Genomic DNA, 57,671 nt, shown 5'->3' with positions numbered 1-57,671 from the left:
CAGTAGAATATGGGTGTTGAGGAGCGCATTGTACTGAGAGAGCGCATGGACGAAAAATATAAACGACGCCTATGGATAGGTGACCTGGAGGGTAACACTTTGGGTGATTTTGTCCCCGAGGTTTTTCAAGCCAATAATATAGGTGTTCGTGAGGGGGAATTGTTTGCCGTTGGAGCGGAAAATCCAGATATAGAGGAAGATATACTCCGTATATACCGGCTGGATATTGCAGAATCAACATTTCGGGATTTTGAATAGTAAGCTTCGGGTCCTAGAGCAGCATGATATCATCCCTCCTGAATTTTTGAATATTGGGTTGCTTTTCCTAGTTTCGGATCAAACTCACAGCTATTTATAACAACTTGCCCATGCCAACCAATATTCGTCTGATGACTGCCGAAGACCTAGATGCCGCCATGGAACTCAAAGATGCAGAGGGCTGGAACCAAACCAGGGATGATTGGGATCTATTTCTACGTATGGCTCCAGCGAGTTGTTTGGTAGCCGTGGAGGATGACAAGGTGGTCGGAACAGTCGCGGGCATCAACTATACAAATCGGGTTGCATGGATAGGTATGATGCTGGTGAACCGCTCCTACAGAGGTCAGGGTATCAGTAAAATGCTGATGAAAGCAGTGATCCAATCGCTTAACAGGGTAGCCTCTGTTAAGTTGGATGCCACACCGGCGGGGTTTCCTGTATACCGACAGCTTGGATTTGAAGAGGAATATACGCTACTGAGGATGGTGGCCACTTCGCCTGAAGTGCCAGACGATTGGAAGACGGGAGTCAGTAAGGAACGCGTGAAGAAGCTGGATGTGTCGCACATGAGCGACATTCACGACTTAGACAAGGAGGTTTTTGGCGCAGACCGCACCGACGTATTGTTGCACAACCTCCGTAGCCTGCCACCATTGGCCCTCGGAATTGTGGACGCCACCGGTAGAATCAGCGGCTACCAAATGGCCAGAAAAGGGACCCGCTATGTGCATCTGGGGCCTTTGGTTGCCAATGACGATGCCACTGCCAAGTTACTGCTCGCGCATTCCATGGAGAAATGCAGCGACGTATCCTGGGTGATCGACGTTCCCAAGAAGAAACAAGGCTGGGTCTCTTGGCTCGAATCTTGTGGGTTCCATGTGCAGCGGGAACTGTTTCGTATGTACCTAAAAGGGAACGGTCATCCGGGAGATACATCCCGTTTATATGCCATCTGTGGCCCTGAATTGGGGTGAGATTATCCATTTTAAAATTTAAAAAATTTGGTTTGATCAGATTGTACAAATTATTCTATTTTAGTGATTGCAATGGCCGTGGGGGAGACAGCCTATGGTCAGATTTTGAACATTGAGCGTCTGCGCATGGAGAAGGATACGGCCAGGCATTTTCAGTTTAAAACAACCTTTGGTCTCAATGTCTATAACCGCAGTGCGGGCGTGGATGACCCGGTCAATCTCTTCGGGTATAACCTCGATGTAAATGCGATTTATTATCCCAACGAACATGCGTACGTGTTTGTGTCAAACTTTGGTTACCTCAAGATCAACGATGAGGACTTTTTGAATTTCGGATTCGTTCATAGCCGGGTAAACTTCCTGCGCGACAGAAAAGGTCAATTATGAGGTATATGGACAGTATTCATTCGATAATTTCCGTGGCCTTGATCCCCGGTTGTTAATGGGAGGGTCGGTTCGATTGAATGCAGTCAAGACCGAACGGCTTACTTTCATTGTGGGGGTCGGTGGCCTACAAGAATGGGAGACCTGGCAGCATCCCTATTTGGATGAGATCAGGCAGGTAAGTTTGCTCAAAAGTTCGAATTATTTTTCGTTACGTGCGACGGTCAACGAGTTTGTCGATGTGAATTTGGTGAACTATTACCAAATAGGTTACGATCGTTCCATCTCGGATTTTCGGCAGCGAATAAATAGCTCCACGATTATCAACACCAAGATCACCGACCGGTTTTCGATCACCAATTCTTTTGACATCAGCTACGAAAACCGTCCCATTGTGCCGGTCACGAATGTTATTTTCGCCTTCAAAACCGGCTTGTCGCTGGATTTTTAACCCTCAAATAATCAAATGGCTACGCCTTTTGTTGGTTAAATTCCAAATCGCTAAGCGCTTCATTTCGATTAATTTTATAACTTGCGGTGATGGAAAATTTTGTAGTCTCTGCCAGGAAATACAGGCCCTCCGATTTTAAGAGTGTCGTGGGGCAGCAGCATATTACCACTACGCTTAAGAATGCCATTAAAAACGACCATTTGGCCCAGGCATTCCTGTTTTGTGGGCCAAGGGGTGTCGGAAAGACCACCTGCGCGCGTATCCTTGCCAAGACCATAAATTGCGAGAACCGTACCTCGGATTTTGAAGCCTGCGATCAATGTGACTCCTGCCTCTCGTTCAAAGCAAATGGCTCATTCAATGTACACGAGCTGGACGCTGCTTCAAACAACTCGGTGGAGGATATCAGGAACCTTGTGGAGCAGGTTCGGTATGCACCTCAAAAGGGCCGCTTCAAAGTGTATATTATTGATGAGGTGCACATGCTTTCCAATCAGGCCTTCAATGCCTTTTTGAAGACCTTGGAGGAGCCCCCAAAGTATGCGATTTTCATACTGGCTACGACCGAGAAACACAAGATCATTCCCACCATCCTTTCCCGCTGTCAGATTTTTGACTTCAATAGGATTCAGATAAGTGATATTGCGGACCACCTCAAATACATCGCGGAGAAAGAGGGGATCGAACACGAAGAGGAGGCACTGAGGCTCATAGCCACCAAAGCAGATGGTGCGCTCCGCGATGCACTTTCCATCTTTGATTTGATCGTAACCTTCTCGGACGGCAAAAAGCTTACCTACCAGGAGACCATCAACAACCTGCACATCCTTGATTACGATTATTACTTTAAAGTCACCGATGCATTGTTGGACGAAAGTATTTCCTCAGCCCTGTTGATTTTTGATGAAATCCTTAAAAAGGGGTTTGACGGGCATAACTTTTTGGTGGGATTAGCCGAGCATTTTCGTGAACTGATGGTCTGCAAGGACCCTTCTACCCTACATTTGCTGCAGGTATCAGAAGGTGCCAAGCAGCGGTATAAAGAGCAAGCAGAAAAAACCTCGCTTTCTTTTTTGCTCACTGCGCTGAATATGTCAAACCAAGCCGACTATTCTTATAAAGGCAGCAAGAATCAACGGTTGCATGTCGAGTTATTGCTGATGAAATTGGCGCATCTGCCCAGCACCATTTCACTTGCGGCGCTTGCAAAGGAGGAGTCAAAAAAAAAAGCTTAGCGCCTAGTCCACAACAGTCCTCCGCCGTCGCGTATCCGGCAGTAGACACAGTCTCTTCTCCTGTAGTAAAGAAGACTCCGGCAATTCCTTCAAGTCTTCGGCAGGTAACGAATCAAGTCAAGGAAAGACCGATTCCGACCCTTGTAGCGCCTAAGGAAGTGGAGAAAACAATAGCGGAAGAGGTAAGTCAGCACCTAGGGCATCTCGAACAGGCGTCAGTGCAAGCGGTCTTGGAGGAAATTATCACGGATTACAAGGAGGCCCATAAAAACATGGAAGTGGCCGTGATGCGTCAGCCTTTTGAGATTCGGGAAGAAGCCATTCACTTTTTGCTCTCGGGAGAGCTCCAAAAGGATATCTTTTTGAAATGTAAGCCGGAGTTAACCGGGTTATTTAGAAAGAAGCTGTCTCATGCTCGCGTGGAAGTGACCTACGAAGTAAAGGAAGAGGCGCAGGACCAATCCAGAAATCTATACACGTCGACTGATAAGTTTAGGTATTTGCTGGAAAAATCTCCGATGCTCAAAGCATTGAAATCCCGGTTTGATTTGGAAACCGATTTTTGACTTTATTGGCTGGTGGGCACTAAAAATCAATCCCTACACCAAAATTAATAAGGTTTTGTAGCTGTATTGCCCGCCTTGCCGTCCCGTCCTCTTGTTGGATAAACACCCGTTCGTCGTATATCAATACGGTTTCGATTCGGGTGGTGATGAAACGATTTACTTTCATGGAGATAATGGAATTGAAGTTGACTACCATGTTTCCCAAGCGATCGTAATTGGAGAAGAGGTTGAGGTCTGCCTTCCACCGGATATTTTCCATTAGCTGTGTGTCTATCGAAGAAGCGAGGGAGATCCCTGCTTCTGCGCGTACGTTCTCGCCCGGTATGACTCCAAAGGCACCCGCCCTGCTTAGTGAGTCATCCATCACGACTGTAAATCGACCCGTAAAAGGGGAGATAATGGCAGAAAACTTGTTGTTTTTCTTATATTCTTTTTGGTAGTTAAGGCCTGTTGAGGATTGGATATATCCCGGGCTGAGCAGGTCCGAAATCCGTGTACGGCTATCTTGTTCAGCCCCAGCCGGCCTGAAATACCGAAAGCCACGTAGCAATTGCGTCCGTGCGTCAATCTGGGTGGACAAGTACATGCTTTTGGAAATTTCCCGTCCGTATTTGCTTATGAAGATAAAGTTGTCATTGGTTTTTCTGGTAGGATAAGCCCTTCCTGTTTGCCGGTTCAGTCCGTAGTTCACCGTCAATCTCGTGTCCCAGATTTTGTCATCTTTCTTATAGTTAGCAAAGAGCAACAGGCCGGTGTTCAATGCAGAGGAACTCGCACCCCCCGCAGACCAATTGCTCAGAGCGACTTGTTGGATGCTAAGGTTAAAGTTGCCACCTTTTTTCCAATAGATTTCTTTCACGATAGGGGCAAAGATCAGGGAGTCTCCACGCATGATAAGCGTGTCTCCACTAATGATCACCGTGTCGGCCCTGCTTAGGTTCCCCGTGTCTTGTGCATGAAGTTTCCCACTAATGCATCCAAATACTACAAAAAGTGCGGTTATTCGAAAAAAATATTTCATCTGTCTATAATTGATTTTTCAAAGGTCACATGGAATCTCGCATGTTTGCCCCGATAGCTATCGGGGCATCCCAGTGTGTGTCGCTTGCGTCATGCTCGATTCATCTGTTTATAATTTGCTCTTTGGCGGGAGTATTCAATCTTAAAGATAGTATAATTGCCATGCAGTGAACAGCTAGCCGTTATTATGCATTGTATTTCAAGACTTCCTTTCTAAAGATGGTTGGGTTAAATGATGTACTTTCACTATGCCGTTATTTTCGGATAACTATCTTTTGCCCCACTTTCAGGAGATTGTCCTCGCCGATCAAATTCCAATCCCGGAGTTGGGAAACGCTCACCTGGTGTTTGCGGGCTATCGCATACAATGTGTCCCCCGGTTCTACCACATGTTCGAATACCCTCGGCGGGGCAGTTGGAGTGGAGGCTGTGACCGATTTATCAGGTAGTCTGACGGTGTTCTGCGAAGGATTATTGGATGTTGCTGTGTCATCGTTACGTTCGGGATCAGCCTTTCGTACGTTAGCTTGAACCGGAGAGGCTGTCCGTATGGAAGGTGATACCAGCTGTATTTTTTCACCACGCTTTCGATAATCTCGGAGTTTGAGTATCATGCCGGGCTGTAGGTCACTATCCTTATAAATCCGGTTTTTTGCCTTAAGGGAATGCATCCTAATACCGTGTATTTGAGAGATCTTCCAAAGCGTCTCACCCGGCTGCACTACGTGCTCGGCAGCTTCGGCCTTGCCTTTTTTTCGTTTGGTGTAGTAGTATTGGCCTTCCTGGATTGGATCAGACTTCCCCAAGTCATTGAGCTTACGAAGCTTTCGCTCCTTCATATCCACCTGTTGTGCTAGCTTTTCTATGGACCCACTGTTTACGGCCAAAACGGCTTGGATGCCGTTTACACTGACTTGTCCGCGCTGCGTAGCGTTTGAGGTGTTGCCCGTGATCTTTGGGTAGGCAGAATAGGAGCTGACCTGGACCAGCTCCTGACCTGCTCCCACGGGAGGGAGGTCCGTCTGAATAGCAGGTCTCGCCGGTACGATTCCTTTTTGGATGTAAGTGACCACATAGGTTTTGTCGCCGGGAATGTGCCCAGTTGGTGCCCACTTATTGTATTCCTTCAAGTGGTTTTCGCTAACACCGAGTTGTTTCGCCACCTGGGCGAGTGTGGTGGGGCCTTTGACCGCATACTCGTGCAGGAAATCACCATTGCTAACTAGTCTGCCTGTTTGTCCTTCGAAGGCAATCTTGTGGGCCAGATATTTCTTTAGGTACCAATAGGAGTTTCGATCAATATCCATCGTGCGTTTGCCCTTGTACTGCTCTCCAAAATAGGCCCTTGCACCTCCCAGTCCCATTTGATAGGAAACCAGGGCGGTAGCCCAGTTATTCAGGTGATTTTGGTGCTTTTTAAGGTATAATGCGGCACCTCTAGTCGAGGACACGATGTTTTTGCGCTCATCTACCTCATGGTCTACCCGCATGAACACTTCCTCAGCGGTCCCTTTTTTGAATTGCCAGAACCCGACGGCATTGGAAGTGGATACGGCGTCCGAAATAAGACTGCTTTCCTGAATCACCAAGTACTTCATGTCATCGGGGACTCCTTGTTCTTTCAGCACACGCTCCACAATTGGCAGATAGAGATTTACTCGGTCCAGTTTGACCTGAAAGTAATTAGGGTTTCGGTATAGGGCATTCACGTCTGCCTGAATCTCTCGCTTTGCCTGTTCGTTGAGGCGTAGGGTCATGTCCGCAAAGTAGATCACAGAAGGAACCTCGGGTGCTTGAGCCCAAACAAGACTAGGGCTAAAAAATATTAGCAGGATATATAGGATGTTCAATTTTCTCATGCCCATTCAATTATCTTTTTCTAGCCATCATTATGCCATCCCGAATCGGTAAAATGACGTTTTCAACCCGGGGATCGTCTTGCACTTTTTGGTTAAATTCCAAAATTGCAGCGGTGTCTTTGTCCAACTTTTTGCGGTTGGATTCCAAGACCTTGCCCGACCATAAAATATTGTCTGCGAAGATAACTCCGCCTGGATTTAGCCTATCAATTACCAGATCGTAATACCGGCTATAATTTATTTTGTCGGCATCAATAAACACCATGTCAAAGTTACCGCAAATTTCTGGAATTAATTCAAGGGCATTCCCGATGCGGTAATCGATTTTATCGTTTAAACCGGATTGACGGAAGAATCCCCGCACCATGTCTTCCAGTTCTGCATTGATGTCTAAAGTAATCAGGTTCGCACCGTTTTCCAGTCCCCTGGCCATGCAGATGGCTGCGTATCCGGTAAAAGTGCCTATTTCCAGCACATGCTTTGGCTTTAGCATTTTTACCTGCAGCTCTAAAAATTTGCCCTGAACCGGACCGGAAAGCATACGGGGCTTTAAAACTTTCAGGTTGGTTTGTCTGGTGATGTGAGTCAATACCGCATCTTCATTTTCGGTATGGGCTAAACAGTACTGAAACAGTGCGTCCTCTATCATAGCAAATCAGCTTTGGGCAGGTAGGTAAGGAAGCTAAATTGATCCTCGTCGTATACTTCCTTTGCCAGATCCTGCAGTTCCTCCGAAGTGGCGGATTTGATCACCGAAAAGATGTTTTCCAATGGCTCGATGTAGCCTTTGTCCAAAAGCGTCTTGCCATACACCAACATCAGGCCGGGATAGTTTTCTTCTGCCATGGCCATTTGTCCGATAGTCTGTTCTTTGGCCATGTGAAGTTGCAAGGTGCCAAGTTTTCTATCTCGGATACGTTTTAGCTCGCGCATGACAATTTTACGGGCCTTGGCGGCTGCCGGTTCTTCAGTGCCGTAAAAAATCCCAATAAACCCGGCGTCGGTATACGCCTGGTAGACAGACTCGATGCTGTAAGCCAATCCGTGTTTTTCCCTCAACGCCATGTTTAGCCTGGAGTTCATACTTGGTCCGCCCAGAATGTTATTAAGCAGAAATAACTTGTACCTATTCGGGTCATTTATTCCGCTGGTAGGTTTTCCCAAGGCGCAGTGGGCCTGAGTGATTTCTTTGTAAGTGGTTGTTATCTTCGGGGTGTATCCGTTTACCGGTTTCCGTTGGTATGAGATGTGCTTAGCTGGAATGCTGGCAAGAAAGGGAATTAGGGTTGCGAGCACCTTTTTGAAGCTGATGTTGCCTACCACCGAAAAGATGATTTTCGAGGTGTCCATCCGGTTTTGGATGAAATTTACGAAATGTTGTTGGGTGAACTGTTTTACTGACTCTTCTGTCCCAAGGATGTTGTTGCCTAGGCTATGCCCGGGAAAGAGGATTTCGTCAAAGTCGTCTTGAATAGCGTCGTCCGGCGAGTCCCGGTACATCGACATTTCTTCTAAAATGACCTGCCGTTCTTTTTCAATTTGCTTCGGGGGGAAGATGCTATTGAAGGTGATGTCACAGAGCAATTCGCCCGCCTTGCCGAAATGCTCTTTCAGCACGCTCGCGTAAAAGCAGAGTTTTTCTTTGGTTGTATAGGCATTGAGTTCTCCGCCCAAGGAATCGAGGCGGTTAATGATGTGAAACGCCTTTCGTTTATGGGTGCCTTTGAAAGCCATATGCTCCCAAAAATGCGCCAATCCTATTTGATCTTCCTCCTCGTCTCTGCTTCCAATGTCTAGAATAAATCCGCAATGCACCATCCTGGTATGGGTAACCTCTTGGTGAACAATCCGGATTCCGTTTACTAATTCCCTGATTTGATATGACATTCCAATCTGATTCACTTCCAAAGAACAAAAATAGCAGCATTATTCGGGAATGCATGAGGGGATTTTTAGGAATGTGATAAATTCGTTTTTGCGGGTAAGACATGGGTACTTTGGGATGAATCCAATCCGGTGCTTACTTTGCAAACCGCCGCTCCTATTGGGAAAAATTGCCTAATTTTGACCTTTGCTAAACCACACAAATAAGTACAAAGAGATTCTTTTGATTGTTATGCGATACCAAACACTACCAAAAAGCCTGTACATCCGAAACCGGGAGAAGTTGATCAAAAAGCTTCCCAAGCATGCTCTTGCCATCTTCCATGCCAATGATATACTCCCTACCAATGCAGACGGAACCATGCGATTCCGTCAGAACAACGACCTCTTTTACCTTACAGGAATAGATCAGGAGGAGACGATTTTGGTATTGTGTCCTGATTTTCCAAAAAGGGAATATCGGGAGGTATTGTTTGTCCGGAAGACGGACGAGCATATTGCAGTCTGGGAAGGCCATAAACTTACCAAGGAGGAGGCGATCGAATGCTCCGGCGTAGGAAGGGTGGAATGGACTGACAGGTTTGATAATATATTGCCCATGCTGATGGCGTTGAGTGAAGAAGTGTTTCTGAATACGAACGAACACCTTAGGGCCAGTGTACAAGTAGAAACGAGGGATGCCCGTTTTATCAACTACTGCCGGGATCGATATCCGTTGCATACCTACCGACGTGTAGCTCCGCTGATGCATCAGCTGAGGGCGGTCAAAGAGCCTGAGGAACTTGCTCAATTGCAGCTTGCATGCGATATCACCGAGGCAGGATTTCGGCGCATACTTCAATTTGTCAAGCCGGGAGTGAAAGAGTTTGAGTTGGAGGCAGAGTTTTTACACGAGTTTGTGAGAAGGGGTAGCAAGGGGTTTGCCTATGAACCGATTATCGCATCAGGATCCAACGCCTGCGTGCTTCATTACATTGACAACGATCAGGTGTGTAGGGATGGTGACCTGATTTTGTTTGATGTTGGAGCAGAATATGGAAACTATAATGCCGATATGACGCGTACTATCCCGGTGAATGGTAAATTCACCAAGCGCCAAAGGGAAGTATATGATGCGGTGTTACGGGTACAGCGTACTGCTTTTGACATGTTACGTCCGGGAGTGATCATTCAGGACTATCATCAGGAGATGGGATTGGTCATGCAGGCGGAATTGAAAAGTTTGGGATTGATTTCAACGCAGGATATCGAATCTCAAGACCCCCAATGGCCCGCGTATAAAAAGTACTTTATGCACGGAACCTCCCACCATCTAGGGTTGGATGTTCACGATGTAGGCACGATCTATGACCCCATACAGGAAGGCATGGTTTTTACGGTTGAACCAGGGATTTATATTCCGGAGGAGGGTTTTGGTATTCGTCTGGAAAATAATATTGTCATTCAACGGGACGGTTATTTGGATCTAATGAAGCATATACCCATTGAGGCAGAAGAAATCGAAGCGTTGATGCAGGCAGGCAACTGATTCTCGAGTGCAAATCCGAATTAAACCGCTTAAGGAAGATAGGTAATCTGCAAATCGATTAGTTCCTCTGCACTTAACCAAGTACCCATTTCTTGCAAATAGCTACTTGCATAGGCATCTTGGCCAATTCTTCGGCTAAATTTGACAAGCTCTAGCCATAGCAATGGATCTCGGTTAAACCTTGTTGCATCGTGCAGAAGATTGTAGGCGTCAATCGGATTTTCGGTATTCCTCGCTTCGGCCATCACAAGTGGCGTGCAGTAGGCATTTGCATGCCCATTTTCCATTTTCTGGGGAAAAAGAGGGTTTAGGGTTCCGTCTGATAGCGGAATGCCCGCTTGAAACCGGGAAACAAGCGACTGGACGTGGGCACTTTGTTCCTCATCATAGTAGGATGCTAAGATTTGTTGTATTTCTTCAAACTCCTCATTTACAAACCAATGGGATTTGCGAACCAATAGTTCGGTTGCGTAAAGTGCATGAAGTCGTTTGTCCTTTATTGCTTGCAGCGGCTTCCATGCGGCTTCTTTTGTTGTTGCAAGCAGGTTTGATAATCCCTTTACGAAGGTTACTGTATCGTTTTCCACTAGTTGGCCGTCGTCGTTCCATCGCATCCACTTTGGGAATGGGAGTGCATATTTTTGGGCAAGACGGGCAGCTTCATCCTGTAATCCACCAAAATACAATACGGGCAACATGTCTGTTTCGATTTTTGAGAAGCCACTGCTTTCCGCCTGGACCATTGACTTGGCGGCATTGATGAAATCGGTCTGTCCGGCATATATTTTTGCCTGCATCGAAAGATAAAAGCCGGCACTTCCTGCATAGTTTCCAGAAAGGCTTCCTAGTGTGTTCAGAACATCGTTTGTTTTTCCTGCCCGGTAATTCCGGATTACTTGCGTTTCCAATAGTTCAGCAGCAACAGTCGGGGTAAGTTCCTGGTTTAGCAAGGCGTTTAAGATTCCAAGGTCTCTAGGAAGGCTGTCTTTCACTTCATTACACCATTGGTTTCTTAGTACCGCCCGGTTGATCAGTGACGATACGCGCAAGGTGTCTGTAGGAAGATCAAATGGAGCGGAAGCACCGGAGAGGTTGTAATTCGCTAGGCGGTTAATCATTCCGGGTAAGTTGTCTTTCAGGTCTTGATCTTCCCAATTTAAGCCATGCATCGCAACTAGCGCCTGCAGATTTGCGTCGCGCGTCTGGGTTTTTTCATCCATGCGTTTCAAGAGCTCCAACGCATCAAGTGGTTGTCGGAGATCACTTTTTAGCACAGCGAGGTTGTTTAAGAGATAAGGGTTCTCTGGGAAGTATGTTAGGCCTTCTTGCAGGTAGAAGATGGCTTCTGAGTTTTTGGACGATTGATAAAGACGTGAGGAAAGTAATACAATGTTATGCACCGTGGGCCGCTCGTCAAAGCTTCGCATGAGTACCTGTGTGGCTGGAGTTGGTTGCCTTTCTTTGAAATAGTAATGGGCTACGGCATTAAGGGTTTTTGGGTTGTTGCGGTAGCGATCAAAGCTGTGCTCATATAGAATGGCCGCCTCCCGCTCTCTGCCGATGGCCTGATAATAGTCAGCTGATAGGTTGGTGGAGGCAGCAGTTATTTGAGCAAGTACGATACCATCCGAGTAGATGGCCAGTACCACCACACTTAGTAATGCCCCTAGCCTCATGTGGTAGTAAGGAAAGAAGGGCGGACGGTACATGATCTTGTGAATAGCGGTTCCTGAATTTATCACGCTGAGGAAGTTGGCGATTAGGTAAAGGAAGAAAAGTATTCCAAAGCCAAGCTGCGTGTACAGTAGGAGGTGTTTGAGCAAGTCCTCCATGGGTGTATTGGCGGTGAGGTCTGCTTTTAGCCACACCATAGAGCTGATTGCAAATCCAATCAGGTAAATTCCTTTGCCTATCAGGGGAAGGCCGTAGGGTTGGCTTAATTGCCGAATTTTTTGGTTAGTCTCCCAAAAACCCAAAATGCCGACAACAATAAAAAGTAAAAAAACCGGAGGGAGTGGAAAAGAAGTGCTAATCTCACCCCTCACCTGTAAAAATAACAAGGTTACAAGAGCAAGATAGGCGATGGACAAGGATAAAAAGTGCCAGAAGATTTTTATTCCTATTCCCTGATTGAGTTTGGCAAGAAGCACATAAACCGAACCGATAACGGAGTGACCGATATAAACCAAAAAAAGGGCTGAAATCCCCAAAGCAGTCAGGCTGCTAGTTTCCGCCAAAAGCAGGGTAGGAGCAGGTATTGGAGAGAGGTATATGAGTGTAAACCAAGTGATCAGGGAAAATAAAAGGATAATGGCAGTGCGATTCTCCAGTGTGGTATTTGGGAAAAACGTATGGATCAACACCGCGGGTAATAGCAGCCCACTTAATGCAATCAATAGGCCTGAATTTTGACCCAACATGGTAAGGTTTAGGTCATTGACTCCGGATATAAGCAGCAGGAAAATTGCGACAACCATCCCTCCAATAAAAGGGAATCGGTTAAATCCGCTTACCAGCACAATCCCCAAAGAAAACAAGACTGAAACCAAAAGCCAAATTATCTGGGTTTCTCTGGGGAAACTCAAGGGCTTGAGTGACTCGAAAACCTGAAAAAGGAGGTAGTTTTGGGTGTGCAGTGTAAATTCCCCAAATCCTAAGGAAATTGTCTCCAGGGGAATATCTACCATTTCACCGGTTATTCCCGGAACGAGAGGCAACGCACCAAAAGGGAACCACAGCTTTATCCCGATCAACCCAATGCATCCCAAACCTGCTATAATAGCAGGGACGTATACAAACAGTGTTGAAAAAATATGCTTCAATATCGAAGGCTTCATTATTCCAATACCTTGGGAACCCTGAAGTAATCGGAGTCCCGCTGCGGAGCGTTTTTCAGGCCTTTTTCATGGTCTAGGTGAATTCCCACAGTATCTTCTCGCAAAACGTTTTCCTCGGATGACATCGTGGTGATAGGATCTATGTTACGGGTGTCTACCTCGTTCAGTTTTTCTACCCAATCCAGAATTTGTGTCATATCAGCCGTCATTTTTTCTGCACTTGCTTCATCAAATTCAAGTCTAGCAAGGTGGGCTATTTTTCGCAAGGTATCAATGTCTATCTTCATTTCTATGTAATTGTTTTTTAATGTTCAGAACCTCTCACGTACCGACCTGTCTAGATACCTGCCTTACGGCTTGGTTTATATAGTGTTGCGTGGGTCGTGCGCGGTTTCATGGATACTTTGTATATAGCAAGCTATTTTGGGGTAATCTACCAGAAAATGATCCCGCTTTAGCCTGTTGTATCAATCTGTATCTCTTTTAGACCAGGTTTTCGGGAAACTACCGGTTTGCTTGATTAACCATTTTCAAGCCCAAGAGGAGATAATTCACCCATTTCAGTATTGTCTTTCAATAGTTGATTCTGAATGGTTTGGTAACATCGTTCTTTAAGCAAATTCACCGTTTTTGAGTCGGCATCCTGTACGATTACCGGTGGATGTATCACCACTTTGGCTGTTTTGTGGCGGAGTAAAAACCTGCCGTCATCGGGCAAAATTAAGTGATTATAGGATAAGGTGATAGGAATTAGGGGAATTTGTTTATCTACGGCAATTTTAAATGCGCCATCTTTAAACCGGGCCAATAGGGGCGGTTGAGGGCTATTGATGCCTCCTTCTGGAAAAATAACCACACTGGCCCCGTCATCGATGACTTCTTTGGCTTTGGCAATGGAAGCACCTCTACTTTTAAGGCTATTCCGATCCACGGCAATATGTAGATTTTTAAACATGTAGCCAAATAGAGGGACCTTTCCAAGTGAGGCTTTTCCCACAAAGACCAAATCGAAGGGTATCAGTCCCAATACCGGGATATCGAGGTAGGAGAAGTGATTGGATACAATCACATATTGTTGGTTTGGGTCTAGGTGTTTCAAGTTTTCAAACTTGACCCGTATGAGTAGGCAACCAAAAAACACTTTGGACCAAAGGCGGTTTAGCTTTCTACCGTATTTTCTCAGCCGGGGGACTTCGATCGTAAGCACGAATATCGGTAGCAAGATCAAAAAGGTGCCAAAAAAAACACATGTTCCATATATTGAATATATCCGCTGAAATACTGGCATGGACAAGCAGAAGTTTACTGAATTTACCTGGTTTTTTTGTTAATCTACGAACCTTACCAGGTAGGGTTGGAACTACTACGTTTCTGGGTTGATTTTTTTTACCCTAAGGGAAGTGCCTTCGGCGCTGATAATTTTTATCCTGTCGCCTTTTTCTATGAATTCTCCTCTTGAATACGCATCGTATATTTCATCGTCAATCCGTACTTTTCCACTGGGCATTAGCCGTGTGTGGGCCAATCCTTCCTTTCCGACTAATTCGTCGGAATAGGTCGTAGCGGTATATCCCTCCGCACGCTGTTGCGTACTTGCCAGGGACAGGGTGGTAAAGGCCTTCCATTCATTTACCTTGGGCATAAGTGTGAATAGCAGGATAGTGGCAATGATCGCGGCCAATAGGACTGTCAGCAAAGAGGCGAATAGCTTTCCGGAAGCAACGAAGGTAAAGTCAAATAGATCGTTAGGAATCATCCCGAGTGTAAGACCGGTTAGAATTCCCAGAATCCCCAGGACTCCAAAAATGCCAAAACCCGGAACCACAAATATTTCGATCAGCAAGAACACCACTCCTACGATAAAGACGGCGATTTCCCAGTTAGCGGCAAGCCCAGTGAGGTAGTAGGGGATGAAGTATAGGATAATTGCAATTACGCTGGCAAGCAGTGGAAAGCCAATGCCTGGAGTTTGTAGCTCGAAATAAATTCCAGCAAATATTACCAAAATCAAAAAGCCACTTACCACTGGGTTTAAAAAGAGGGAAATCACATCTTCCACCGAAGAGGGTTCGTAATAAATGAGTTCGTGGTTTTCCCATCCGATATGTTCTAGCAAATCAGGGATAGAAGCTACCTGTGCTTCGCAAAAATTATTTGTGATGGCTTCGGATACGGTGAATGTGATAACTTCCCCGGCTTTGGAGATTCCTTCGATTTCCAGTTTTTCATCCACCATACCTTCGGCAATACGTGGATCCCTGCCCCTGGCTTCGGCGGTACTCCGCATCATAGAGCGCATGTACGATTGGTATTTGTCCGGTGCGGCTTCGCCCGAACCACCCATGACCACGGTGGCGGCACCAATACTTGCTCCAGGAGCCATGTAAATGCTATCGCAGGCGATGGAAATCAGTGCGCCGGCAGAAGCGGCGTCTTTATCTATAAATGAATAAACGGGTATAGTAGATTCTAAGATTCGTGTACGGATATCATCTGCATCTGTTACCGCCCCACCGTAAGTATCCAAGTGAATAATGATTAGGTCTGCCTTCTGATTTTTGGCCTCTTCCATCGCCAACCGTACTTTTCGGTTGGTTCTAGGGTCTATGTCGCTCTTTAGTTCAAAAACAAAAACCTTTTTTGTATTTCTTTCATCTTCGTTGGCGTAGGTTAGGCTTGTTGCTAGGAGACTAAAAATAAACGCCGTGAGTAAGGAAAGATGTATTTTCATGGGTATCGTAATTTGAAGGTCAATATACAGATAAAATCCCTTACCTGCCTAATTGGGGGCCTGTCCAGTTGCAAATGAAAAAATAAAGTTGAAATTTGCACACGTATTATAGGAAGCATGAGAAAAACGAGCGTTTTGACATGAGAAGGTATTTGTTATTCACCGTATTTTGGATTTTGTCGGTTTCGTCTTGGGCGGGGGAACCTTTCTTGCTGGACTCCGTCGGAGTTGAAAAGATAGGAGAGAAGACCTTCATCGTGCATCAAGTAGCGCCGCAGGAGACAATTTTTGGTATCTCACGTCGCTACAATACACCCGTGAGCGAAATCGTGCAAAGCAACGATTCATTGAAGGACGGGCTCAAAATAGGTCAGCGGATTCTAGTGCCTTATATCCAAAAGGAAGCAATACCGGAAGGAGCGATCCTTTACAATGTGCAGCCAGGGGAGACCCTTTTTTCCATTGCCAAAAAGCATGAGGTTAGTGTCCGGGAGCTTCAGGAATGGAATAAGATGCAGGGAAGTGATTTAAGTGTTGGTCAATCACTCATCATCAGGAACGTGGCACCGCCGCAATCAAAACCTGTGCAAGTGATTGAGGAAGCCGTTGCAATAGTAGATCAAAAGGTAGCGGTGACAGAACCTGCAGCCTCACCGAGGGATAGACAGTCGGCCAAGTCAAAGCCGAAGGCCGTCGACAGGGTAACGTCCAATGATGAAAATACCTCTGTTATACCTGAGAGGGCTGCGGCATCATCCAAAGTTACTCCTGCTGCCGCTGAGACGACCTCTTCTATAGGGGGGTGGAAATCCCATACAGTCGCCCAAGGAGAAACGCTCTTCTCAATCGCCCAGGCTTATCAGGCCAAAGTTGAGGATCTGATTACTTGGAACGCGCTTTCATCCAATAACCTATCTATTGGTCAGACGCTAAAGGTGGGTAGAGAGACAGGGGCAAGTATCCCGGTGACACGGTATCCAATACCAGAAGATGGCGGATCGACTGCTAACGTTTCGGAACCTACACCCCCAACGGCAAGTGTCGAGACCTCTACTGCGTATAAGAATGTAAAGGAAACCGGTCAGGCGGAAGTTATCGAAGGTACCAGTAACCATAAAAAATACCTCGTTCTCCACCGAAATGCTCCCGTGGGAACGATCATGAGAATCCGAAACGAGGAAAATGATATCACTATTTTTGCTAGGGTGGTGGGGACACTGCCCAACACCGGAGATAATTCCAGATTAATTGTAAAGGTCTCTAAAGCCGCTTTTGATCAGCTTCGGGCGGTAAATCCGCGTTTTCCGGTAGAAATTTCTTATTGAGGCAGGGAAGAAATTAGTGGATCCTGATAGCGGCTGAGGGGAAAAGTTAGGGCCTCTTGGTTATTTGCTGATTATCAGTTATTTTTGATCTGTTGAATAATTGCAAATGAATAAATTACAGTTACTGTTCCATAATATCTTTAAGTTTATCTGGAACGCTATCTTTATCATCTCTTACCCTGTTCTAGCTACCTTTGGTGTTTTATTTATCACTGTTACTATGATTTTTTCCTGGATCTCCAGGCAGTTAAGTAAGTTGAGTAAATCCCAGGTAAAGGAGGTGACAAGCAGCGAATGGGAGCAAGTTTCCGATGATTCGGATCTTCTGGAAGGAAGACTTCATAAGCAGATTATTTTCGGTCCCAATTGTTACCATTTCCGCCGTAGAGATGGGATCCCATCGGTTATCGAGGATTTTATTTTTGGGAAAAAGGTCAAGGTTTTAGAGGAGGGATTGATTGTAGAGAAATGGAATACCACCGACATCAAACAAATCCCTGATTTTGACATATGCCTTTATAAGCCCGATGACGATAAACTGACAAAACTCACAAATGTCAAGTGTTTTGATTGGCACCTTTCTTCGAAGCAGGATGATTTTTTATATTTCAAGTGGTTTGACGGAATTCAGGGAGGTGAGGTTAAAGTTTCCATCACCGGATGATTGGAGAGCAGTTACGCGACTTCTTGGATGCTAAAGAGCGGGAGTTTAACCAGTCTGATTTTATTCCGTTAGATCCTATTTCCGTACCACACCGCTATAGTAAGAAGCAGGATATCGAGATAGCTGGTTTCTTTGCGGCAACCCTTGCGTGGGGTCAGCGTAAAACCATCATCCAAAAAAGCTTAGAGCTCCTGGAGCGTATGGACCACAGTCCTCATGAGTTTATGCTGCATCATCAAGAACGTGATTTGCTGCCTTTTTTGAGCTTTAAACACCGAACATTCAACGATATTGACACCTTGTATTTTATCGCCTTTTTATCTCATCTCTACCGAAATCAGCAAAGCTTGGAAGATGCATTTACCATAGCTTGGTCTGAAGATGTAGACGTGATGGAGCGGCTTTTGACTAACTTCCATAATTATTTTTTTAGTCTGGATTCGGCTCCGAGCCGTACTAAAAAGCACGTGGCTACCCCTATACGTAAGTCGGCATGTAAGCGGATCAATATGTTTCTTCGGTGGATGGTCCGAGAGGATACCCGTGGGGTGGATTTTGGAATTTGGAAGAGAATTAGACCGTATCAGTTGGTCTGTCCCTGTGACCTGCATGTGGATAGGGTTGCTCGAAAATTAGGGTTGATCACTCGAAAACAAACGGATTGGCTGACAGCGAAGGAGCTGACAGCCAATTTGCGTCTATTGGATCCCAAAGACCCGGTTAGATATGATTTTGCGCTTTTTGGTCTGGGAATTATCGAGAAATTCTGACCGTGGTGTAGGTACGGTTACCGCATCCAGTTTCCAGGATCACGTCTCCACTGATGCAAGGTGGCGAGGTCCTTTTCCGATACATAGTTATCAAGGACAGCTTGCGGAAGCAAGTGTTCATAATCACTCAAGCAGATTAGTTTGACAGCTGCTTTTTCGAAGTTTTCCCTTGCTACCTCAAATCCGTAGGTAAAAATGCTGACCATGCCCAATACTTCAAATCCGGCCGATCGAAGATCTTCCACTGCTTTAAGCGAGCTACCTCCCGTTGATATCAGGTCTTCAATGACTACCACTTTTTGACCGGGAGTGATTTTTCCTTCTATCATATTCTCCATTCCGTGGCCTTTGGGCTTAGAACGGACGTAGAGGAACGGGAGGTTTAGCTGATCTGCGGCGAGTGCCCCCTGCGGGATGCCTGCGGTAGCTACACCTGCTATGGCTTCTGCCGATTCGAAGTGTTTCTGAATGGTTTCGGCGATCTCTTCTTTGATATAGGTACGTATGGCAGGGTAAGAAAGCGCCAGTCGGTTGTCACAGTAAATAGGTGATTTCCAACCCGATGCCCAGGTAAATGGGTCTTGTGGCTTTAGCCGAATGGCCTTTATTTTTAGCAAGTGCTGGGCAATTTTTGTGGCCGTATTTGCATTTTGAATTTCCATGGGATAAAATTATGGGATAAATTTTTATCCTAGGTTGTGGGGGGTGAAAAAAAAGTGCATTTTTGAAAAAACTTGCTCGGGCAATGAAAATTTTTATTAACGACAAGCCTTTGGAGCTTTGTTCTCCTTCTGAATTACCATCCAACCGTACCTTTGAAGTTGTTTTTGACAACCCGGAGGATTTGCCTCACTTTACGGAGTTGTATGACGATGTGTTGATTGTTAACCCTTCCCGAGAGATCATCGTGAAGCTCTTATACCTCCTTCGCACACGAAAGCTGAAAAAGCTGGATAGCATCACTATCGTTAGCGGGATTAAGGAAGAAATGCAGCGATTTATCAAGAGTCGATTTTTCATTATCAAAGCTGCTGGTGGAGTAGTGACCAAAGGGGATAAGGTGTTGTTCATTTATCGCTTGGGGAAATGGGATTTTCCGAAAGGTAAATTCGAAAAGAAGGAGACACCCGAAGAGTGTGCTGTGCGAGAGGTAGAAGAAGAATGTGGACTGAAGGTGAAACTAAAGGCACCTATCTGTAAGACCTGGCACACGTACACCCAAAATCGCAAAAACATTCTCAAAAAGACGTACTGGTACGAGATGGAATGTGTAAAGGATGCCAATATGCAGCCGCAGCTAGAGGAAGGGATAGAGGAACTGAGATGGATGAATCATCAGGAAGCGAAAATTGCGTTGGTTAATTCCTACCCATCGATGCGCTATTTGTACAAGCGTTTTTTAAAATCCTCCCCTCACGCACTTCAAATTTCGTAGGGAAGAAACTCCCTTACATTGCCGCCATACCGGTGCACTTCCCGGATGATAGTAGATGATATGGCGGCAAATTGAGGGGAGGTGATCAAGAATACGGTTTCCAAATTTTCATTTAGGTACCTATTCATTTGACTAATGGTATTTTCGTATTCGAAATCGGTCGTGTTGCGTAGTCCCCTAAGTAGATAGTTGGCCTGATGTTTCTTAGCCAACGAAGAGGTGAGTTCATTATACAAGACGACCTTCACCCTAGGGTTTGCCTGATATAATGTTTCAATCTTATCTACCATCAGCTCTATATCAAAGTAACGGTTCTTTTTAGTAGTATTATGTCCTATGGATATGATGACTTCATCGAAAAGGTTTAGTCCACGCAGGACAATATCGTGATGGCCTCTGGTAAAAGGGTCAAAGGAACCCGGAAATAGGGCGATTTTCTTCATCATCATAGAAGGTTAGAGCGTCCAATGGCCCTCGATTAGACCGGTGTTCCGAAATGTTTCCAAACCTGCTCGGAACGAAAGCTTGTCGTAAGGCGTAATGTGGTCGACGTGTTTGAAAAATGGAGTCAGCTGATCGATCGTACTAAAAATATGAATCAGGTCACCCACCACGCAAAGCCGTAGACTGTGCGGATCGAAGCTTAGTTGCTTGACCACAGCAAACAAGAATTTAAGGAGATCCTGTTCAGTATGTATGATAAAATAGTTAAATAACTGCAATTCACCATTTTCGAATGCACCCAAATAAAGCGCTCCAGGACCGGGAAGTAGAAATATCTGTTGATCGGAGGTGGGAGGAGCATTGTCCAACAGATAAGACAAGTAAAATGCTGCGCCCGAAGACACCTCTAAATCCGGTAAGCTTGCGTCCAATGCCGAAAGCAGGTCCTTTTCTGCACACCCGACTACCTGAACCGTATTGGAATGAACCCCTTCATAATAAATCTCTTTCTTGACGGGGGATGTTTCCGAGTGGAAGTTCAGGTATACCGCGCAGTGGGAGGGATCGAATAACTCTTGGGGAACCAGTACAAAGTGGGTATCGTGAATGAAAAGCTTTCCGGAGGTGTTGGCTGAATGGATTAGCGTATCCGTATTGAATATCAGCGGAATATCAGCGGAGTCTTGAAACGTGTATAGATTTGCCGCACAGACATCCTCCGAGTCATCCTTAGCTAGCACAATCAAAGCCCGGTTATACAAGAAAAGCGATAAACTGGAAACGTCATCCGTATCCAATTTATCGCCATGAAATTTGTTTAGAATATATGTTCCTGCGCTATCCAATTCTTATTCCCAGTTACCGGAGGTAGAAGCGTCTACTCTGGAACCAACCCGAAGCGCTTTTTCGTTGTTGTTTTTCCTTCTGTCAGGGTTGATTGGAGCAGGGTCACGGATTTCAAACACGGAAATCTCCCTGCCACTTCGCTCTATTTTGTCGGTAAAGAACTCAAATTGCTTGCCGCCTGAACCCGGAACCACGTTCATGGTTTCTAGGTTAAACTCTGGGTACTTTCGCTCGTTGAAGAGGGAGTCAATGACATTGACAGACCCTAGGGTGTCAAATTCCACCGTGGTTTCTTCTTTTCCATAATCCAACAGAACAGTAGTTTCTGTACGTTGCACGATGAAAATCTCGCCTTCGGTTATGAATTGGCGCAATGAATCCCAACTGCCCGCATATTCGCCTTTGCTGGCCCGGTATGCAATCTGGGCATCTCTTAGCATTTGAAGCTTTTCGATGATTCTGGCTTCGGTGCGTGCAAGTCTTTTTTCTTCTTCTACTACCTCGTCTACACCCAAGTACAATTTATAACCTAGGCCCAAGGCTCCTAGCAGAAAGACGACTGATAAAATTCTGGTCAGATTCATTTTTGGTTGATTTTAACGTCAGTTAATATGTTTTGAAGAATTGATGGTTTTTATGAGAATGCTAGTTTATGCATTTATTTCCAAAATTAAAATATCCTTTCCATTTTCTTACATCTTCGGTCGATTTTATTCCCCAAAATACCGCGTGTTTTTCTTCCTCACGGATTTTTTGGATTTCCTCTACGCTCATGAAACGTATATCGGTGATTAGTTGATTTGTGGTGTCCAGTTCAGGGTCTTTACCCATTTCCAAATTCCCTCCGATCCATTCTACAGAAAAGTAGAGTTCAATGGCGTGCAAGGGAGGGGAAAGGAATTCGTGGAGGAACAAATACTCGCTAACTTGGATGTGAAGGCCGGTTTCCTCCTTAAACTCCCTTATCAGGTTGTCGGGTGCACTACTGCCAAATTTCATTCCCCCTCCTGGAACATTCCAAAAAAAACGCCCACCCCCCATTCGGTGCTTGATCATCAATATTTTTCCCTCTTTTATTAGAATACCGTTTACCCTCGTGCGCAGGCGGTTGCCAAACTTATCTTCGATTTCTTTTTTTATGTTAGGCATATTCCCCTTAGATTCGTGTCTGTCCTGTAAAGATAATTGCCTTGATGAAGCCTTCGGCCCTTATTCGGAAATATTTTCCGCACCAGCCTACCAGTGGACAAACCCGTTTTTTTAGTATGATGGATGTCTTTTTGGCATCTGAAGTGCAGGCGATGTCTACTTTTATACTTAGAGGTTATGCAGGTACGGGTAAAACCTCCGTGGTTGCTGCATTGGTAAAGGCCTTGCCTTTGCTCAACTTGCGAGCCCTGATGCTCGCGCCAACCGGAAGAGCGGCAAAGGTAATGAGTGGGTATGCCGGCAAAACCGGATTTACTATTCACAAGATTATTTATCGGCCAAAGACGGGCGAAGGGGCGACAGGAATGGGGTATGATCTGCAGAAAAATTACTATCAGCATACGGTATTTATCGTGGACGAAGCGTCCATGCTTGCTGATGACAGTGGGGGTGCCAATAACCTACTCAGAGACTTGGTCCAATTTGTGTTTCAGCATAGCTCAAACCGGCTGCTGCTTATTGGAGATGGGGCGCAGTTGCCTCCGGTGGGCAGCGAAAGTAGCCCCGCCTTGGACAAGCATTATCTTAGCGGGCATTTTCGGCTGCCGGTTGAAGAAGTAGAGTTTACCGAGGTTACAAGACAACAACTCGACTCGGGAATCTTGTACAACGCCACCAAACTACGGAGCGAGTTAGGCAAGAAGGAACCTGTGATAGGATTTTACTCCAAATCGTTCAAGGACTTTTACCGCATGAATGGAGATCGCTTGGAGGAGGGACTCCGATACGCCTACGACCATTACGGAGTCGATAGCACAATCATCGTGACGCGATCTAACAAGGCGGCCGTCCAATACAATCAATACATTCGTCGGGTAATTCATTTTTATGAGGATGAAATTTGTGCCGGCGATCGGTTAATGATTGTTAAAAATAACTACACCTACATGGCTGATTCCGATAAGATCAGCTTTTTGGCAAATGGCGATTTTGCGGAAATTTTAAAAATTCGTTCCTTTGAAGAGTTGTATGGTCTGAGGTTTGCTACCGTGGAACTCAGACTAATTGACTATCCGGAGGAGCCGTATTTCGAAGCAAAGATCATCTTGGATACCTTATACAGTCCTTCCCCGGCGTTGGCGCAGGAAGATTATAATCGCCTATACCAAGAGGTGTTGGCAGACTATCAGGATGTGGAAGGAAAACAGGAATTGAGGGATTCTTTGAAAAAAGATCCTTACCTAAACGCACTTCAAGTGAAGTTTGCCTATGCGTTGACCTGTCATAAGTCCCAAGGGGGGCAGTGGGATGCGGTGTTCGTGGACCAAGGTTACCTTACAGATGAGCAGCTAGACCGTCAGTATATTCGGTGGCTCTACACGGCCATGACCAGGGCCAAAGAAGTGTTGTTTATGGTGAACTTTCACAGTAAATTTTACCTTAAAGAATTGAAAGAATAAAGGCGATACCCATTTGGGAGTCTAGTCGGGAAGTTTTGACCGGTAGCACTGATTTATGGTTTTGATCCTACACATTATTCAACGTTGAATCTAGAAACTGTTAAATAAAAAATAAACAAATGAAGAAGTTAGCGTATTTGTTGGTCTTTGGAATGTTGGCAACCTTTGCAGTACAAGCGCAGGAGCGGTCTGCTGCTGCTCCGGTGATTACCTTTGAAGAGTCCTCGATTGATTTCGGAAACATCACCCAAGGAGAAAAGGTGCAGCATATTTTCAAATTTGAGAACACGGGAAAATCTCCTTTGGTCATCTCGAATGTGGCTGCGACATGTGGCTGTACCGTTCCAGCGTGGCCAAAGGAACCCATCGCGCCAGGTCAAAGCGGCGAGATTAAGGTTTCATTCAACTCCGCTGGAAAAATGGGCAAGCAAAATTCGGTAGTAAGGATCTATTCCAATGCGTCAGAACCTATCGAGAAAGTATCATTGATATCGAATGTGCTCCCTAAAGGGACGAAGTAAACTTATTTAGGTAACCCCGCTACACTAATTGGGGTTACCTAAGATTTTTTTCCTGCATAATGATCTCGAGTAGCATCTCTGCCCACCTGTCGTAGACTTTTTCACTTGGGTGTAAGTCGTCTCCCGCCAGATATTGGTTCATATGACCCAATGCGCGGTATTCGGTGGTGATGTCCAGATACCTTACGCCATATTTTGTGGCGATGCCCCTCTTTCGTTCATTGAAAAGATCGATTTCTGAAGCGATCTTACTTTTATCACGAGCCAACGAGGAGGCATAGGGAGTAACTCCCCAGTCAGGTATGGAAATGACAACTATCCGCTCTTTTTCTTCACCGACATGTGACAATGACTTTTCCATCAGCTTCCTAAAGTCGGCTTCATATTCTTCAATCGATTGCCCTCTGTATTGATTGTTTACGCCAATCAATAGTGTAATCAAGTCAACTTGCTGATCACCCATCTCAGCATCTTCGATGCCCTTCAGAAGATCCTTCGTCGTCCAGCCGGTCATCGCAATAATCCGAGGAGGATCGATGCTGATTTCCCTTTCTCTTAATTTGGCGGCCAACAGATTGGGGAAGTTTTGGGATAGCTCTACTCCCTGGCCAATAGTATAGGAGTCGCCTAGCGCCAAGTAGGAGATCGGGCCTGTCCGAAAACGAGGATTCGCATTTTGAATACTATTTACAGGTTTTTCTTCCATTTGCGATAAGTCATTTTCCATACACGAAATGCATAATTGTAATACCATTGCCAACAGCAAAGCGGATTTTACGCGATAACGAAAATTATGATGACCGAGGAGAGGCATTGTCAAATAAACGAAAGTGCCCAGGAGGAAGTTTGTGGATGTATTACCATTGACCGACTTCAAGGTAGGTTTTTTTTAAGTATGCCTTTTCTTCGGTATAACCACTAGCCAAATATCATTTCTTTAAGTTTGAAACTTCCTTCATCCGCATCAAGGGTAATTTTTGCGCCCATGGGTAGGATAAATTGCTTGGGCACATGCCCTATCATGGCCCCCCGATATGCCGGAACGTTTAGTGGGAGTATGTAGTCCTCGAAGATCTGATCCAAATTGAGGTTACCATACCCGGTAGAAGGGTCACAGTCGGTACACTGTCCAAATATGAATCCCCGAATCTGATCCAACGCTCCCATCAGCTTAAGGGTACTCATCATACGATCGATGCGGTAAGGTTCTTCACCAATATCCTCAAGAAATAGAATTTTGTCTTTGAAATCAGCGAGATAGGGTGAGCCTGCCAAAGCAGTCAGCACTGTCAGGTTGCCACCGAAAAGAACCCCTTCAACCTTTCCGCTACGAATGGTTTGGATTCTGTTTTCCTTGATAACAAGGTCATCGCCTTTTACCAACTCATTTTCATAAGTAACCAATTCTTGTTCAAAGAAGACCTTCTCAAACTGCTTGACGTTGAAGCTATTCCAACTACCGGTTCCGTTTGGTCCATGAAAGGTTATCAGACCTGTTTTTGCGTATATGGCATGGTGCAGTGCGGTAATGTCGCTGTAGCCTAACAACGGTTTGGGGTTCTTCTTTATGATCTCGTAGTCAATAAGGGGAAGGATCCTAGCAGCACCGGAACCACCTCGGATGCAAATGACCGCTTTCACTTCCGGGTCAGCAAACATGGCGTTCAGATCTGAGGCTCTTTCAGCATCTGTTCCGGCTAAATGGCCTCTTCTGTTAAATAGATTTGGCCCCTCTTTTACGCTAAAGCCAAGACCTTCTAAGGCCTCCTTGGCAAAAGTGATCAATATTTTTTCGGAAGTAGCCGCAGAAGGGCTGATCAAGCCGACTAAATCTCCTTTTTTCAAAGGTTTCGGAAGTAATTTTGCGGGAGTATGTCGAGCATCATTCATCCCCATCAAGGGCAGCGCAGCTCCGGAAAGCAGAAGGCTTTTCAGGAAGTTTCTTTTGTTCATGGCGGTGGTCTTCAATGTTTGGATGAAGTTAAAAATTATCTCGGATATAGAGCAAGACTTTCTCGATTTCCCGCCTAACGACGGTTGCCTTATATGGATAATTGTTATTCATCAGTGCAAATGCATAGAACCTATTGCTCCGGGTCTTTACAAATCCTGCAAGGCTATGGTTATTACTGATCGTGCCTGTCTTGGCTATCACGTAGGGGGTAGGTGCATAGTAGTTGTTTTTCAGGGTACCCGTGCGCCCTCCGACAGGGAATAATTGGTAGATTTCTTCATCGGGAAGGATTCGGTATATTTTCTCTAACAGCGTAATCAATGACCTCGGTGTAATCAGGTTATGCCGGGACAACCCGGAACCATCCACCCACTGTGGCCTATCGGGTAGGTCAAACAGGTAGGTCTTCTGTAGGTATTCGATGGTTTTTTCGGTATTCAGTTCTTTGAATACTTCATCCGAAATTTGAAGTAGCAGTTGCTCTGCGATAAAATTGTCACTCTCCAGCATCATTTCCTTATATAGGGTGCGGGTAGGCACCCCTCTGAAAATGAAATGTTCCGCCGGTAAGGGCTCTTTGGAGGGATGCACTGTTTTGCGCCACTCAAGACTGGCGAGGGTCACAAAGGTTTTTTGTGATGTGATGAATGGCACCTGGGCGCGCATGCCGTTGTACGTTTTTGGATTGAAAAAAAAATCATTGGAGTGCAATTCCCGGGTTACGTTCCGCACATTTTTGTCATCTTGATAGATGGAGAATATCGACGGCCTTAACGAGGGGCGGTTGTTCACGTTGATGGAAGTCACTAAGTTGCCGAATAGAGGGAAAGGGGATTTTTCCGCTGAATAAGCGTAGTTGTAATCGTCCCATTGCCACCCGTAGCCCAGAGCCTCGTCTTTCCAATTGTGATCTGAAAAGTAGACTTCTCGGTAGTTGGACAGGAAGGAATCGATTTTGGGTTTGGGTATGCCGGCTGCTGGATAATACAAGGAGGGATCCCCTGATCCCCAAATAAGGACATCCTCGCCTTTAGGTACATAGCGAAGAAGTGTCGTGCTGTCTCCCAGCACCAACAGGGAGGAGAAAAGGGTCAGTAATTTGGTGGTGGAAGCAGGAATGAAATATAGGTGACTGTTCTTTTCAAACGCAACGATTTGGCTATCCAGATCGTAGAGCATGAATCCAGTCAGGTGATTATCGAAGAACGTATTTTTACCAACAAGCCCATCTAAACCGACATATCGTTCTAGCGGAGACTGTGCATTTACGGTACATGATATAAAAATGAGGCTAGCTAAAAAAGACGCTTTCGCTTTGATTCCCATACGAATGAAATTCTTTATAAATTAAGTTGGTTAAACGATTATCTTCGACGCTCCTCTGATCATCCATCCCCACCCAACGATGAAAGCTACGCCTCCCAATGGCGTGATAGCACCCACCCAGGTAACTCCTGTAAGGGATAACACATAAAGGGAGCCGGAAAAAATGAAGATTCCTATTATAAAGAGCAGCGCCGCTCGCTTCCAATCGTTTTGTGCAGGATATTGCCGGGCCAATAGCGCACAACCCAGCAACGCAAATGCATGGTAGAATTGGTATTTCACGGCTATCTCAAACGTATCCGTTCGGCCGGTGCTTTCCAAAAGATCAGCTAGTCCGTGTGCACCGAAGGCACCCAGGCCCACACCTAGGGCACTTAGACATGCCGCAAGCTGAATCATCGTTTTTATTTCCATATCTCAGTGATAATTTCGTTCTCCAAAGATTGCACTGCCGATACGAACCATGGTGCTGCCCTCTTGCTGTGCGATAAGGTAATCCCCGCTCATACCCATGCTTAATTCGTTAAGTGATACATTTTCCGGAAGGTCTTCATGGTTCAGCTCGTCCCTGAGTTTGCGCAGACCGGAAAACTCGGATCGGATGGTTTGCTCGTTAGCCGTCAAGGTAGCCATGCCCATTAGCCCCTCAATTTTTACGTTTTTCATCTGGGGTAGTTCGGGACTTAGTAGAATTTCCCGAAGTTCCTTGTCGTCCAGGCCAAACTTGGTCTCTTCCCTAGCGATATGTACCTGAAGCAGGCAGGAAATGACTCTATTCGTTTTTTGACCTTCCTTATTTATTTGTATTAGCAATTTCATGGAATCAACTCCATGGATCAGGTGAACAAAAGGAGCAATGTATTTCACTTTGTTTCGCTGTAGGTGTCCGATCATGTGCCAACGGATATCCTTGGGTAATTGGAGGGCTTTTTCGGCCAGTTCCTGAACTTTGTTTTCTCCAAAATCTCTTACTCCGGATTCGTAGGCTTCCAGTATAGCGGGTATAGGCTTGGTTTTGCTGACGGCTATCAGGAGGCATTCGTCTGCCGTGAATGATTTCTTCAGTTGACTTAAATTTTCCCGTATACTCATGGATAGTCGGTTGTTTCGTTTGTGCAGGCAAGGGTAATAATCAGCTTGGCACAAAGATAATGGTATATCTAGATAGTATGGCAAGCCTGGGTGCATTCCTTACCCTTTTAGAAGGTACTCGGTAGAGCAGTGTCGTGCAATTTCGAAAAGTTCAAGCGGATGTATAGGGTGTAATTTTATAATATCTGTTTAGCGTATTTTGATGGGTGGTTTCCGTTCATCATATAAAAAGATAATGAAGTGATTAAAAAAAAGTGGTTTTCCCCTTTTATTTTTATTTCAATAATTTTAACTTTCGGGAATTTGGTAGTATCGAATATATACCATTATTTGATATACGGAATAAAATTTCGCACAGAAACTTTAAGGCGTTTCGTGATGGTTTTAATCTAGTAGGAGGGATGATATGGTTTTGATTTAAATTTATCCGTTTGTGTAAAAATGGCCTATTGTTCCGCAGCCGCGGATTTCCATAGGATGTGAATTCCAATTTAATCCAAAATGATTCATTATGAAAAAACGCTTACTCTTGATTTGCTTGAGTTTGCTGACCTCGATAGGGGCTGCCATTCAAGCGCAAACGGTGACCGGTAGGGTTACAGATCAGGCCGATAACAGCCCCCTGCCCGGGGTTTCGGTGTTAATTAAGGGGACTTCTACGGGTACTGCCACTGATGTGGATGGTAGGTACAGTTTGAATGTTTCGGGTGGAGAGACCGTGTTGGTGTTCTCTTATTTGGGTTTTCAAACCGTCGAGCAGACTGTTGGAAACCGTACTTCAATTGATCTTGTGATGCAAGAAGATGCCTCTGAGCTCTCTGAAGTGGTGGTGACCGCGTTGGGTATCGAGCGAAATGTGAAGGCCCTTCAATATTCGATAACCCAGGTGGGAGGCGAGGAGTTTACCCAAGCTCGGGAAAACAACTTGGCTAATCAATTGGCTGGCCGGGTAGCCGGTGTGAACGTCACCAATGTGGCCTCCGGTCCAGCAGGTTCTTCCAGGGTAATCATACGGGGAAACACTTCCTTGCAGGGTAACAATCAACCATTGTATGTGATAGATGGTGTGCCCATGGATAACACCAACTTCGGCCAAGCAGGGGTTTGGGGAGGCAGCGACGGAGGTGATGGTATGACCAGTGTGAATCCGGATGACATCGAGTCTATGTCTGTACTAAAGGGAGCGAGTGCAGCAGCCCTGTATGGATCCCGTGCGGCGAATGGGGTAATTTTGATTACAACGAAGCGGGGCACTTCTAGAAAAGGCATCGGCATCGAGTTTAATTCAAATGCCGTTTTTGAACGAATCAACAATCAGACGGACCTTCAGACTACTTTTGGTTCCGGCCGCTTCCAGGGAGATCAGCAGACAGGTGCTTTCGTCCGTCCTACCACGGTTCGGCAAGCCTATGATTGGGGTACCCAAGCGTGGGGCGAACGATTGGGTTCAGGAAATGCCATGTACTTTGATGGGATAGAGCGCCCTTATGTAGATGCCGGTGATAACTGGAACAGATTTTATGAAACAGGGCAGGCATTTACCAACAGCCTGTCGCTTGCAGGAGGAAGTGAAACCCAGACATTCCGGTTCAATGTAACTGACCTGCGTAGTACATCCGTGGTTCCAAATGCAGGGTTTGATAGGATCAATATGTCGCTAACTACAAATGGTAAGTTTGGTAATAGACTGACATTTGACGCCAAGGTGATGTATTCCAATGAAAACACCAAGAACAGACCTCGCCTTTCAGACTCTCCCGGTAATGCCTTTCAGTCTATTTTTGCACTTCCGCCTAACGTCAATGTAGAGTGGGGTAGGGGAAACCCAAATCGTTTGGGGACAATAGCTCCTGGTACGGATCCAGCATTGCTGAACGTCTGGGGATTTGCCGAGAATGAGGAGTACTTGATGACAAACAACCCATGGGGACAAAACCCCTATTTTGCCACGCACCAATTATCCGTGAACGACATTAGGGATAGGATCATTACCTCCGGGTCAATGAGGTATAATATCACCGATCACCTGTATATTTCCGGCAGAGCAGGCATGGACTGGTTTGTTCGTAGGTTTTCCAGTCTGACACCTCAGGGTACAGGATACGACCGAGGAGGAAATATTTCGGAAGGTAATAGAACGGTCAGCGAGATCAACCTTGAATCCATGTTGGGGTACAACCAGGAATTTGGTAAGTTTGGGGTTAATGCTTTTGTGGGGTCCAACTGGATGCGCCGGAAAGATGAGACCATTTCTGCTAACGGTCAGCGTTTCAACGTACCATTCTTCCATGCCATCAACAATGCAGTCGTGCGGAATTACGGCTATGGATTTTCTGAATGGGGAATCAATTCAGTCTTCGGATCCGCCGAGTTTAGCTACAATAACTTCTTATTTGTAACTGCCACTGCCCGGCAGGACTGGTTTTCTACGCTAAATCCGGCCTCTAACAGTGTGCTCTATCCTTCAGTGGGTGGATCCTTTGTGTTTTCGGATGCCATGACCAATTTGCCCACTTGGTTGAGTTTTGGTAAGATCAGAACTTCTTGGGCGCGAGTAGGAAACTCTACAGTAGGGCCTTATCAGACGCTGAATGTGTACTCTCTTTTAGGAGCTCCTGCGGTTAACTTTGCAGGTCAGAACGTGCCCATGGCCTCATTTGCAACTGCCCAGGGCAACGCCGGCACGATTCCAAATCCCTTTTTGATTCCGCTGCTCTCTACTGAAACCGAAGTGGGTTTTGACGTGCGTTTTTTTCAGAATCGATTGGGAATTGATTTTACCTATTACAGCCAATTGAGTTCAGAAGATCAACTGAATGCACAAATATCCCGAACTTCAGGTTTTGGGTCAACCCTGGTAAACTTGGGAAGGATGCAAAACAGGGGGATTGAATTATTACTCACCGGTACACCCATCCAAAATTCAAAGGTTACATGGGATGTTTCCTTGAATATCGCCCGAAACCGAAATCGCGTATTGTCGCTAATAGAGGGAACGGAACTGCTGAATGTAGAGGAACCAAGAACTCGAACCGTATTTGTGCAGCATCGCGTCGATCAGCCTTTTGGTGTACTTGCCGGATGGGTCCAAAAGCGAACTTCTGATGGGCAACCGATTTTTGAACCGAATGGTGCGCCTGTTCAGTCAGATCAAATGGAAATCATCGGCAATGGGATAGCGGACTTCACCGGAGGGTTAAACAACAGTATTACCTTCAAAGGTTTTAATCTGTCCGCATTGATAGATTTCCGAGTAGGTGGTGATATCTATTCGGGTACCAACCTTCGCTTGAGTCAGTGGGGCTTGCACAAGCAGACACTGGCTGGTCGTCCCGGCGAAGCACCACTGACAGTCAGCGGAGTGGTGCAAGAGGGTACGGATTCAAATGGCAATCCGGTTTATGCTCCTTTTTCCAAGACGCTTACCCCAGGTGAGGCGGTAAACTACTGGCAGCGTATGGGGGATCGGGTACAGGATTTCTTCGTTTATGACGGGTCCTTTGCCAAGCTAAGGCAAGTGACGCTGGGGTACAACTTCCCTAGAAGAATTACCGAAAAGACTCCGTTCAATTCCTTGGGACTGTCATTTGTCGGCCGAAACTTATCCATTTTGTGGAAGAATATTGAGAATGTGGATCCGGAGTCTGCGTACTCGTCCGGTAACGGTCAAGGATTGGACTACTTCGGCATGCCACAGACAAGAACCTATGGTTTTAACCTAAGAGCTACTTTCTAAATCAAACGAGCTAGATTATGAAACTGATAAATAAATTTGTAGGCTTTATTCTTGTCGCCTCCATTCCATTGATTGGATGTGATACTGAAAATCTACATGATCTAAACATAAACCCACAGGCGGTTACTCAAATAGACCTGAATTTCATCTTCACGGCAGCCGAGTTGGGTACGGCATCCGGCGGTTCTGCTGGGGATAACCGCTACATTGACTGGCGTACCAATATAGGAATGGGCGCCTACCTCATCCAACAGCTTGCTAATGCGGGTGGAGGCATTGCTCCGGGGGATAAATACACCGAGAATTTTGAGTCAAGCAATGCTCCCTTTGAGTTCTTCTATGGGGACGCATTGAAAAACATTGCCGAAGTCTTGAGACAAACCGGACCGGGTGGTTTTGACGAGGGAAATAAAGTAAATTTGAGAAATGCGGCCCGTATCTTGAGGGTATTGAACTTTCATAGACTGACCGACTTCTATGGAAATATCCCTTATACTGAAGCGCTTCAGGGGTTAGACGGGGTGTTTTTTCCGAAGTACGATAAGCAATCCGATATTTATCCTGCGATGCTTAGGGAATTGGAGGAGGCAACTGCGGCACTGAATGCCTCAAACCCCAACGAGGGCTTTTCCAATGCAGACATCATCTTCAATGGCGACATCACAAAATGGAAGAAGTTCGGCTACTCATTGATGTTGCGGCTTGCGATGAGGGTTTCCAACGTAGCACCTCAGCTTGCTGCCGAGTACGTGACCAAAGCAGTGGCCGGAGGGGTCATGATGACCAATTCAGAAAATGCATGGGTTCCCATGTCAGAGGGTCCAAGTGTTTGGATTAACCAAAACGGGATTTCTAGGGCATTTTATCCAGGTGATGGTGGCCAGCCCAGCTTCCTAAGCCAAACGTTGGTAGACTGGCTGAAAGCCGGTGCAACTACGGCGGACCAAGTTGATCCAAGATTGATGATCTTGAGTGGCGGGATTGCGCAGTGGTCGGCTAACGCATGGACCCCAACGAATACAAACCCCCTAGAACAAAAGGGGATGCCAAATGGGTTTGACGCCGCAGGATTAGATGAATTGGAAGGGGGAGAGGTAGATCAAACGGCAACTTATTCCCGTATCAATTTTCTGATGCTGCAACGTGACGATCCATACATGCTCATGAATGCCGCAGAATCCCATTTTTTGATGGCTGAGGCGCTTGAACGTGGAATTGGTTCCGGCATTCCCGGTACGGCAAGGGCGCATTATGAGGCTGGAGTGAAAGAAGCCATGCAGATGTACACCCCTTACGACGAGTCCTTGGCAGTTACCGATGCCCAAGTGGCTGCCTATTTGCAACGTCACCCCTATGGAGTTGAAAAGCCGGCCCTTGAAATGATCGGGGAACAACTCTGGGTGAGCAAATTCTTCAATTGGTGGGAAGCTTGGTCTGACTGGAGAAGAACGGGGTACCCTGTTCTAACCCCAACCAACCATCCTGCCAGCGTCACCAACGGGGTTATCATGCGGAAGCTGCGTTATCCAGCCTACGAAGTAGCTTCAAACGCGAATTTCCAAGAGGGAGCTACCCTTCCAGATTTATTTACCACAAGGGTATGGTGGGATGGCGGAAATTGATTAATCAATTGACCTAATAATGCTAAAAGCCCCGGGTTTCTCGGGGCTTTTTTTATGGATACTTTTAAAATTTTGGCCGAAATATCCCATCGCCTTTTCTTCCCATATAGGAACCCCATGATGGCTGACGGCTGATCCTGACAGGAAGGTCAATACGCTTTATCCGCATGCCCAAAAAGGAAAGTAAATCGGAATGACTAAAGTATTGGCAGTGAATTAAATCAAAAAAACCATCTCCATCGATATCTCCTACCCAAGGTGTGGAAAAGATGTTTTTCATCCCCTCGGTTTGGTCAAGGGTGAAGGTTTCCCCTGATTTGAAATCAATCCCCAATAGCCGATTGGTAATGGTAAAGGAGCTTTGATCACCGATAAAGCGGCTACAGTCAAACTCATTTACACTGATGATAACTTCTTCCCGTCCGTCCCGGTTCAGGTCTACGGCTACAGGAGAGGAAAATCCTGTGCAACCAATAGAGGAGCTATACGCAATCTCACCACTGCTTCCATCCAGCATGATCTGTATAGACCCGGTGTTCTCCGGCCATGTGCCTTCGCTTACAAATGTGAAAAAATCAGGTATATCGTCTTCTGTGAAATAGCCTACCGCAAAACTGTTACTACATTCACTGTTTGGAATGTGCTTAGTCCAGATGGGCTTCCGACTCTTGCCGTTTATGGCAACAACGCGGCTACCATGAGAAATGGCGATGATGTCCAAAAAGCCATCTTGGTTTATGTCCGCAATGGATGGGGGGGCAATAAACCCGTGGCCCGTGTCACTGGCAATTCGTTCAGCTTTTAAGAGGTTATTTTCCATCAAATCGGACAATGAAGCCAAATACAATGCCCCGTCCAATGTTTCCCCTCCGGTTCCAAATACAATGGTAGGGCTTGATTCCGTAGGTTGTTGAAATATCAGGGGAGTCATGTAGGACTCTTGCCCGTCCGGTACCGTATCTGCCGCCAATACGTTTCCCGTCTTGGAATCAAGCACCATGATAACGGCAGGAAAGCGGTTGTTTGTCATATAGGGTAATGCTTCGTAGTTGCCTCCGTTTGAAAGGAGTAACTCGGGATATCCGTTGCCATTTTGGTCGGGAACTTGCACAGAATGATTAAAATTAAAGCGTGCATGCCGGAGTATGGGATGATCAATATCGGGATTTTCGTACTTCCATATTAACTTTCCTGTCTTGCCGTCAATGGCCCGGAATTGACAAGATCGGCCGCCAATAAACACATCCGGAATACCGTCGTCGGTAACATCAAAGAAAGTGGCAGAACCATAAATTTGGTCTTCCGACGGATGCGACCAAATCATTGAGCCGTCTTGTCCATTGATTGCCAATACTCCCTGGTCTGTTTCTTGAAATTCATTTCTGCCTGCTCCAATTACAAAGTCCAATACGCCATCTTGGTTTAGATCTACCGCCCTCGGCGAAGACTGCGACCCAATGAGATTAAAATTCGCTTCCCAAACCAGTTCACTTTGTTTTTTTCGCTGGCAGGAAATCCCTGTCAGCAGACTAAGAAGGAGGATACATACAGCTGTAAAGGCTCGGAGGGGGCAGGTATAGTTTTTTGCTTTTGACATATAACCTTAAATTCGTGAAAGGGAGGTACTTGGATGGTAGGCGATATGAAGATACTTTTTTAGAATTATTTTGCGAAATAAATCGCTTTATTAACGTTCCGGTTTGTTGGATTTTTTTCAGGTACACCATTTAGTCCAGTCGGTAGGAAATTCGGTTGCGATATAGGCATTATTCCCTTAGATTTACTACAGACTGAGCAGGTAGTACGTAGAAAAGGCGGTAGATGACCGGGAATGTTAGTGATCCGAGAAGGAATTGCAAATTCAATTATCTCCTGTTTAGGTAGCGGTCGGAATTGGCCAATTGAATGAATAAATTATAAGAAATCGATGAAAGCGCATAAATTACCTTGGCTGATCGGGTGCATGGGATGCTTCTTCACCCTCTTGGCAAACGGTCAGCAGCTATTTGAAAGCCAAGCACCTAGAAAGACCGGTATACGTTTTCAGAACAATCTGACAGAGGATAGAAAGACCAATATACTTACTTATGAGTATATGTACAATGGGGGGGGAGTAGCAGTAGGGGATATCAACAATGACGGGTTAGACGATATCTATTTTACCGGAAATATGGTACCCAATAAGCTGTACTTGAACCAAGGTGACTTTAAATTCAAGGATATTACCAAAGAGGCTGGCGTGGAAGGAAAAGACGTTTGGACCACCGGGGTTACCATGGTGGATGTGAACGGAGATGGTTGGTTGGATATCTACGTCAGCTATTCTGGAAAAGGGGATCCTGAGCTTCGTAGAAATCAACTATTTGTTAATCAAGGAGATGGAACGTTTCGGGATGAAGCTAAGGCCCTAGGATTGGATGATTTCGGAAATACCATTCAAGCACTGTTTTTTGACTATGATCTAGATGGTGATCTGGATATGTATCTCCTCAACCACAATACTGCGGTAATTAACGAGATTGAGTTTGATGCAAAGCGGCGTGACAGGAATCGCTATGCGGGAGATAAGTTGTTTCGAAATGACGGAGGCCGTTTCGTAGACGTCAGTCAGGAGGCTGGCATCAAAGGAAACTCCTTGGGCTTTGGATTGGGGATTGCGGTATCAGATATTACGGGAAATGGCTATCCAGACCTCTATGTGTCCAACGATTATCAGGAGCCGGATTACTTGTATATAAATAACGGAGACGGGACATTTTCCGAAAGTTTAACACAGTATCTCCAGCATATTTCCTATTTTTCAATGGGCTCAGATATAAGTGATGTCAATAATGACGGTTTGCCGGATATTTTCACACTTGATATGCTTCCAGAGGATAATAAGCGGCAGAAATTATTATACGGCCCGGAAAACTACGAGCAGTACGCATTGATGGTAATGAATGATTTCTACCATCAAAATATGCGAAACATGTTACACCTCAATCGCGGGGGAGGTTTTTTTGCTGAAATAGGCCAATTAGCAGGTGTCTCTAACACTGATTGGAGCTGGGCCTCCCTGTTTGCAGATTTTGATAACGATGGATGGAAGGATCTCTTTGTGTCAAATGGCTATTACCGAGATTACACCAACCGTGATTTTTTAAAGTACAAAGGGGATTATTACTTCGCCCAGGCAAGGGCGAAGGAACCTGCAGATACCCTTCATTTGGTCACTTCCATGACTTCTACACCGGTTTTTAACTATCTCTTTAAAAACAACGGGGATTTAACTTTTGATAACCGAACGAAAGAATGGGGACTGCAAGAACCGGAGTTTTCCAATGGTGCAACGTTTGCAGACTTAGATAATGATGGCGACCTGGATTTGGTAGTCAATAACCTCAACGCACCAGCGGGAATTTTTAGAAATAGGAGTCATGAGATCGGTGCGGGGAGAAACTTTCTGCAATTGCAACTGGAAGGTGCGGGGGGCAATCGTTTTGGTTTGGGAACCAAAATTTCCCTCCATGCGGGGGGAGAAATGCAGTTTTACGAGCAGCAGCTGACGAGGGGTTTTCAGTCTTCAGTTACGCCAAGGATTCATTTTGGGTTAGGTGAGCACAAGGTGGTAGATTCCTTACAGGTTGTTTGGCCAAGTGGAAAGACGCAGTGGCTGCGAAATGTATCCGCCGGTCAGCTGTTGGCAGTCCGTGAGCAAGCGGCAGAGGATTATGTAGTGGAAGAAAAAGAAGTGGAGCAGCAGGTGTTTACTGCTATAGTTCCCCCACTACAATACGGGCACGTAGAGCCAGGTTACAACGATTTCAAGCGACAACCATTACTGACTTACATGTTATCTCCGGTGGGTCCTGTTATTGCGGTGGGTGATGTTAATCAGAATGGCTTTAATGATGTGTTTGTGGGAGGTGTGCAGAATAGCCCGGGTAGGTTGTTTTTTCAGGTGTCTACAGGCCAGTTCATTCAATCGCAGGGCTTGGATTTGTCAAAGGACCTGGAATCTTCAGATGCAGATGCAGTCTTTTTTGATGCAAATGGAGATGGCTGGCAAGACCTATATGTGGTTTCTGGCGGCTACCACGATTACGAGCCGGGAGATCCGAGACTGCAAGATCGGTTATACATGAATCAAGGTGGGGGTAATTTTCAAAAAGCAACGGGTGCTTTGCCGGAAATGACCTCTAGCGGAAGCTGTGTAAGGCCGGTAGATTTTGATGGGGACGGGCATGTGGACCTCTTCGTGGGTGGAAGAGTCATTCCCGGAGAGTTTCCGATGGCTCCCAGGTCGTATCTGTTGAGAAATGATGGGGCCGGAAAGTTTCAGGACGTGACAGCAGCATATATCGAGGAACTTGCTACCATCGGGATGGTAACTGACGCTCGGTGGATAGACCTTAATGACGATGGTTTCGAGGATTTGGTGGTGATAGGGGAATTTATGCCCATTCAGGTCTTTCTCAATCGACGAGGTAAGAAACTGGAGTCTGCCACAAAGCAGTTTTTCGAGCAGCCAATGAGCGGGCTTTGGTCCAGCCTTAGCGTAGGTGATTTTGACAATGATGGAGATTTGGATCTCCTCGCCGGTAACTTCGGGTTAAATTCCCAGCTGAAAGCCAGTGTGCGGGAACCCGTGAGGTTGGTCTTTGACGATTTCGACAAGAATGGATCCATCGATCCTATATTAACGACCTACATCGAAGGCGTATCCTACCCCTTCATGAGTAGAGACGAACTATTGGATCAGATGTACGGTCTCAGAAGTAAATTTACTGACTACGAATCCTTTTCTACAGCCGAGTTAACCGATATTTTCTCCAAGGATCAGCTGGCCAACGCCCATACGTTGGAAGTGACAGAATTGCGGAGTATGTATCTGGAAAATGCGGATGGAAAATTTATTCCACATTCGCTGCCGCAGGACGCGCAATTTGCCCCCATTCATGCCATCCAGGTAGTTGATTTTAACGGAGACGGAAACTTGGACTTAGTATTGGCTGGTAATCAAAACTCCATCCGATTAAGGTACGGGGTCATGGATGCGAACTTCGGGCAGCTATTTCGAGGTAATGGTAGTGGAGATTTTACCTTGATAGATCAAGAACAGTCCGGATTGGGCTTTTTTGGTGATGTTAAATCAATGCAATTTATCAAGTTGGGGAAATTGGACGTACTCTTAGTCGGGGTAAACAACCAATCAGTGGAAGCATATTTGCTAAACAAGCCTTAGTTTCCCTGAAAAAACACTAAATTCAAGCAATAATGAGATAAACCTAAATATATAAGACCGCGTACTTTATGAACACGAGAAAAATACTCTTGGAGGAAAGTGAAATTCCTGAAAATTGGTACAACATCATAGCGGATATGCCAAATAAGCCGCTTCCTCCCCTACATCCTGGAACCTTGCAGCCCATCGGACCAGATGCGCTGGCACCGCTGTTTCCCGAAGCGCTGATCAAGCAAGAAGTCACTTCCGACAAATGGGTGGCCATTCCGGATGAAGTTCGCCACATGTACAGTATATGGCGACCTACTCCACTTTACCGGGCTTATGGCCTCGAAAAGGCATTGGATACACCGGCCAAGATTTATTACAAATACGAAGGTGTCAGTCCTTCCGGATCACACAAGCCCAATACGGCTATCCCCCAAGCATACTATAATAAGCAGGAAGGGATCAAGCGGATTACTACCGAAACCGGTGCCGGCCAATGGGGCAGTGCATTGAGCTTTGCTTGTCAGCATTTTGGAATCAAGTGTGAAGTGTATATGGTCAAGCTTTCTTATCAGGATAAGCCTTACCGCAAAATGATGATGAACACCTGGGGAGCAGATGTGTATCCGTCTCCCTCGGACCGCACCCAGGCGGGAAGAAATATTTTGGCAGCTAACCCGGATTCCCCTGGTTCATTAGGGATCGCTATTTCGGAGGCTGTAGAGATGGCTGCAACCCGGGATGACACCAAGTATGCTTTGGGGTCAGTCCTGAACCATGTAAAACTTCACCAGACGATCATTGGGCTGGAGGCCATCAAGCAGTTAGAAAAGGCGGGAGATATGCCGGATATCGTCATTGCGCCTTTTGGGGGAGGTTCCAATTTTGCGGGGTTGGCATTTCCCTTTTTACGATTGAACATGGAAGAAGGCAAAAATATCCGCTGCATCGCTAGTGAACCGGCTTCTTGCCCTAAGTTGACAAGAGGTGTTTTCCGTTATGATTTTGGAGACACGGCAGGGATGACTCCTTTGTTGCCCATGTATACGTTAGGTCATGATTTTATTCCTGCCCCTATTCATGCCGGCGGCCTTCGTTACCATGGCGCTGGGGTGATTGTAAGCCAATTGCTGAGGGATAAGCTGATCGAAGCGCAGGCACATGACAACCTGGAGATATTCGAGGCTGGGGTGCAGTTTGCGAGGGCCGAAGGGATCATCCCGGCTCCGGAGGCCAATCATGGAATTGCTACAGCTATCGCTGAAGCCAAGAAGTGCAAGGAAGAAGGTACCTCGAAGACCATTCTGTTCAACCTATGCGGACATGGGAACTTTGATATGAAGGCATACGACGATTATTTTTCCGGGAAAATCAAACAACATGAGCTGACCCAAGCAGAGATTGATACTTCGATCGCCCGATTAAACACGCCATTGATCCCAGCTTAAAACAGAGAAAGCCTTGGACCGGTCAAAGAGGTCCAAGGCTGTTTTATTAAAAGATGAACAGGAGAGATTTTGTGGCAAAGGTCTCGGTTTTAGGAGCAGGCATTTCCGCCCTTTCAGGGACGGTAGCCAATGCTAAAGCTTCCAACCGGACAATCCCTATTGTGGATACACACCTGCATTTGTGGGATAGGTCCGTGATGGAGTACCCTTGGTTAAGCGGCATGTTGGACCGCGATTTCCTGCCCGGGGATTTCGCTGAAGCGTCGAAGCCAACACCGGTTGCTAAAATGGTGTTTGTGGAATGTGGACGCCTTCCGGAACAATACCTGAGGGAAGTAGACTGGGTAATCTCCCAGGCAAAACAGGAGCCTCGAATAAAGGGTATGGTTGCGTATTTTCCGTTGGAAAAAGGCTTGGTTGCTAAGGGAGAGATGGAGCAGCTGGTCGGTCGGGGAATTGTAAAAGGGATTCGAAGGGGTGTCTCTGAGCAATTGTTGGCAAGTACTGACTTTTTGAAGGGAGTGGAATTAATGGGGAGTTATGGACTTAGCTACGACCTAAACATAACTCCTTCGCTGATGGAGCCCGCCTTGAATTTTGTCCGTAGATTTCCACAGCAGACTTTTGTACTCAATCATATTGCCAATCCGGACATAAAGGGAAGGGCGCAGTTTGATCACTGGAGGCGTTTCCTCTCAGACTTTGGAGAATTGGCTCATGTAGTTTGTAAGGTTTCCGGACTGATTACCAAAGCCGATCCGAATCGTTGGGACGCCAGTGATCTTGAACCGTACTTGGATCATGTATTTGCTGTATTTGGTACGGATAAGGTGGTTTTTGGAGGAGATTGGCCGGTAGTCCTTCGTGCAGGCTCGTATAGAAGTTGGATGGAGGTCTTTTTGGGGTATACCGAACAGCTGAGTGTAGAGGAAAGAAAAAAAGTATACCACCTGAATGCCGAAAGGGTCTACCGCATTTGAGGCGGTAAAGATTCTTGAATTTTAGAAAAATACCTTATATTCGAGGCTAAGGTGTGAGAAATGAAGAAGGAATAGCCTAAGATAAAAAACACAGATGAACAGCTCCCAATCGAACAATCAACAATCCTCCGAAAGACGCGATTTTATCAAGAAGGCTGCCGTTGCTGCCACAGGATTCTATATTGTACCCCGATTTGTGCTTGGCGGTAGTGGGTATACCGCGCCCAGCGATAAGGTAAACATCGGTATCATCGGTGCGGGAGGTAAGGGGCGCCAGAATGCGGAAGACCTGATGAAGCTGGACGATGTTCAGCTTACGGCGATTGCTGACCCAGGAAATTACTGGGATTTGGCAAATTTTTATTACCGTTCCATTGCGGGCCGGGGGCCGGTTAAGCGGCATATAGAGCAATTCTACGAAGAAAAGACGACTAGTTACCGTGTGGCCGAATACTTGGATTTTAGACGCATGCTCGAGCGGGAGTCCGGGCTTGATGCAGTTTGCTGCTCTACTCCGGACAATACCCATGCCTACATCACGTACCTATCTATGAAGGCTGGAAAACATGTTTACTGCGAGAAGCCTCTCACCCATAATATATGGGAGGCCCGGATGATCAAAAAGCTTACCGAGGAGACTGGCTTAGCTACGCAAATGGGCAATGTAGGGCATAGTACCGATGGTATTCGGGAGACCGTGGAGTATATCCGGGCCGGAGTGATTGGAGAGGTGCGTGATGTGCACGCCTGGGTACCGGCTACCCGCTGGATTCCAGAGGTAAAGGCTATGCCGACCTCCAGTTCCCGTAAGCCTGAGGGTTTCGACTGGGATCTCTGGCTGGGACCAACACTTCACAGGGCATTTCACGATTGGTATTCACCGGTGACATGGCGGGATTTTTGGGACTTTGGATGTGGTGCTTTGGGAGATTTTGGATGTCATGACATGGATGCAGCTACTTGGGCATTGGAATTGGGCTATCCGGAAACGGTGGAGGTTTTTCCCGCAGGTTTCAGTAACGAGGACATTGCTCCCTATGGAGAGATTGGGTATTATCGGTTTGGTGCAAAGGGCAATAGGGCTCCGGTAAATTTGACTTGGTATTCTGGAGGTGTGCGCCCACCCTTGCACTCAGCTCTGCCGGTAGGCTATCAGTGGACCTCCCGGGGCACACTTTTTATTGGAGAAAAGGGTATTATTGTAAACGAAGGGGGTAATCGTGCTCCCAAGGTTTTTCCAGAGGCCTTGGCAAAGTCTGTAAAGGTTCCCGCACAGACCATTCCTCGTTCGAAAGGGCATTTTAGGGATTGGGTAGATGCGATAAAGGGAGGGCCTAAGGCAAGCGCCAATTTCGAGTATGGAGCTCATTTGACAGAAATAACGCTCTTAGGTGTTTTGTCACTCCGCATGAAGGGACAGAAGATCCATTGGGATGCAGAAAACCTAAAGGCCAAAGGCCTTCCGGAAGCAGATAAATACATTCAAGAACCGGTACGCACGGGTTGGGAAATGGATTCCTGACGAGACCTCTGCTATCCCTTCCAAAAGGCCTTATTCATTTGGGCAATATGCCCAATGGAAATACTCTGTGGACATTCGACTTCACAGGCACCCGTATTGGAGCAGGCACCGAATCCCAATTCGTCCATTTTTTGGACCATCTTATGGGTTCTTTCCCGGTGTTCGGGTTGCCCTTGAGGTAATTTGGCTAGGTGGACAATTTTTGCGGCAGTAAATAACGCAGCAGATGCGTTTTTGCAACTGGCCACACAGGCACCGCACCCAATACATGCTGCGGCATCAAACGCCTCTTCCACTGTTTCGGTAGGAATCAGTATGCTATTTGCTTCAGGGGCCTGTCCGGTGCGAACGGTGATGTAACCGCCAGCTTGTATAATATGGTCTAAGGCAGAACGATCTACCCGGAGGTCTTTTTTTACGGGGAAGCTGTTTGCCCTGAATGGTTCTATATAAATGGTGTCACCGTGTTTGAATGAACGCATGTGCAGTGTGCATGTGGTTGTGTTTGACAGGGGGCCGTGTGCCCTTCCGTTGATTACCATACCACAGTGGCCACATATGCCCTCCCGGCAGTCATGATCGAAAGCGACCGGATCCTCTCCTTTTAGGATGAGTGCTTCATTCAGTTGGTCTAGCATTTCCAAAAAAGAGGTGTCCTCAGAAATGTCATATACCAAATAGTCAACAAACCGGCCCGTTGCTTCGAACGATTCTTGTCGCCATATTTTAAGTAGAAAGTCCATTATTTATAACTTCTTTCGGTAGGTTTCACAAATTCGAAGTGCAGCGGTTCTTTCAATAAGACGGAATCCTGGCCTGTATGCTGCCAACAAGAGATAAAGCTGTACTCCATATCATTTCTCAGGGCCTCTCCATCTGTTGTTTGAAACTCTTCCCTAAAGTGAGCACCGCAGGATTCGTTCCGTGTGAGGGCGTCCTTACACATCTGAATTCCGATCTCAAGGTAATCGGCTACTCGTCCTGCTTTTTCGAGTTCGTCATTCATCTTGCCGGGTATTCCCGGGACTTTAACTTCCGTGTAAAAAGCATCTTTCAGTGCGGTAATCTGTGCTATCGCATCCTCAAGGCCTTTTGCTGACCTACTTAGCCCACATCGGTCGTATAGAATCTTCCCTAATTTTCGGTGAAAGTAGTCCACCGTTTTATTTCCATTCACGGCACAAAGCCTCTCCAATTGGTTGGATACGTCATTTTTAGCTTCTTGGAATGCGGGGTGGGAAACGTCTGGTCTATCTTCTTTTTTCAGTCCTGCCAGGTAGTTAGGTAGGGTATATGGCAAAATGTAGTACCCATCAACGCATGCCTGTAAGAGGGAATTCGCTCCAAGACGATTCGCCCCATGGTCAGAAAAATTGGCTTCCCCTATGGCGTAGAGACCGGGTATACTCGTACTTAGCTCGTAATCCACCCATAGTCCACCCATCGAAAAATGGGCAGCAGGAGAGATGAGCATGGGCTCCTTGTAAGCATTTACTCCGGTAATCTTTTCGTACATGTTAAATAGATTACCGTATTTTTTTCGGATGGCTTCTAACCCTTGACCGTTGATGGCATCTTTGAAATCCAAGTAGACGGCATTTTTCATAGGACCGACTCCGTAGCCTGCGTCTATTTGTTCCTTTGCTGCCCTGGAAGAAATGTCTCTTGGAGCCAAATTCCCAAAGGAGGGATATTTGCGTTCCAAATAGTAGTCCCGTTCGTCTTCCGGTATGTCACTAGCTTGCCGCTGATCATTTTTGCTTTTGGGGACCCAAATTCTTCCATCATTTCTTAGCGATTCGGACATTAGGGTGAGTTTTGACTGGTGGTTTCCTGACTGGGGCAGGCAAGTAGGGTGTATCTGGGTCCAGCTTGGAGAGGCAATGAGCGCACCTTTTTTATGGGCTCTCCAAATGGCAGATCCATTGCAGCCCATAGCGAGCGTAGAGAGGTAAAAAATCTTGCCAAAACCACCGGTAGCCAGTACAACCGCATCTGCCGAGTGGACACTGATATTACCTGTGTCCATGTTTCTCGCAATAATGCCCTTGGCGGTGCCGTTGATTACGACCAAATCCAGCATCTCGTGACGGGTATGACTCGTAACTTTACCAAGAGATACTTGCCGCATCAGTGCTTGATACGCTCCCAAGAGTAATTGTTGCCCCGTTTGCCCACGGGCATAAAAAGTCCTGTTTACTTGCACGCCGCCAAAGGAACGATTGTTAAGGTATCCGCCATATTCCCGCGCAAAGGGAACTCCTTGTGCGACGGCTTGGTCAATCAGGTGTGCAGAGCACTCGGCCAATCGGTATACGTTCGCTTCTCGGGATCGAAAATCCCCCCCCTTCAGCGTATCGAAAAACATCCTGTATACACTATCTCCGTCATTTTGATAATTTTTGGCAGCGTTTACTCCGCCTTGGGCAGCTACTGAGTGGGCTCGTCTTGGAGAGTCATGAAAGCAAAAGGTAGTTACCCGAAATCCCATTTCGGCAAGGGAGGCTGCTGCCGATGAGCCGGCCAACCCAGTACCTACGACGATGATCTCGTATTTAGACCGGTTGTTGGGACTCACTAATCTCGCGCTTTGCTTGAATTTGGACCATTTTTGATCCAATGGGCCTTTTGGGATTTTTGCATCGGGGACCTGACTTAAGAGCATCTGAAGTTTATGTTACTAAAAGACCTAATTAGTTAAGTAATTTTTTTTAGTCTAGGATTATTGCTAGTGGAAATTATTTTTCCGATAAATTGGTTTGATGTAATAATAGCGAAAAAGACCCGTTGAATCAACCGAACGCTGGGAAAATCATGCGAGAAAAGGCGTATTTGTGTACAGAAGTACCAGTCATGTAAGCTGACACCCTAGTGATGTAAAAAAACACCAACGAGATAAGGTTTGGCAGAACTTAAAAAATATTTTGAAGTAGCAGCAAATGCCTATTACGGGTATGCGGATTACCTGATCAACGAGATCATGTATCCTTCTTGGAAAAACTATTTTTGGTGGTTGGTTGGTTTATCATTACTTGTATGGATGTTGGAGATCGTTTTTCCGTGGAGGAAAAACCAAGCCCGTATTCGTAAGGATTTCTGGTTAGATGTTTTTTACATGTTTTTCAATTTTTTCTTGTTTTCGTTGATCGTTTACAATGCGGTATCCAATGTGGCCGTGGAGGTGTTTGATGATTTTTTAGCTTGGCTCGGTGTGGAAAACTTGGTAGCTATTCAAATCGGTGGCTGGCCTAGGTGGGCGCAGCTATTGGTGCTGTTTGTCGTAGCTGATTTTATTCAATGGAATGTACATCGGATGCTGCACCGAATTCCTGCATTGTGGGAATTTCATAAATTGCACCACTCGGTAGAGGAGATGGGGTTTGCAGCGCATTTGCGATTCCATTGGATGGAAACGGTAATTTATAAAAGTGTACAGTATGTTCCCCTTGCGATGATTGGCTTTGGATTAGATGACTTTTTCATAGTGCATTTGTTTACCATTGCCATTGGACATCTGAATCATTCGAACCTGCGCATTACCTTCGGTCCGTTAAAGTATATTCTGAATACCCCAACCATGCATATTTGGCATCATGCCAAACAACTTCCAGAGGGGACTCATGGTGTGAATTACGGACTTACCTTAAGTGTATGGGATTATTTATTTGGTACTGCTTATATCCCTAAGAATGGAAGGGATGAACCGCTCGGTTTTGACGGGATGGAAGCCTACCCCAAAAAGTTTTGGGATCAGATAAGTTACCCTTTTTTGGGTAAAAGAAAAAGCTAGCGCACTTGCAGCTTTTTGAATGGATAAATTTTGCCACACGCTGGTATGTGATAAACGTTACTTTTTTTGTTTTGCTCTCTACCTACTTTTGTATTGTCAATAAATCAAAAAAGCTATGTTTAATTTATTTGGAAGCAGAACAAAAAACTATCAAGATATAAGTGCGGAAGCGTTTAAAAAAGGGATGTCTTCCCCCAATGCTGTATTGATCGACGTCAGGAGTCCCGGCGAATTTTCGGCCGATAAAATCAAGGGAGCCAGAAATATCGATCTCTTCTCACCCTCCTTTCAGCAGCAGGTTGCTAATTTGCCCAAGGATAAGGAATACTACCTCTATTGTAGAAGTGGTAACCGCAGTGGTCAGGCATGTAGCGTGATGGCGAATATGGGATTCGAGAAGCTGTATAACCTTGAGGGCGGAATCATAAGCTGGCCTTACTAATCGAATACTTTCACAGGCTGGCTATGTGATAAAAGTCCTTTAGAAATCATATACCAACCCTTATAATTGAATAGTAAATTTAGCATTGAATAACCCATAATCTTTTAATAATGAGGATAGAACAGATTTATACCGGATGTTTGGCCCAAGGTGCCTACTATATTGAATCAAATGGAGAAGCAGCAATTATAGATCCACTGCGTGAAGTACAACCCTACATCGACAGGGCAGAGCAGGATGGAGCGAAAATCAAGTATATCTTTGAGACCCACTTTCATGCTGATTTTGTTTCCGGCCACAAAGACCTTGCAGCCAAGACCGGTGCGAAGATTGTATTTGGGCCAACCTCTATGGCGCTCGGATTTGACGCAATCGTTGGCGCTGATGGACAGGAATTTCAAGTAGGCGATATAAAGGTCAGGCTGATTCATACACCTGGTCACACGATGGAAAGTTCCGTGTTTCTCCTGATCGATGAGGAAGGTAAGGAGCAGGCGTTGTTTACCGGAGACACGCTATTTATCGGAGATGTGGGCAGGCCGGATTTGGCGCAAAAAGTGATTGCTGATCTTACCCAGGATAAGTTGGCGGGGCATTTATATGAGTCGCTTCGGAACAAAATCATGCCGCTGTCCGATCATTTGATCGTATATCCTGCGCACGGTGCAGGTAGTGCGTGTGGCAAGAACATGAGCAAAGAAACGACAGACACCTTGGGGAACCAAAAGAAGACAAATTATGCGCTTCAAGAGATGACCAAGGAGGAGTTTATCAAAGAAGTGACCACCGGGCTTACCCCACCTCCGGCCTATTTCCCACAAAATGTCATGATGAATATTCAGGGATATGACAGCATAGACGAGGTGTTGGACCGTGGACAGCGTGCATTGGCGCCAAGGGAATTTGAAGCGGCAGCCAATGAAACCGGGGCGGTAATTTTGGATACCCGAAAGCCGGAAGATTTTGCCGCGGCATTTATCCCGAATTCCATCAATATTGGGATCGAGGGCAACTTTGCCCCTTGGGTGGGTACACTCATTCCAGATGTTCGGCAGGAAATACTGGTGGTAGCAGAAGATGGAAAGGAGGAAGAGGTCATTACCAGATTAGCTCGGGTAGGCTACGACCATGCATTGGGTTTCTTAAAAGGAGGAATGGCTGCCTGGAAAGCTGAGGGGTATGAAGTGGATACCATTCAGACAGTGACCGTAGATCAACTTGCATCGTTGATGTCCCAAGGAGAGGTAGCGCTATTGGATGTCCGAAAAAGCAGTGAACATCTTAGCGAGCATGTAATAGGGGCCGAAAATATCCCTTTGGACTATATCAATCAGCACATGGCAGAGGTGAATAAAGACAAGACATATTACGTACATTGTGCCGGTGGATACCGTTCCATGATTTTCAATTCTATACTTAGAGCGAGAGGGTATGAGAATCTGGTGGATATACAGGGTGGTTTTGATTCCCTTAAGGCATCCGGAAAATTTAAAGTGAGTGACTACGTTTGTCCCACTACCCTATTGTGATTTAGGTAAGGTTGATTGGTGTTGTTTAAGGTGGCAGAACATGGTTTTCTGCCACTTTTGCTTTACTGCAACCTTGTTGTGACCAAAGTCACTGTTACACGTAGGTATCATGTATAATTTTGCAACTGCTTGGCGGTACGTTATTTGGATTTGGATCGGGCTACAGCCAGCTAGCTTGATTGCACAGGAGGGAGATAGTTTGATGTCGGTTGCACCGAACTCGTTGGCAGAGAAAATCCGGGCCGGAGAGGTGGTATTTCACGTAAAATCCTTCTACATGGGGACGGTAAATAAGGGAGACTTGCTTGACTACCATACCTTGGGATTAGGAGCGGGTATAGGTTATGTCAGCCCGGTGTTCAAGGGGTTCCATGTAGGTTTTAGCGGGTTTTTTGTGTTTCAGTTGTACGAGCATAATCTTCGGATTCCTGATCCGGCTACGGGAAATGTCAATCGCTATGAAATATTGCTATATGACATGAATGATTTCGAGAACAGCCGGGATCTGGACCGTTTGGAACATTTGTATTTATCCTATAAAAAGCGTGGATTTCAGGCGGTATTTGGCAGACAACAGGTAGATACCCCCTTCCTTAACGAGCAGGACAATCGGATGCGGCCAAATATTTTCAGTGGGTTGAAATTAACTTACGAAAATAAGTCATGGCATACCACATTTGCATGGTTTGACCATGTAACGATGCGTGGCACGGTAGACTGGTATTCGATAGAAGAATCCATTGGAGTCTATCCCTTTGGTCGAAATGTTTTTGGAACCAGTTCTGGATACAAGGGCAATATCCGAAGCAGGGGGGTAGGGGTAGCCGGGATATCTTACAAAGGGGTATACGGCGAAAGCCTGCAGTACTGGTCTTACCTGGCAGAAAATGTCTTTCAGATGCAGTTTGTCCAAATTGAAAAACAGACAGATTTAGGTTCCGCAGATTTAATGATGGGATTTCAGGGTTTCTATCAGTCTGCATGGAACGATGGAGGAAACACTGATCCTGACAAGGCCTACATCATGGCTGGAGAGCGTTCCTGGGGCTTTGGATCTAAGTTAGGAGTACAGGTAGGAAAGCAATCCCTTTCCCTCAATCTGCTTGCCATTTCCGACCAAGGCCGCTTTCTATTCCCAAGGGAGTGGGGCAGGGAAGTTTTCTTTGCCAGCTTGCCACGTGAACGGTTTGAGGGCAACGGTGGGGTTCGAGCGATTTCACTCAAGTACGACTATCGTTTCAACAAACATACGCAAGGGCTCATAGGTGTCAGTACCGTAAGCAATCCTGATATCAATGACTTCTCGCTTAATAAATACGGAGTCCCGTCTTATTACCATTTTGTGGGCTCGGTAGATCACTCCTTTGATGGATATTTGGAAGGGCTGAAGTTGAAATTGTTGCTCGTGAACAAAGCAGCAAAGGAACCCGGAGAAATCCCGGATTCAAACCGTATTAATCGGGTTGATCTATGGAATATCAATCTTGTAATTGACTATAAATTTTAAAATAAAATCGAACTAAACTAGAATTAAACGTAATAATGGAACAATTTATCAATTGGATTAGTCAGCCTTGGCCATGGTATGTGGCGGGGCCTTTGATTGGGCTTACAGTGCCGGTGTTGTTGATCATTGGCAATAAGTCTTTCGGCATATCATCTTCTTTGAGGCACGTCTGTGCCGCCTGTATGCCCGCTAATATCCCGTTCTTCACCTATAATTGGAGAAAGGAAATGTGGAATTTAATGTTCGTTTTGGGTGTGCTAATTGGTGGATTTATTGCGGGCACATTTCTCTCCAATCCAGAGGTGATCGTGATAGCAGAAAGCACACAGCAGGATTTGGCACAGCTAGGTATAACAGATTTTAGCTCCTTGCTTCCCTCGGATATTTTTTCTTGGTCTAACCTGTTTACATTGAAGGGGCTTTTCTTTTTTGTAATCGGTGGATTCTTGGTTGGTTTTGGTACGCGCTATGCCGGTGGATGTACTTCGGGACATGCGATAATGGGAATAAGTAGTCTTCAATGGCCATCGTTGGTTGCGACCATATTCTTCATGTTGGGAGGATTTGCTATGACACATCTTCTATTGCCACATATATTGGCATTTGTTGGCCTTTAATCAGTTTTGAACCAAAGAAGAAGCGAAAATTTCCTAAATGAGCCCGTTCGTGATTCGTATCAGTGATCAGAATGGAGGAGTTGGAATAGATTCTTACAAATAAGAGATTTAATCAGATGAGTGTAAAAGTAAAAGATACCACAAAAGCGGGTGCTCCGATAGAATGTGAGGCGCCTAATATGCAAAAGCAAACTGCCAAGGATGGGTTGTTGAAGTATTTGATCGTTGGAGTCCTATTCGGTATTGTGTTTGTCAAAGCAGAGATTGTTTCCTGGTTCAGAATTCAGGAAATGTTCCGGTTGCAGTCGTTGTTCATGTACTTGGTTATCGGGTCGGCTATTGCAGTAGGTTTGATTTCTATTCAATTGATCAAAAGGTTTAATATCAAATCCCTTTCAGGCCAGCCGATTACGATCGCCAATAAGGAGTTTCGAAAGGGACAGATCATCGGTGGGTTTATCTTTGGATTGGGTTGGGCCATCACAGGTGCCTGTCCCGGGCCATTATTTGCCCAAATAGGCAGCGGGTTTACGGTGGTATTTATCACCCTTTTGAGTGCCATTGCCGGTACTTGGGTATATGGCCGCTTTGCAGATAAACTGCCTAATTAAGATTTTTGAGTTTAGTGTTGATGAGAGAGGTCGGTCCAGGTTGGGCTGGCCTCTTTTTTTCTACGAAGCGTATCGTTACCTATTCAGCGGATACGCAATCCTCAATGCGGCTATTGCATATCATCCACTAGTTCTCGAAGATCTACCGGAACTACCCTAGACACTCCTGCTTCAATCATGGTGATACCATAGATAATGTCTGTACTTGCCATTGTACGCTTATTATGTGTCACTATGATAAATTGCGACTCATTGGAAAAAGTCTGAATGATTTGGTTAAACTTATCAATGTTGGCATCATCCAATGGCGCATCCACTTCGTCAAAAATGCAAAAGGGAGCGGGCTTTAGGAGGTAAATCGAAAACAACAGAGAGGTAGCAGTGAGGGTTTTTTCACCTCCAGAGAGTTGGTTTATGGAAAGTGGCCTTTTCCCTTTTGGTTTGGCGATGATTTCTATGGCGCTTTCCAGGGGGTTATCCGGCTCCAGAAGCTTTAAGTCACAGTCATCTTCAGCGGTAAAGAGAGATCTAAATACCTTGACGAAGTTTTCTTTTATTTTTGAAAATGCCCCTAAGAACGTCTCTTTGGCAACTTCATCTATTTCTTGTATGGTTTCGAGGAGTGAGTTTTTAGCCTTTACCAAATCATCCCGCTGTCCGGTGATAAAGGCGTGCCTCTCCTTGATTTCGTCGTAGGCTTCCATGGCCATTGGATTGATCGGGCCGATTTTTTCAAGGCGGTCTTTTGCTTTTTTCACTTCCTCTCGGATGGTTTCCTCGGATTTATCCCGGTATTCTGGATCCACCTCTGGATCTTCCTCCATTATTTTTTCAAGATCCAGTTCAAATTCAATGCTAAGCCTTTCTTGCAGTCCGTTTAGTTTTAGCTTTACATCGTTCAGCGCTTGTTGAAGTTCAAGGATCACTGTGTCAATGTTGGTTAATGACCGCTGACTGTCCCGAATGTTTTTGTCTATATCGTCAATAAGCGCGCGGTGCGCATAGTATTCCTTTTCGGCTTCATTTACACCGTATTCGATCCGGTCTTTTTCCCCGTACAGTTCGATCAATTCATCATCTTGTAGTTCGTTGTTGTCGATCAGGTTTCGAATTTCCTGGTCTATTTGTGATAGCTCTTGCTGCCCCTTCTCTATTCGCTCTTTACTGCTTTCATAGGTACTTTGCTTGAAAGAGATCTCTTGCTCCAGCGCATTGGATTTGTTCATGTGCTGGTGGTAGAGGATGTTTTCTTCATTATACGCTTGAGAGTGCTGAGTCACCTGGTCAGCCGCTTCCTGAACTTCTTCGTTTTTTTCCAAAAGCTCGGCCTCCCATTCGGCAAAAGATTTTTGTTCTTCGTTTAACACCGGTGAGATTTCCTCTAATTCGCCTACGAGGGTGTCGATACGGGCCAGAATATCCTCTTTTTTGGTGGCGTTGGAGGAGAGCAGCTCGCCAAGTTGTTCTTTTTTGGTTTTGACCGAGACATATTCTTGGTTGATTTCGTTGATTTGCTGCTGAAGGGTTTCAATTTGGCTTTTGAAGCTGATCTCTTTGAGCTTTAGGAGTTCGGATATCTTTTGATCCAAGTTGGAACGTACACCTGAGATTTTTCGGGTTAGGTCTTTAATGTCCTTCTCCAATTTTTCGAGATTCTTTGCCCTTCCTATTCGCTTACCTTCAAATAGCCCTACCGACCCGCCCGATAGGCTGAATTTTCGTTTGATGTATTTGGCGTTTTCGGAAATGAAGACAGCTTCCTCTTCTGTCGGGATATCCTGTATACCTCCCCTTACGATGTATACGTCGTCAAGGATGTAGGAAATCAAACGTGCGTATTTTTCGTCGTATTCTATGATTTCGGTAGCAGGTATGGTATTCGGATAGATCTTACTATGAGAAGGCTTGAATCGGCCAAAATGCTCCAGCACAAAGAAGTTGGCTTTTCCTTTGGCGGCATCACTGAGCAGGTTAATCGCAGTCACCGCTTCCTGGTAGGTGTCTACCACGTAATAGTTCATGTAGTTTTCCAGGTAGTTTTCGATGGTGACCCGGTATTTTTCTTCAGTAGTGAGTATATCCGATAGCAGCGGAATGTCTTTGCCCCAGTTGGAATGTTTCTTCAGGAATTTAATCGCTTCTGGAAAGCCTTCAAGGTTTTCCACCAAGGATTTTGTGAGGTTGAACTCGTTTTGTTTGGCGTCCAGTTTTCGGCTGAGCTGTGTGAGTTCTTCCTTGATAATATCCACGGTATGATTGGCCTCCTCCAATTTTTGCAGGTGTTCCTCTTCTTGGTTTTTCAGTGTTCCGAGGCCGGCCATTTTTTCATCCAATGTAGCTTTTATGTCCAAGAGTCTATCCGAAAACTCCGTCAGGGTTTCTTCTTGGTTGCTGTCATCGGAGGTGGTTTTTTCCAGTTCCTGTTTTAGGGTGGATACTTGTATTTGTTTGATTTCCTGAGATTTGGATAGTTGGTAAATCCGGTCTTTTTTTATTGATACCTCGTTATTAAGCTGCTTTTGTCGTTCCTGAATGACGTGAAGTTGGCGTTTTTTTTCCTCGTAGATGTCCCGTAGACTGCCTACTTGGACTTCTTTTTCGGCCAATAATTTTTCTGCTATGGCCATTTCCTGTTTCAATGAACTTATTGAAAAGGCAGCTCTATCGTTACTCTTTTTGTCCTGCGTTATTTGTTCCCGTAGAGATTGCGCCCGGTTTTCCAAAAACCTCAGGCGTTCGTTTTTAATCTTTTTATCGCTTTCAAACTGCCTGATTTTGTTGACTTGTTCATTCAGGGCTTTTTGACGTGAAGAGAGGGTCTTTTCGCGTTGGATAAGCGCCGCTTTTTGGGTTTCTAAATTTGCTTCTTTCTCTGCAAGCTGCGTCTGAATACTCAGTTTTAGGTCGTTTTCGGTTTGTATGCGTCGGTTCAGCTCCAGCAGGCTTTCCCGTTGATGGATAACTCCTTTTTTGGCAAAAGCAATACTTGCCTGTTTGTATTCTTTTTTGATCTCAAAATATCTTGCTGTTTGGCGTGCTTGTTTTTCCAGGGATTTCAGGTTTTTGTCGATTTCATAGAGTAAATCTTCTACCCGGGCCAAGTCTGCGTCGGTGCCCTCCAGTTTTCGGAGGGTTTCTTTCTTTCTGGTTTTAAACTTCGAGATCCCTGCCGCTTCTTCAAAAAGCTCTCTTCTCGAGTTGTTTTTGTCATTGAGCAGTTCATCGATCATTTTTAGCTCGATGATGGCATAGCTATTGGAATTGATACCGGTATCCATAAAAAGATTGGTGATATCTTTCAGCCGGCAGTTGATCCCATTTAACAAGTATTCGCTTTCCCCTGATCGGTAGTACCTTCGGGTGATAGTTACCTGAGTATATTCTGTGGGGAGCAGATTTTTTGTATTGTCAAAAGTAAGGGAGACTTCTGCCATATTTAACGGCTTTCGGCTCTTGGTACCATTGAAGATTACATTCTCCATTTTGTCCGAGCGAAGCATCCGTGTCTTTTGCTCGCCAAGGACCCAACGGATGGCATCTACTACATTGGATTTGCCGCAACCATTGGGGCCTACTATTCCTGTAATGCCCTTGTCGAAGTGAATCACGACCCGGTCACCGAAGCTTTTAAATCCCCGAACTTCTAGTTTTGAAAGCTGCATCACAGAAACGATTGATCAGGACAAAAATAAGCAGATAAGGGAGATTAACAATACCCCGGGCGGGTATCCCAGGTCAATCCAACGTTGTCCTATATCCGTGAAGCTGAGAAATGCCTTGCCCCTTCGGTGTGGCAAGGGTTCAAATTTTGAATACAGCTGCTTCATTTTCTCTTCTTGGATTGGGAGTTTTCGAGGCGTTCTGAAAAATTTGCAGAGCTCATTTATCAAGGAGGAATTAAATCATCAGGTTTTGACATGATTTTTGTCATGATTTGTCGAAATATTGTCGTTAGTAGTCACTAAAATACTTTTTATACGTTATATTTAGTATATTAAGCAAAGGATCAAAAGGCGGTGTTATAAATTCTAGAAATAATGAGACAATATGAAAATCAACACATGGTCTGGGTAAACAAGAAGATACCGAGTATCCCCGTTAAAACCCACTTCGGAAATACGTTTTTGAATAAGCTATTTACAAATCAATGGCTGCTCATCTATAGCAATCCCTATGATTTGATTCCGAGTAATGAAGATGAGCGAAAAAATCTGGAAGATTTTCTGGCAAGTTTGCGCAATATGAACTGTCAGTTGGTAGGATTCAGCAGCCGATCCTTTGCAGAACATTTGGAGTGCACAAATTGGATCAATTCGTTTCTACCAGACGAGGATTTGTTTCCGGTCTTTTACCAGAATGAAAACCTCATGGCGTCTTTGGAAAACGCCGAGGATAAAAAGGGAACACGCAGGGTACAGAATCCGATTTATTTGGTGGATGGTGCGGGAGTCGCAAAGATTCGGTTTGAAGGTCAGACGAAGGACAGTGTGCATTTTCGACGGATTTTAGGAAAAGTAGGTGAACTGGTTCTTAACGATCAGCTTGCCTTTCAGACGAGTTTTCAAAGTTAAAAGCACTGATTTTTTAAATTACTTGATTGGCAATAGAGCGCACACGAAATTTGGTTTTTTATACAGCTACGAGCAAAAAGCCGGCAACACTACTCATACGGGGTTGTCGGCTTTTTTTTGCCCAAGTCGTTTAAGCATAGTCAAGGCTTATCCGCTAATTTTTCGTCACAATCAGGTTATTGTCAAAAAGATGCAATACTTCTCTCAAAGTGGCTGTAGCAAGGGGCTTTTCGATAAAACCAATCACTTCTTCGAAGTTTTTGGACATTTCCTTATCTGATTTCAAGGTAGAAGATGTCACGATAACGACCATTATTTGCTTTCTATAGGGTTTAGAAACCAGTGCTTTTAGAAAATCCCATCCGTTCATTACGGGCATGTTTATGTCCAGCAAAACCAAAAACTGCTCGTATTGGTCGTGCAAGGATTCCAGTTTTTCGAGTGCCTCCCGTCCATTTTCTGCTGTATGAAATGTGCCGGGTATCTCCGTTTCCTTGGCCATTCTCATAATGTAATGCAACGCCAGTTTGTCGTCATCGACGATTAGTGTCGTTAGTTTCTTCTTCATGGTTTATCTCTTTTTGATTAGGTGATTTGATGTAATTCTTCTTGTGCCTTCACATCCGATTAAAAATCGCTTACGTTGCAAGGTAAGCGTAAATTCTTAAAAATAAATATTTCTATGCCAGATTTTATATGGTATAAAATTTTGTGTTTTCTTTATTGTTAAAATAAATGATTTAAAAATGTAAATATTCGATTAATTGTTAGTTTGAAGTTTGTAAAGTGCCGTTGATGTCTAATAATGTGCTGGATATCCTAAATGAAAAAGTACTATCGGATGAGGGGTGAATTCCTTTTATTGCAGGAATTTTGTAATTGGTAAAACAAAAGACGTATTTTAACCGCTGTGATTTTTTGTAAAAGGCAGTTGGATATTGGATTAGTCTAATAATTGCAAAACAAAGGATTCGGGGAAGGTTGGTGGTTTTTTAAACATACGTACTATCCTCATACACAATTTTTTTCCGGTTGTGGTAGGCAATTTGCTTTGTGAAATTTACCGTTGTAAATCCATGGAAATATGCTTTAATTCGATCTATACCGGAACGCTTCTTTGGCATTCCGTGATTTTTTTGGCTTTCGTTTAATAACTAATCACCTAAAGAAATATAATATGTGGAAAAGTAGCAGAGGTTCAGAGGGCGTACATAAGGGGATGGTCATTTCTTCCTTTTTCGCCGATGGGTTTAAAATGATCGGTGACTTAGAGTCCACTTGTGACATTCGGATAGAGGGTGTAATAGAAGGCAATATCACGACTTCGAAGAAGGTTGTGATAGGCAAGACGGGTCATGTAATTGG

50 protein-coding genes (1 of these 50 only partly in view) are annotated in these 57,671 nt (G+C 45.4%); 27 read left to right on the top strand and 23 right to left on the bottom strand.

Annotated features, from left to right (window positions below; translation table 11 throughout):
- Positions 1-9 precede the first annotated feature (9 nt).
- The 6 genes from IAQ59_RS14475 (at position 10) to IAQ59_RS14455 (ending at position 3,871) form a co-directional block, all read left to right on the top strand.
- Positions 10-258, top strand: a complete 249-nt coding sequence (locus IAQ59_RS14475) for a hypothetical protein (RefSeq protein WP_209331543.1) — start codon at positions 10-12, stop codon at positions 256-258.
- A 110-nt stretch (positions 259-368) separates the two neighbouring features.
- Positions 369-1,235, top strand: a complete 867-nt coding sequence (locus IAQ59_RS14470) for a GNAT family N-acetyltransferase (RefSeq protein ID WP_209331542.1) — start codon at positions 369-371, stop codon at positions 1,233-1,235.
- A gap of 63 nt (positions 1,236-1,298) precedes the next feature.
- Positions 1,299-1,622: a hypothetical protein gene (locus IAQ59_RS22390; RefSeq protein ID WP_245189613.1), complete on the top strand. Its 324-nt coding sequence runs from the start codon at positions 1,299-1,301 to the stop codon at positions 1,620-1,622.
- Positions 1,623-1,677: 55 nt separating this feature from the next.
- Positions 1,678-2,070 carry a hypothetical protein gene (locus tag IAQ59_RS22385; protein WP_342450709.1) on the top strand — a complete coding sequence of 131 codons (393 nt, stop codon included), beginning with the start codon at positions 1,678-1,680 and terminating at the stop codon, positions 2,068-2,070.
- A gap of 89 nt (positions 2,071-2,159) precedes the next feature.
- The gene (locus IAQ59_RS14460) at positions 2,160-3,305 is read left to right on the top strand and encodes a DNA polymerase III subunit gamma/tau (RefSeq protein ID WP_209331541.1); all 1,146 of its coding nucleotides are present in this window, start codon (positions 2,160-2,162) and stop codon (positions 3,303-3,305) included.
- 158 nt (positions 3,306-3,463) lie between these two features.
- Positions 3,464-3,871, top strand: coding sequence for a hypothetical protein (locus IAQ59_RS14455; protein WP_209331540.1), 408 nt, complete (start codon positions 3,464-3,466; stop codon positions 3,869-3,871).
- A gap of 19 nt (positions 3,872-3,890) precedes the next feature.
- Here the strand turns inward: IAQ59_RS14455 and IAQ59_RS14450 are convergent, their stop codons facing one another.
- From IAQ59_RS14450 to IAQ59_RS14435, 4 genes are all read right to left on the bottom strand, one after another.
- Complete coding sequence (locus IAQ59_RS14450; RefSeq protein ID WP_245189612.1) at positions 3,891-4,892, bottom strand: DUF3078 domain-containing protein; 1,002 nt, start codon at positions 4,890-4,892, stop codon at positions 3,891-3,893.
- 253 nt (positions 4,893-5,145) lie between these two features.
- On the bottom strand, positions 5,146-6,750 hold the full coding sequence (locus IAQ59_RS14445) for a LysM peptidoglycan-binding domain-containing protein (RefSeq protein ID WP_209331539.1): 1,605 nt from the start codon (positions 6,748-6,750) through the stop codon (positions 5,146-5,148).
- Between the two features lie 10 nt (positions 6,751-6,760).
- The gene (locus tag IAQ59_RS14440) at positions 6,761-7,399 is read right to left on the bottom strand and encodes an O-methyltransferase (protein WP_209331538.1); all 639 of its coding nucleotides are present in this window, start codon (positions 7,397-7,399) and stop codon (positions 6,761-6,763) included.
- A complete protein-coding gene (locus tag IAQ59_RS14435) occupies positions 7,396-8,637 on the bottom strand; it encodes a M16 family metallopeptidase (RefSeq protein ID WP_209331537.1) in 1,242 nt (413 codons plus the stop codon). Before IAQ59_RS14435 ends, IAQ59_RS14440 begins: the two co-directional genes overlap by 4 nt.
- Before the next feature lie 229 nt (positions 8,638-8,866).
- Here IAQ59_RS14435 and IAQ59_RS14430 point away from each other — a divergent pair, with 229 nt between their 5' ends.
- Complete coding sequence (locus tag IAQ59_RS14430; RefSeq protein ID WP_209331536.1) at positions 8,867-10,162, top strand: aminopeptidase P family protein; 1,296 nt, start codon at positions 8,867-8,869, stop codon at positions 10,160-10,162.
- Positions 10,163-10,191: 29 nt separating this feature from the next.
- On the opposite strand, the gene IAQ59_RS14425 is transcribed toward IAQ59_RS14430, so the two are convergent.
- The 4 genes from IAQ59_RS14425 to IAQ59_RS14410 form a co-directional block, all read right to left on the bottom strand.
- Complete coding sequence (locus IAQ59_RS14425) at positions 10,192-12,999, bottom strand: tetratricopeptide repeat protein (RefSeq protein ID WP_209331535.1); 2,808 nt, start codon at positions 12,997-12,999, stop codon at positions 10,192-10,194.
- Positions 12,999-13,286, bottom strand: coding sequence for an Asp-tRNA(Asn)/Glu-tRNA(Gln) amidotransferase subunit GatC (gene gatC, locus IAQ59_RS14420; RefSeq protein WP_209331534.1), 288 nt, complete (start codon positions 13,284-13,286; stop codon positions 12,999-13,001). The genes IAQ59_RS14425 and gatC overlap by 1 nt, the downstream gene beginning before the upstream one ends.
- A gap of 233 nt (positions 13,287-13,519) precedes the next feature.
- The gene (locus IAQ59_RS14415) at positions 13,520-14,287 is read right to left on the bottom strand and encodes a lysophospholipid acyltransferase family protein (RefSeq protein WP_209331533.1); all 768 of its coding nucleotides are present in this window, start codon (positions 14,285-14,287) and stop codon (positions 13,520-13,522) included.
- Between the two features lie 75 nt (positions 14,288-14,362).
- Complete coding sequence (locus IAQ59_RS14410; RefSeq protein WP_209331532.1) at positions 14,363-15,730, bottom strand: NfeD family protein; 1,368 nt, start codon at positions 15,728-15,730, stop codon at positions 14,363-14,365.
- 140 nt (positions 15,731-15,870) lie between these two features.
- Here IAQ59_RS14410 and IAQ59_RS14405 point away from each other — a divergent pair, with 140 nt between their 5' ends.
- The 3 genes from IAQ59_RS14405 to IAQ59_RS14395 all read left to right on the top strand — a co-directional run bounded on the left by IAQ59_RS14405 (position 15,871) and on the right by IAQ59_RS14395 (position 18,489).
- Positions 15,871-17,055 (top strand): LysM peptidoglycan-binding domain-containing protein, encoded by a 1,185-nt coding sequence (locus IAQ59_RS14405; protein WP_209331531.1) that lies wholly within the window; start codon positions 15,871-15,873, stop codon positions 17,053-17,055.
- A gap of 220 nt (positions 17,056-17,275) precedes the next feature.
- The gene (locus IAQ59_RS14400) at positions 17,276-17,719 is read left to right on the top strand and encodes a hypothetical protein (RefSeq protein WP_342450708.1); all 444 of its coding nucleotides are present in this window, start codon (positions 17,276-17,278) and stop codon (positions 17,717-17,719) included.
- A complete protein-coding gene (locus tag IAQ59_RS14395; protein ID WP_209331529.1) occupies positions 17,716-18,489 on the top strand; it encodes a TIGR02757 family protein in 774 nt (257 codons plus the stop codon). Before IAQ59_RS14400 ends, IAQ59_RS14395 begins: the two co-directional genes overlap by 4 nt.
- A 17-nt stretch (positions 18,490-18,506) precedes the next feature.
- On the opposite strand, the gene pyrE is transcribed toward IAQ59_RS14395, so the two are convergent.
- Complete coding sequence (gene pyrE, locus IAQ59_RS14390; RefSeq protein WP_209331528.1) at positions 18,507-19,151, bottom strand: orotate phosphoribosyltransferase; 645 nt, start codon at positions 19,149-19,151, stop codon at positions 18,507-18,509.
- An 83-nt stretch (positions 19,152-19,234) separates the two neighbouring features.
- Between pyrE and IAQ59_RS14385 the strand changes: the two genes are divergently transcribed.
- The gene (locus IAQ59_RS14385; RefSeq protein ID WP_209331527.1) at positions 19,235-19,924 is read left to right on the top strand and encodes an NUDIX hydrolase; all 690 of its coding nucleotides are present in this window, start codon (positions 19,235-19,237) and stop codon (positions 19,922-19,924) included.
- On the opposite strand, the gene coaD is transcribed toward IAQ59_RS14385, so the two are convergent.
- The 4 genes from coaD to IAQ59_RS14365 all read right to left on the bottom strand — a co-directional run bounded on the left by coaD (position 19,912) and on the right by IAQ59_RS14365 (position 22,363).
- Entirely contained in the window at positions 19,912-20,367 is a 456-nt protein-coding gene (coaD, locus tag IAQ59_RS14380) for a pantetheine-phosphate adenylyltransferase (protein WP_209331632.1), read from the bottom strand. The two genes, IAQ59_RS14385 and coaD, sit on opposite strands and share 13 nt — an antisense overlap.
- 12 nt (positions 20,368-20,379) lie before the next feature.
- A complete protein-coding gene (locus tag IAQ59_RS14375) occupies positions 20,380-21,165 on the bottom strand; it encodes a DUF3822 family protein (protein WP_209331526.1) in 786 nt (261 codons plus the stop codon).
- Positions 21,166-21,216: 51 nt separating this feature from the next.
- Entirely contained in the window at positions 21,217-21,798 is a 582-nt protein-coding gene (locus tag IAQ59_RS14370; protein WP_209331525.1) for a hypothetical protein, read from the bottom strand.
- Positions 21,799-21,859: 61 nt separating this feature from the next.
- On the bottom strand, positions 21,860-22,363 hold the full coding sequence (locus IAQ59_RS14365) for an NUDIX domain-containing protein (RefSeq protein WP_209331524.1): 504 nt from the start codon (positions 22,361-22,363) through the stop codon (positions 21,860-21,862).
- Between the two features lie 119 nt (positions 22,364-22,482).
- Between IAQ59_RS14365 and IAQ59_RS14360 the strand changes: the two genes are divergently transcribed.
- Together IAQ59_RS14360 and IAQ59_RS14355 are read left to right on the top strand one after the other, a co-directional pair.
- Positions 22,483-23,823 (top strand): ATP-dependent DNA helicase, encoded by a 1,341-nt coding sequence (locus IAQ59_RS14360; RefSeq protein WP_245189620.1) that lies wholly within the window; start codon positions 22,483-22,485, stop codon positions 23,821-23,823.
- A 119-nt stretch (positions 23,824-23,942) separates the two neighbouring features.
- Positions 23,943-24,344, top strand: a complete 402-nt coding sequence (locus IAQ59_RS14355; RefSeq protein ID WP_209331522.1) for a DUF1573 domain-containing protein — start codon at positions 23,943-23,945, stop codon at positions 24,342-24,344.
- A 34-nt stretch (positions 24,345-24,378) separates the two neighbouring features.
- On the opposite strand, the gene IAQ59_RS14350 is transcribed toward IAQ59_RS14355, so the two are convergent.
- The 5 genes from IAQ59_RS14350 to IAQ59_RS14330 form a co-directional block, all read right to left on the bottom strand.
- Positions 24,379-25,050 (bottom strand): SGNH/GDSL hydrolase family protein, encoded by a 672-nt coding sequence (locus IAQ59_RS14350; protein WP_245189611.1) that lies wholly within the window; start codon positions 25,048-25,050, stop codon positions 24,379-24,381.
- Positions 25,051-25,262: 212 nt separating this feature from the next.
- The gene (locus IAQ59_RS14345; protein WP_209331521.1) at positions 25,263-26,297 is read right to left on the bottom strand and encodes a S66 peptidase family protein; all 1,035 of its coding nucleotides are present in this window, start codon (positions 26,295-26,297) and stop codon (positions 25,263-25,265) included.
- Positions 26,298-26,325: 28 nt separating this feature from the next.
- The gene (locus IAQ59_RS14340; RefSeq protein WP_209331520.1) at positions 26,326-27,624 is read right to left on the bottom strand and encodes a D-alanyl-D-alanine carboxypeptidase/D-alanyl-D-alanine-endopeptidase; all 1,299 of its coding nucleotides are present in this window, start codon (positions 27,622-27,624) and stop codon (positions 26,326-26,328) included.
- A 30-nt stretch (positions 27,625-27,654) separates the two neighbouring features.
- A complete protein-coding gene (locus IAQ59_RS14335) occupies positions 27,655-28,038 on the bottom strand; it encodes a DUF423 domain-containing protein (protein ID WP_209331519.1) in 384 nt (127 codons plus the stop codon).
- A gap of 3 nt (positions 28,039-28,041) precedes the next feature.
- Positions 28,042-28,716 carry a YggS family pyridoxal phosphate-dependent enzyme gene (locus IAQ59_RS14330; RefSeq protein ID WP_209331518.1) on the bottom strand — a complete coding sequence of 225 codons (675 nt, stop codon included), beginning with the start codon at positions 28,714-28,716 and terminating at the stop codon, positions 28,042-28,044.
- A gap of 511 nt (positions 28,717-29,227) precedes the next feature.
- Here IAQ59_RS14330 and IAQ59_RS14325 point away from each other — a divergent pair.
- Positions 29,228-32,452 carry a SusC/RagA family TonB-linked outer membrane protein gene (locus tag IAQ59_RS14325; RefSeq protein WP_209331517.1) on the top strand — a complete coding sequence of 1,075 codons (3,225 nt, stop codon included), beginning with the start codon at positions 29,228-29,230 and terminating at the stop codon, positions 32,450-32,452.
- A gap of 17 nt (positions 32,453-32,469) precedes the next feature.
- Positions 32,470-34,074 (top strand): SusD/RagB family nutrient-binding outer membrane lipoprotein, encoded by a 1,605-nt coding sequence (locus IAQ59_RS14320; protein WP_209331516.1) that lies wholly within the window; start codon positions 32,470-32,472, stop codon positions 34,072-34,074.
- Positions 34,075-34,138: 64 nt separating this feature from the next.
- Here the strand turns inward: IAQ59_RS14320 and IAQ59_RS14315 are convergent, their stop codons facing one another.
- Positions 34,139-35,671: a PQQ-binding-like beta-propeller repeat protein gene (locus tag IAQ59_RS14315; protein ID WP_209331515.1), complete on the bottom strand. Its 1,533-nt coding sequence runs from the start codon at positions 35,669-35,671 to the stop codon at positions 34,139-34,141.
- A gap of 330 nt (positions 35,672-36,001) precedes the next feature.
- On the opposite strand from IAQ59_RS14315, the gene IAQ59_RS14310 reads away from it, so the two are divergent.
- From IAQ59_RS14310 to IAQ59_RS14295, 4 genes are all read left to right on the top strand, one after another.
- On the top strand, positions 36,002-39,301 hold the full coding sequence (locus IAQ59_RS14310; protein ID WP_425342611.1) for a VCBS repeat-containing protein: 3,300 nt from the start codon (positions 36,002-36,004) through the stop codon (positions 39,299-39,301).
- Positions 39,302-39,369: 68 nt separating this feature from the next.
- Positions 39,370-40,737, top strand: coding sequence for a TrpB-like pyridoxal phosphate-dependent enzyme (locus IAQ59_RS14305; protein WP_209331514.1), 1,368 nt, complete (start codon positions 39,370-39,372; stop codon positions 40,735-40,737).
- A gap of 53 nt (positions 40,738-40,790) precedes the next feature.
- Complete coding sequence (locus IAQ59_RS14300; protein ID WP_209331513.1) at positions 40,791-41,717, top strand: amidohydrolase family protein; 927 nt, start codon at positions 40,791-40,793, stop codon at positions 41,715-41,717.
- 94 nt (positions 41,718-41,811) lie between these two features.
- A complete protein-coding gene (locus tag IAQ59_RS14295; RefSeq protein ID WP_209331512.1) occupies positions 41,812-43,239 on the top strand; it encodes a Gfo/Idh/MocA family protein in 1,428 nt (475 codons plus the stop codon).
- Between the two features lie 11 nt (positions 43,240-43,250).
- Here IAQ59_RS14295 and IAQ59_RS14290 read toward each other — a convergent pair whose 3' ends face one another.
- Both IAQ59_RS14290 and IAQ59_RS14285 read right to left on the bottom strand, forming a co-directional pair.
- Positions 43,251-43,982: a succinate dehydrogenase/fumarate reductase iron-sulfur subunit gene (locus IAQ59_RS14290; RefSeq protein ID WP_209331511.1), complete on the bottom strand. Its 732-nt coding sequence runs from the start codon at positions 43,980-43,982 to the stop codon at positions 43,251-43,253.
- Positions 43,982-45,904: a fumarate reductase/succinate dehydrogenase flavoprotein subunit gene (locus tag IAQ59_RS14285; protein WP_209331510.1), complete on the bottom strand. Its 1,923-nt coding sequence runs from the start codon at positions 45,902-45,904 to the stop codon at positions 43,982-43,984. Before IAQ59_RS14285 ends, IAQ59_RS14290 begins: the two co-directional genes overlap by 1 nt.
- Before the next feature lie 237 nt (positions 45,905-46,141).
- Here IAQ59_RS14285 and IAQ59_RS14280 point away from each other — a divergent pair, with 237 nt between their 5' ends.
- From IAQ59_RS14280 to IAQ59_RS14255, 6 genes are all read left to right on the top strand, one after another.
- Complete coding sequence (locus IAQ59_RS14280) at positions 46,142-47,029, top strand: sterol desaturase family protein (protein ID WP_209331509.1); 888 nt, start codon at positions 46,142-46,144, stop codon at positions 47,027-47,029.
- Positions 47,030-47,144: 115 nt separating this feature from the next.
- Complete coding sequence (locus tag IAQ59_RS14275) at positions 47,145-47,471, top strand: rhodanese-like domain-containing protein (protein ID WP_209331508.1); 327 nt, start codon at positions 47,145-47,147, stop codon at positions 47,469-47,471.
- 110 nt (positions 47,472-47,581) lie between these two features.
- On the top strand, positions 47,582-49,000 hold the full coding sequence (locus IAQ59_RS14270) for an MBL fold metallo-hydrolase (protein ID WP_209331507.1): 1,419 nt from the start codon (positions 47,582-47,584) through the stop codon (positions 48,998-49,000).
- 109 nt (positions 49,001-49,109) lie between these two features.
- Positions 49,110-50,507 carry an OprD family outer membrane porin gene (locus IAQ59_RS14265; RefSeq protein ID WP_245189610.1) on the top strand — a complete coding sequence of 466 codons (1,398 nt, stop codon included), beginning with the start codon at positions 49,110-49,112 and terminating at the stop codon, positions 50,505-50,507.
- A gap of 35 nt (positions 50,508-50,542) precedes the next feature.
- Positions 50,543-51,124 carry a YeeE/YedE family protein gene (locus IAQ59_RS14260; RefSeq protein WP_209331506.1) on the top strand — a complete coding sequence of 194 codons (582 nt, stop codon included), beginning with the start codon at positions 50,543-50,545 and terminating at the stop codon, positions 51,122-51,124.
- Positions 51,125-51,240: 116 nt separating this feature from the next.
- On the top strand, positions 51,241-51,735 hold the full coding sequence (locus tag IAQ59_RS14255; RefSeq protein ID WP_209331505.1) for a DUF6691 family protein: 495 nt from the start codon (positions 51,241-51,243) through the stop codon (positions 51,733-51,735).
- A gap of 110 nt (positions 51,736-51,845) precedes the next feature.
- Here the strand turns inward: IAQ59_RS14255 and smc are convergent, their stop codons facing one another.
- Entirely contained in the window at positions 51,846-55,397 is a 3,552-nt protein-coding gene (gene smc / locus IAQ59_RS14250) for a chromosome segregation protein SMC (protein WP_209331504.1), read from the bottom strand.
- A 375-nt stretch (positions 55,398-55,772) separates the two neighbouring features.
- On the opposite strand from smc, the gene IAQ59_RS14245 reads away from it, so the two are divergent.
- Positions 55,773-56,306, top strand: a complete 534-nt coding sequence (locus tag IAQ59_RS14245) for a hypothetical protein (RefSeq protein ID WP_209331503.1) — start codon at positions 55,773-55,775, stop codon at positions 56,304-56,306.
- A gap of 154 nt (positions 56,307-56,460) precedes the next feature.
- Here IAQ59_RS14245 and IAQ59_RS14240 read toward each other — a convergent pair whose 3' ends face one another.
- A complete protein-coding gene (locus tag IAQ59_RS14240) occupies positions 56,461-56,874 on the bottom strand; it encodes a response regulator (protein ID WP_209331502.1) in 414 nt (137 codons plus the stop codon).
- Positions 56,875-57,483: 609 nt separating this feature from the next.
- Here IAQ59_RS14240 and IAQ59_RS14235 point away from each other — a divergent pair.
- Positions 57,484-57,671: the 5' portion of a bactofilin family protein gene (locus IAQ59_RS14235; RefSeq protein ID WP_209331501.1), read on the top strand. The gene runs 259 nt beyond the window's last position; only the first 188 of its 447 coding nucleotides appear in the window; it begins with the start codon at positions 57,484-57,486; the stop codon falls past the right edge of the window.

The sequence above is a fragment of the Lunatimonas salinarum genome (assembly GCF_017811155.1).
GTDB classification, from domain to species: Bacteria; Bacteroidota; Bacteroidia; order Cytophagales; family Cyclobacteriaceae; genus Lunatimonas; species Lunatimonas salinarum.
The sequence above is the reverse complement of the archived record's forward strand: the minus strand, read 5'-3'. Positions and strand labels throughout refer to the sequence as shown.

What these genes read in the sequence shown, in the direction of transcription:
- IAQ59_RS14315 (WP_209331515.1), bottom strand. Translation starts at nt 35,671, where the DNA reads ATGTCAAAAGCAAAAAACTATACCTGCCCCCTCCGAGCCTTTACAGCT.
- IAQ59_RS14475 (WP_209331543.1), top strand. Translation starts at nt 10, where the DNA reads ATGGGTGTTGAGGAGCGCATTGTACTGAGAGAGCGCATGGACGAAAAA.
- IAQ59_RS14310 (WP_425342611.1), top strand. Translation starts at nt 36,002, where the DNA reads ATGAAAGCGCATAAATTACCTTGGCTGATCGGGTGCATGGGATGCTTC.
- IAQ59_RS14335 (WP_209331519.1), bottom strand. Translation starts at nt 28,038, where the DNA reads ATGGAAATAAAAACGATGATTCAGCTTGCGGCATGTCTAAGTGCCCTA.
- IAQ59_RS14260 (WP_209331506.1), top strand. Translation starts at nt 50,543, where the DNA reads ATGGAACAATTTATCAATTGGATTAGTCAGCCTTGGCCATGGTATGTG.
- IAQ59_RS14300 (WP_209331513.1), top strand. Translation starts at nt 40,791, where the DNA reads ATGAACAGGAGAGATTTTGTGGCAAAGGTCTCGGTTTTAGGAGCAGGC.
- IAQ59_RS14270 (WP_209331507.1), top strand. Translation starts at nt 47,582, where the DNA reads ATGAGGATAGAACAGATTTATACCGGATGTTTGGCCCAAGGTGCCTAC.
- IAQ59_RS14265 (WP_245189610.1), top strand. Translation starts at nt 49,110, where the DNA reads ATGTATAATTTTGCAACTGCTTGGCGGTACGTTATTTGGATTTGGATC.
- IAQ59_RS14290 (WP_209331511.1), bottom strand. Translation starts at nt 43,982, where the DNA reads ATGGACTTTCTACTTAAAATATGGCGACAAGAATCGTTCGAAGCAACG.
- IAQ59_RS14460 (WP_209331541.1), top strand. Translation starts at nt 2,160, where the DNA reads ATGGAAAATTTTGTAGTCTCTGCCAGGAAATACAGGCCCTCCGATTTT.
- pyrE (WP_209331528.1), bottom strand. Translation starts at nt 19,151, where the DNA reads ATGGAAATTCAAAATGCAAATACGGCCACAAAAATTGCCCAGCACTTG.
- IAQ59_RS14245 (WP_209331503.1), top strand. Translation starts at nt 55,773, where the DNA reads ATGAGACAATATGAAAATCAACACATGGTCTGGGTAAACAAGAAGATA.
- IAQ59_RS14400 (WP_342450708.1), top strand. Translation starts at nt 17,276, where the DNA reads ATGATTTTTTCCTGGATCTCCAGGCAGTTAAGTAAGTTGAGTAAATCC.
- IAQ59_RS14415 (WP_209331533.1), bottom strand. Translation starts at nt 14,287, where the DNA reads ATGCCAGTATTTCAGCGGATATATTCAATATATGGAACATGTGTTTTT.
- IAQ59_RS14345 (WP_209331521.1), bottom strand. Translation starts at nt 26,297, where the DNA reads ATGAACAAAAGAAACTTCCTGAAAAGCCTTCTGCTTTCCGGAGCTGCG.
- IAQ59_RS22385 (WP_342450709.1), top strand. Translation starts at nt 1,678, where the DNA reads ATGGGAGGGTCGGTTCGATTGAATGCAGTCAAGACCGAACGGCTTACT.
- IAQ59_RS14430 (WP_209331536.1), top strand. Translation starts at nt 8,867, where the DNA reads ATGCGATACCAAACACTACCAAAAAGCCTGTACATCCGAAACCGGGAG.
- IAQ59_RS14445 (WP_209331539.1), bottom strand. Translation starts at nt 6,750, where the DNA reads ATGAGAAAATTGAACATCCTATATATCCTGCTAATATTTTTTAGCCCT.
- IAQ59_RS14330 (WP_209331518.1), bottom strand. Translation starts at nt 28,716, where the DNA reads ATGAGTATACGGGAAAATTTAAGTCAACTGAAGAAATCATTCACGGCA.
- coaD (WP_209331632.1), bottom strand. Translation starts at nt 20,367, where the DNA reads ATGAAGAAAATCGCCCTATTTCCGGGTTCCTTTGACCCTTTTACCAGA.
- IAQ59_RS14435 (WP_209331537.1), bottom strand. Translation starts at nt 8,637, where the DNA reads ATGTCATATCAAATCAGGGAATTAGTAAACGGAATCCGGATTGTTCAC.
- IAQ59_RS14365 (WP_209331524.1), bottom strand. Translation starts at nt 22,363, where the DNA reads ATGCCTAACATAAAAAAAGAAATCGAAGATAAGTTTGGCAACCGCCTG.
- smc (WP_209331504.1), bottom strand. Translation starts at nt 55,397, where the DNA reads ATGCAGCTTTCAAAACTAGAAGTTCGGGGATTTAAAAGCTTCGGTGAC.
- IAQ59_RS14340 (WP_209331520.1), bottom strand. Translation starts at nt 27,624, where the DNA reads ATGGGAATCAAAGCGAAAGCGTCTTTTTTAGCTAGCCTCATTTTTATA.
- IAQ59_RS14285 (WP_209331510.1), bottom strand. Translation starts at nt 45,904, where the DNA reads ATGCTCTTAAGTCAGGTCCCCGATGCAAAAATCCCAAAAGGCCCATTG.
- IAQ59_RS14405 (WP_209331531.1), top strand. Translation starts at nt 15,871, where the DNA reads ATGAGAAGGTATTTGTTATTCACCGTATTTTGGATTTTGTCGGTTTCG.
- IAQ59_RS14320 (WP_209331516.1), top strand. Translation starts at nt 32,470, where the DNA reads ATGAAACTGATAAATAAATTTGTAGGCTTTATTCTTGTCGCCTCCATT.
- IAQ59_RS14355 (WP_209331522.1), top strand. Translation starts at nt 23,943, where the DNA reads ATGAAGAAGTTAGCGTATTTGTTGGTCTTTGGAATGTTGGCAACCTTT.
- IAQ59_RS14410 (WP_209331532.1), bottom strand. Translation starts at nt 15,730, where the DNA reads ATGAAAATACATCTTTCCTTACTCACGGCGTTTATTTTTAGTCTCCTA.
- IAQ59_RS14325 (WP_209331517.1), top strand. Translation starts at nt 29,228, where the DNA reads ATGAAAAAACGCTTACTCTTGATTTGCTTGAGTTTGCTGACCTCGATA.
- IAQ59_RS14395 (WP_209331529.1), top strand. Translation starts at nt 17,716, where the DNA reads ATGATTGGAGAGCAGTTACGCGACTTCTTGGATGCTAAAGAGCGGGAG.
- gatC (WP_209331534.1), bottom strand. Translation starts at nt 13,286, where the DNA reads ATGAAGATAGACATTGATACCTTGCGAAAAATAGCCCACCTTGCTAGA.
- IAQ59_RS14425 (WP_209331535.1), bottom strand. Translation starts at nt 12,999, where the DNA reads ATGAAGCCTTCGATATTGAAGCATATTTTTTCAACACTGTTTGTATAC.
- IAQ59_RS14440 (WP_209331538.1), bottom strand. Translation starts at nt 7,399, where the DNA reads ATGATAGAGGACGCACTGTTTCAGTACTGTTTAGCCCATACCGAAAAT.
- IAQ59_RS14350 (WP_245189611.1), bottom strand. Translation starts at nt 25,050, where the DNA reads ATGGAAGAAAAACCTGTAAATAGTATTCAAAATGCGAATCCTCGTTTT.
- IAQ59_RS14275 (WP_209331508.1), top strand. Translation starts at nt 47,145, where the DNA reads ATGTTTAATTTATTTGGAAGCAGAACAAAAAACTATCAAGATATAAGT.
- IAQ59_RS14295 (WP_209331512.1), top strand. Translation starts at nt 41,812, where the DNA reads ATGAACAGCTCCCAATCGAACAATCAACAATCCTCCGAAAGACGCGAT.
- IAQ59_RS14450 (WP_245189612.1), bottom strand. Translation starts at nt 4,892, where the DNA reads ATGAAATATTTTTTTCGAATAACCGCACTTTTTGTAGTATTTGGATGC.
- IAQ59_RS14385 (WP_209331527.1), top strand. Translation starts at nt 19,235, where the DNA reads ATGAAAATTTTTATTAACGACAAGCCTTTGGAGCTTTGTTCTCCTTCT.
- IAQ59_RS14360 (WP_245189620.1), top strand. Translation starts at nt 22,483, where the DNA reads ATGGATGTCTTTTTGGCATCTGAAGTGCAGGCGATGTCTACTTTTATA.
- IAQ59_RS14470 (WP_209331542.1), top strand. Translation starts at nt 369, where the DNA reads ATGCCAACCAATATTCGTCTGATGACTGCCGAAGACCTAGATGCCGCC.
- IAQ59_RS14240 (WP_209331502.1), bottom strand. Translation starts at nt 56,874, where the DNA reads ATGAAGAAGAAACTAACGACACTAATCGTCGATGACGACAAACTGGCG.
- IAQ59_RS14370 (WP_209331525.1), bottom strand. Translation starts at nt 21,798, where the DNA reads ATGAATCTGACCAGAATTTTATCAGTCGTCTTTCTGCTAGGAGCCTTG.
- IAQ59_RS14255 (WP_209331505.1), top strand. Translation starts at nt 51,241, where the DNA reads ATGAGTGTAAAAGTAAAAGATACCACAAAAGCGGGTGCTCCGATAGAA.
- IAQ59_RS14305 (WP_209331514.1), top strand. Translation starts at nt 39,370, where the DNA reads ATGAACACGAGAAAAATACTCTTGGAGGAAAGTGAAATTCCTGAAAAT.